Source organism: Pontibacter sp. 13R65 (assembly GCF_047525655.1).
In the GTDB taxonomy this organism is placed as follows: Bacteria; Bacteroidota; Bacteroidia; order Cytophagales; family Hymenobacteraceae; genus Pontibacter.
Genome location: NZ_JBLIQL010000004.1, coordinates 115,344 through 173,014, shown reverse-complemented (window position 1 = coordinate 173,014; position 57,671 = coordinate 115,344). Strand labels below are relative to the sequence as shown.

41 protein-coding genes and 1 pseudogene (2 of these 42 cut by a window edge) are annotated in these 57,671 nt (G+C 47.1%); 12 read left to right on the top strand and 30 right to left on the bottom strand.

Annotated elements, in window-relative coordinates; genetic code table 11:
• Nucleotides 1-1,736, bottom strand: partial view of a DNA helicase RecQ gene (gene recQ / locus ACMA1I_RS06785; protein ID WP_337067542.1) — the 5' portion only. It extends 445 nt beyond the left edge of the window; the window shows 1,736 of its 2,181 coding nt (coding positions 1-1,736); it begins with the start codon at nt 1,734-1,736; its stop codon lies off the left edge, out of view.
• A 64-nt stretch (nt 1,737-1,800) separates the two neighbouring features.
• Here recQ and ACMA1I_RS06780 point away from each other — a divergent pair, with 64 nt between their 5' ends.
• Both ACMA1I_RS06780 and ACMA1I_RS06775 read left to right on the top strand, forming a co-directional pair.
• Nucleotides 1,801-2,772: a KpsF/GutQ family sugar-phosphate isomerase gene (locus ACMA1I_RS06780; RefSeq protein ID WP_337067541.1), complete on the top strand. Its 972-nt coding sequence runs from the start codon at nt 1,801-1,803 to the stop codon at nt 2,770-2,772.
• Between the two features lie 2 nt (nt 2,773-2,774).
• On the top strand, nt 2,775-3,851 hold the full coding sequence (locus ACMA1I_RS06775; protein WP_337067540.1) for a mannose-1-phosphate guanylyltransferase: 1,077 nt from the start codon (nt 2,775-2,777) through the stop codon (nt 3,849-3,851).
• 157 nt (nt 3,852-4,008) lie between these two features.
• Here ACMA1I_RS06775 and rlmB read toward each other — a convergent pair whose 3' ends face one another.
• The 8 genes from rlmB to ACMA1I_RS06735 all read right to left on the bottom strand — a co-directional run bounded on the left by rlmB (nt 4,009) and on the right by ACMA1I_RS06735 (nt 14,173).
• On the bottom strand, nt 4,009-4,854 hold the full coding sequence (gene rlmB / locus ACMA1I_RS06770; RefSeq protein WP_337067539.1) for a 23S rRNA (guanosine(2251)-2'-O)-methyltransferase RlmB: 846 nt from the start codon (nt 4,852-4,854) through the stop codon (nt 4,009-4,011).
• Nucleotides 4,824-6,080, bottom strand: a complete 1,257-nt coding sequence (locus tag ACMA1I_RS06765) for a GWxTD domain-containing protein (RefSeq protein WP_337067538.1) — start codon at nt 6,078-6,080, stop codon at nt 4,824-4,826. Before ACMA1I_RS06765 ends, rlmB begins: the two co-directional genes overlap by 31 nt.
• Nucleotides 6,081-6,168: 88 nt before the next feature.
• Complete coding sequence (locus ACMA1I_RS06760) at nt 6,169-9,123, bottom strand: DUF2723 domain-containing protein (protein ID WP_337067537.1); 2,955 nt, start codon at nt 9,121-9,123, stop codon at nt 6,169-6,171.
• Nucleotides 9,124-9,248: 125 nt separating this feature from the next.
• Nucleotides 9,249-9,854: a T9SS type A sorting domain-containing protein gene (locus ACMA1I_RS06755; RefSeq protein WP_337067536.1), complete on the bottom strand. Its 606-nt coding sequence runs from the start codon at nt 9,852-9,854 to the stop codon at nt 9,249-9,251.
• 737 nt (nt 9,855-10,591) lie between these two features.
• Nucleotides 10,592-11,911: an AarF/ABC1/UbiB kinase family protein gene (locus ACMA1I_RS06750; protein WP_337067535.1), complete on the bottom strand. Its 1,320-nt coding sequence runs from the start codon at nt 11,909-11,911 to the stop codon at nt 10,592-10,594.
• A 6-nt stretch (nt 11,912-11,917) separates the two neighbouring features.
• On the bottom strand, nt 11,918-12,583 hold the full coding sequence (locus ACMA1I_RS06745) for a TetR family transcriptional regulator C-terminal domain-containing protein (protein ID WP_337067534.1): 666 nt from the start codon (nt 12,581-12,583) through the stop codon (nt 11,918-11,920).
• A gap of 99 nt (nt 12,584-12,682) precedes the next feature.
• On the bottom strand, nt 12,683-13,318 hold the full coding sequence (locus tag ACMA1I_RS06740) for a Pr6Pr family membrane protein (protein ID WP_337067533.1): 636 nt from the start codon (nt 13,316-13,318) through the stop codon (nt 12,683-12,685).
• Between the two features lie 102 nt (nt 13,319-13,420).
• Nucleotides 13,421-14,173 carry a biotin--[acetyl-CoA-carboxylase] ligase gene (locus ACMA1I_RS06735; RefSeq protein WP_337067532.1) on the bottom strand — a complete coding sequence of 251 codons (753 nt, stop codon included), beginning with the start codon at nt 14,171-14,173 and terminating at the stop codon, nt 13,421-13,423.
• Nucleotides 14,174-14,222: 49 nt separating this feature from the next.
• On the opposite strand from ACMA1I_RS06735, the gene rsfS reads away from it, so the two are divergent.
• The 5 genes from rsfS (at nt 14,223) to ACMA1I_RS06710 (ending at nt 19,084) form a co-directional block, all read left to right on the top strand.
• The gene (gene rsfS, locus ACMA1I_RS06730) at nt 14,223-14,597 is read left to right on the top strand and encodes a ribosome silencing factor (protein ID WP_337067531.1); all 375 of its coding nucleotides are present in this window, start codon (nt 14,223-14,225) and stop codon (nt 14,595-14,597) included.
• Nucleotides 14,598-14,667: 70 nt separating this feature from the next.
• On the top strand, nt 14,668-16,806 hold the full coding sequence (ftsH, locus tag ACMA1I_RS06725) for an ATP-dependent zinc metalloprotease FtsH (protein WP_337067530.1): 2,139 nt from the start codon (nt 14,668-14,670) through the stop codon (nt 16,804-16,806).
• Between the two features lie 14 nt (nt 16,807-16,820).
• Entirely contained in the window at nt 16,821-17,474 is a 654-nt protein-coding gene (locus tag ACMA1I_RS06720) for a LutC/YkgG family protein (RefSeq protein WP_337067529.1), read from the top strand.
• Nucleotides 17,458-18,237 carry a UDP-2,3-diacylglucosamine diphosphatase gene (locus ACMA1I_RS06715; RefSeq protein WP_337067528.1) on the top strand — a complete coding sequence of 260 codons (780 nt, stop codon included), beginning with the start codon at nt 17,458-17,460 and terminating at the stop codon, nt 18,235-18,237. Before ACMA1I_RS06720 ends, ACMA1I_RS06715 begins: the two co-directional genes overlap by 17 nt.
• 34 nt (nt 18,238-18,271) lie before the next feature.
• Nucleotides 18,272-19,084, top strand: coding sequence for a hypothetical protein (locus tag ACMA1I_RS06710; RefSeq protein ID WP_337067527.1), 813 nt, complete (start codon nt 18,272-18,274; stop codon nt 19,082-19,084).
• Nucleotides 19,085-19,372: 288 nt separating this feature from the next.
• Here ACMA1I_RS06710 and ACMA1I_RS06705 read toward each other — a convergent pair whose 3' ends face one another.
• A complete protein-coding gene (locus tag ACMA1I_RS06705; protein WP_337067526.1) occupies nt 19,373-19,702 on the bottom strand; it encodes a multidrug efflux SMR transporter in 330 nt (109 codons plus the stop codon).
• A 32-nt stretch (nt 19,703-19,734) separates the two neighbouring features.
• On the opposite strand from ACMA1I_RS06705, the gene ACMA1I_RS06700 reads away from it, so the two are divergent.
• Together ACMA1I_RS06700 and ACMA1I_RS06695 are read left to right on the top strand one after the other, a co-directional pair.
• Nucleotides 19,735-19,950 (top strand): hypothetical protein, encoded by a 216-nt coding sequence (locus ACMA1I_RS06700; RefSeq protein WP_337067525.1) that lies wholly within the window; start codon nt 19,735-19,737, stop codon nt 19,948-19,950.
• Between the two features lie 102 nt (nt 19,951-20,052).
• Nucleotides 20,053-21,213, top strand: coding sequence for a zinc-dependent alcohol dehydrogenase (locus tag ACMA1I_RS06695; protein WP_337067524.1), 1,161 nt, complete (start codon nt 20,053-20,055; stop codon nt 21,211-21,213).
• Nucleotides 21,214-21,304: 91 nt separating this feature from the next.
• Here ACMA1I_RS06695 and ACMA1I_RS06690 read toward each other — a convergent pair whose 3' ends face one another.
• Entirely contained in the window at nt 21,305-22,120 is an 816-nt protein-coding gene (locus ACMA1I_RS06690) for a dienelactone hydrolase family protein (protein ID WP_337067523.1), read from the bottom strand.
• Between the two features lie 723 nt (nt 22,121-22,843).
• Here ACMA1I_RS06690 and ACMA1I_RS06685 point away from each other — a divergent pair.
• The 3 genes from ACMA1I_RS06685 (at nt 22,844) to ACMA1I_RS06675 (ending at nt 28,159) form a co-directional block, all read left to right on the top strand.
• Nucleotides 22,844-23,983 (top strand): formylglycine-generating enzyme family protein, encoded by a 1,140-nt coding sequence (locus tag ACMA1I_RS06685; RefSeq protein WP_337067522.1) that lies wholly within the window; start codon nt 22,844-22,846, stop codon nt 23,981-23,983.
• A gap of 736 nt (nt 23,984-24,719) precedes the next feature.
• The gene (locus ACMA1I_RS06680) at nt 24,720-25,496 is read left to right on the top strand and encodes an endonuclease/exonuclease/phosphatase family protein (protein ID WP_337067521.1); all 777 of its coding nucleotides are present in this window, start codon (nt 24,720-24,722) and stop codon (nt 25,494-25,496) included.
• A 545-nt stretch (nt 25,497-26,041) separates the two neighbouring features.
• Nucleotides 26,042-28,159: a DUF2961 domain-containing protein gene (locus ACMA1I_RS06675; RefSeq protein ID WP_337067520.1), complete on the top strand. Its 2,118-nt coding sequence runs from the start codon at nt 26,042-26,044 to the stop codon at nt 28,157-28,159.
• A gap of 179 nt (nt 28,160-28,338) precedes the next feature.
• Here the strand turns inward: ACMA1I_RS06675 and ACMA1I_RS06670 are convergent, their stop codons facing one another.
• From ACMA1I_RS06670 to ACMA1I_RS06580, 19 genes and pseudogenes are all read right to left on the bottom strand, one after another.
• Nucleotides 28,339-29,208, bottom strand: a complete 870-nt coding sequence (locus ACMA1I_RS06670) for a sugar phosphate isomerase/epimerase (RefSeq protein WP_337067519.1) — start codon at nt 29,206-29,208, stop codon at nt 28,339-28,341.
• Nucleotides 29,209-29,356: 148 nt separating this feature from the next.
• The gene (locus ACMA1I_RS06665) at nt 29,357-30,214 is read right to left on the bottom strand and encodes a hydroxypyruvate isomerase family protein (protein ID WP_414703876.1); all 858 of its coding nucleotides are present in this window, start codon (nt 30,212-30,214) and stop codon (nt 29,357-29,359) included.
• Between the two features lie 183 nt (nt 30,215-30,397).
• Entirely contained in the window at nt 30,398-31,648 is a 1,251-nt protein-coding gene (locus tag ACMA1I_RS06660) for a nucleoside permease (RefSeq protein ID WP_337067518.1), read from the bottom strand.
• Between the two features lie 109 nt (nt 31,649-31,757).
• Entirely contained in the window at nt 31,758-32,492 is a 735-nt protein-coding gene (locus ACMA1I_RS06655) for a DUF1080 domain-containing protein (RefSeq protein WP_414703875.1), read from the bottom strand.
• A gap of 14 nt (nt 32,493-32,506) precedes the next feature.
• Nucleotides 32,507-32,989 (bottom strand): c-type cytochrome, encoded by a 483-nt coding sequence (locus ACMA1I_RS06650; protein WP_337067517.1) that lies wholly within the window; start codon nt 32,987-32,989, stop codon nt 32,507-32,509.
• A gap of 236 nt (nt 32,990-33,225) precedes the next feature.
• Nucleotides 33,226-33,789, bottom strand: coding sequence for a gluconate 2-dehydrogenase subunit 3 family protein (locus tag ACMA1I_RS06645; protein ID WP_337067516.1), 564 nt, complete (start codon nt 33,787-33,789; stop codon nt 33,226-33,228).
• A gap of 23 nt (nt 33,790-33,812) precedes the next feature.
• Nucleotides 33,813-35,492 carry a GMC family oxidoreductase gene (locus ACMA1I_RS06640; RefSeq protein ID WP_337067515.1) on the bottom strand — a complete coding sequence of 560 codons (1,680 nt, stop codon included), beginning with the start codon at nt 35,490-35,492 and terminating at the stop codon, nt 33,813-33,815.
• 713 nt (nt 35,493-36,205) lie between these two features.
• Complete coding sequence (bglX, locus tag ACMA1I_RS06635; RefSeq protein WP_337067514.1) at nt 36,206-38,551, bottom strand: beta-glucosidase BglX; 2,346 nt, start codon at nt 38,549-38,551, stop codon at nt 36,206-36,208.
• On the bottom strand, nt 38,548-39,246 hold the full coding sequence (locus ACMA1I_RS06630; protein ID WP_337067513.1) for a GDSL-type esterase/lipase family protein: 699 nt from the start codon (nt 39,244-39,246) through the stop codon (nt 38,548-38,550). The genes bglX (ACMA1I_RS06635) and ACMA1I_RS06630 overlap by 4 nt, the downstream gene beginning before the upstream one ends.
• 247 nt (nt 39,247-39,493) lie before the next feature.
• Nucleotides 39,494-40,471 carry a metallophosphoesterase gene (locus ACMA1I_RS06625; RefSeq protein WP_337067512.1) on the bottom strand — a complete coding sequence of 326 codons (978 nt, stop codon included), beginning with the start codon at nt 40,469-40,471 and terminating at the stop codon, nt 39,494-39,496.
• A 21-nt stretch (nt 40,472-40,492) separates the two neighbouring features.
• The gene (locus tag ACMA1I_RS06620) at nt 40,493-41,875 is read right to left on the bottom strand and encodes a glucoamylase family protein (protein WP_337067511.1); all 1,383 of its coding nucleotides are present in this window, start codon (nt 41,873-41,875) and stop codon (nt 40,493-40,495) included.
• Between the two features lie 206 nt (nt 41,876-42,081).
• Nucleotides 42,082-43,785, bottom strand: coding sequence for a glucoamylase family protein (locus tag ACMA1I_RS06615; RefSeq protein ID WP_337067510.1), 1,704 nt, complete (start codon nt 43,783-43,785; stop codon nt 42,082-42,084).
• Between the two features lie 111 nt (nt 43,786-43,896).
• A pseudogene (locus ACMA1I_RS06610) lies at nt 43,897-44,118 on the bottom strand (T9SS type A sorting domain-containing protein); the annotation flags it as partial.
• A 62-nt stretch (nt 44,119-44,180) separates the two neighbouring features.
• Nucleotides 44,181-45,107: a LamG-like jellyroll fold domain-containing protein gene (locus ACMA1I_RS06605; RefSeq protein WP_337067509.1), complete on the bottom strand. Its 927-nt coding sequence runs from the start codon at nt 45,105-45,107 to the stop codon at nt 44,181-44,183.
• A gap of 26 nt (nt 45,108-45,133) precedes the next feature.
• Nucleotides 45,134-46,678 (bottom strand): RagB/SusD family nutrient uptake outer membrane protein, encoded by a 1,545-nt coding sequence (locus ACMA1I_RS06600; protein ID WP_337067508.1) that lies wholly within the window; start codon nt 46,676-46,678, stop codon nt 45,134-45,136.
• A 20-nt stretch (nt 46,679-46,698) separates the two neighbouring features.
• Nucleotides 46,699-49,719, bottom strand: coding sequence for a TonB-dependent receptor (locus ACMA1I_RS06595; RefSeq protein ID WP_337067507.1), 3,021 nt, complete (start codon nt 49,717-49,719; stop codon nt 46,699-46,701).
• Nucleotides 49,720-50,522: 803 nt separating this feature from the next.
• The gene (locus ACMA1I_RS06590; protein ID WP_337067506.1) at nt 50,523-53,420 is read right to left on the bottom strand and encodes a triple tyrosine motif-containing protein; all 2,898 of its coding nucleotides are present in this window, start codon (nt 53,418-53,420) and stop codon (nt 50,523-50,525) included.
• Between the two features lie 466 nt (nt 53,421-53,886).
• Entirely contained in the window at nt 53,887-56,172 is a 2,286-nt protein-coding gene (gene bglX / locus ACMA1I_RS06585; RefSeq protein ID WP_337067505.1) for a beta-glucosidase BglX, read from the bottom strand.
• A gap of 106 nt (nt 56,173-56,278) precedes the next feature.
• A protein-coding gene (locus tag ACMA1I_RS06580) for a family 43 glycosylhydrolase (protein WP_337067504.1) crosses the window boundary here: on the bottom strand, nt 56,279-57,671 show its 3' portion. It continues 341 nt past the right edge of the window; 1,393 of the gene's 1,734 nt are visible here — the last part of the coding sequence; the start codon falls outside the window, past its right edge; the stop codon is at nt 56,279-56,281.

Sequence of the window (57,671 nt, the reverse complement as noted above, 5' to 3'; positions counted from 1 at the left end):
ATCTGTGCCAGTTCTTCGCGGTTGGTAGGGTACGTGGTAGCCATCTCTTTCAGCGAAGGGTCCTGGAATAGTACATAAGGTGGCAGGTCTTTCTCTTTTGCCAGCTTTTTGCGCAAGTTCTTCAGCAGATCGAACAACACTTCGTCATGACCTGCGGCTGCCTGGGTTTCTTCTTTCTCTTCGTCCTCTTTCACTTCCTGCTCGTAGTTATGGTCCTTGGTAAGCTGAATGGGATGTGGGTTTTGAATAAAGTCATGTCCTTTCTGCGTCATTTTTACTACACCGAAGTTTTCAATATCTTTCTCTAAATACTCAGACAACAGCACCTGGCGCAACACGGAGCTCCAAAACTGGGCATCCTGATCCTTACCTTTGCCAAATACCTCCAATTTATCGTGGTCGTAGCTGGTGGTATACTGGTTTCGTAAGCCGGTTATTACTGCCGTAATATGATCTATACCAAAGCGCTCCTCTGTCAGGTAAACGGCTTTAAGAGCCAACTGCACTTCTTCCTGTGCCTCAAAACGTGGTTTCGGGTGCAGGCAGTTATCGCAGAAGCCACAATCTTTTTCGTATGCCTCGCCAAAGTAGTGTAGCAACTGCTTCCGACGACAAACAGCTGAGTCGGCGTATGCGGCCATTTCCTGCAGCAAAAGCTTTGAGTTATCGCGCTCGGTTACGGGTTTATCTTTATTAAACTTTTCGAGTTTTAAAATATCATCGTAGCTATAGAACATCAGGCAATTACCTTCCATACCGTCACGACCGGCACGTCCGGTTTCCTGGTAATATCCTTCTATAGACTTTGGCGTGTCGTAATGAATCACAAACCTAACATCTGGCTTGTCTATACCCATACCAAAGGCAATGGTGGCTACAATTACGTCTGCTTCTTCGTTCAGGAAGGCATCCTGGTTCGCCATCCGTACATTAGAGTCAAGGCCGGCATGGTAAGGCAGGGCCTTCACATCGTTAACACGCAACAGCTCAGCAATTTCCTCCACCTTCTTACGGCTTAAGCAATATACGATCCCGCTTTTTCCCTTGTTTCTCTTCACGTATTGTATAAGCTGCTTCTTGGTATTGTGCTTAGGCCGCACCTCATAGTAAAGGTTAGTGCGGTTAAAGGAGGATTTAAACACTGAGGCTTCGTCCATTTGCAGGTTACGCTGTATGTCGAGCTGCACTTTAGGCGTGGCAGTGGCCGTAAGGGCAATTACCGGCAAGTCGCCAATCTGGTCGATAATGCCCCGGATGCGGCGGTATTCCGGCCTGAAATCGTGGCCCCACTCCGAAATACAATGCGCTTCGTCAATGGCTACAAAGGTAATCTGGGCACTGCGCAGAAATTCAATGGTTTCCTCTTTGGTAAGCGACTCCGGTGCCACATACAATAGCTTTACCTCCCCTGCCAGTGTTTCTTTTTTCACTCTGTTAATCTCTGATTTAGAGAGCGTAGAGTTCAGGAAATGGGCATTTACGCCAAAAGCATTAAGCTGGTCCACCTGATTTTTCATCAGGGCAATGAGGGGAGAAATAACGATGGCAGTTCCCGGAAGTGACAAAGCAGGCAGTTGATAACACAACGACTTGCCTGCACCTGTGGGCATAATTACAAATGTATTCTTACGGTTGATAATATTGTTTATTATCAGCTCCTGATTACCTCTGAATTGATTATACCCAAAAACTTCCTTTAATTTGTTTTTGAGGTTTACCTCTTGTTTAATTGACATGTACCCTGGCGAAAAATGAATATTTACAACGTATCCTTTAAGGAGACCTTAACACAAATTTAAATTGAATCTCAATAATAACATCATTTTATCTGCAAAAAAAGTCTTACATGCAGAAGCCGGTGCAATCGCTCAATTAGTGGATTTTATCGACGAATCTTTCGTAAAATGCGTTGAAGCTATTTTGCAGATAAAAGGCCGGGTAGTGGTAACAGGCATTGGTAAGAGTGCCCATATTGCCACCAAAATAGTGGCTACTCTAAATTCTACCGGTACGCCTGCCCTTTTTATGCACGCTGCCGATGCCATTCACGGCGACCTGGGCATGATTCAGTCAGAGGACTTTGTGATCTGCATCTCTAAAAGCGGCAATACCCCCGAAATAAAAGTACTGGTGCCCCTGCTAAAAAGGAAAGGCTCTCAGCTGGCCGCCCTGGTATCCGATACCGGCTCCTACCTGGCCCTGAATGCTAACTTTATACTGAAAGCCCACGTAGAGCGGGAAGCCTGCCCTTTTAACCTGGCACCCACCACCAGCACCACAGCGGCACTTGCCCTGGGCGATGCCCTGGCGGTATGCCTGCTGGAGGCCCGTGGTTTTAGCAGTGCAGATTTTGCCACACTGCATCCCGGAGGCTCACTTGGTAAAAGGCTCTATCTTAAAGTTGGCGATATTTATGTTCATAATCAAGCCCCTAAGGTACACCAGCAGGCTTCTCTCAAAGAAATAATCATTGAGATATCGTCTAAAAGGCTTGGAGCCACGGCCGTGGTAACCGCCGGTACCGATAAGCTGGTAGGCATTATAACGGATGGTGATTTGCGCCGTATGCTCAACAACTTCGACTCCATAGAAGGTATACACGCAGCTGATATTATGACTCCGGCCCCCCGAACTATTGAGCCGGAGCAGTATGCGGCAGAGGCGATGGCTATTATGCAGGAGAAGAATATAACACAATTAGTTGTAACTATCGAAGATAAATTCGTAGGTTTCGTCCACCTACACGATCTGTTAAAAGAAGGACTTGTATAATTATGGATAACAACACCTTTGTAGTCATTATGGCTGGTGGCATTGGGAGCCGGTTCTGGCCGTTCAGCAGAACAAACTACCCCAAACAATTTCATGATGTTTTAGGAACAGGCGAGAGCATGCTCCAAATGACGGCAAGGCGTTTTAAAGACATATGCCCTCCAGAAAACATTTTTATAGTCACCAACAAAGACTATGAGGCGCTTGTGAAAGAGCAGCTTCCACAGCTAACAGATAATCAGATATTGCTGGAGCCGGTAGGTCGCAACACGGCACCCTGCATTGCCTATGCTTCACACAAGATTGCACTCCTGAACCCCGAAGCAAACCTGGTGGTAACGCCCTCTGATCATGTTATTTTAAAAGAAGATGTGTTTACCAGCGTGGTGAAAGAAGGCTTACAGGCAGCCGCAAAAGACGATATACTTATTACGCTGGGCATACAGCCGAGCCGCCCCGACACAGGTTATGGTTACATTCAGTACATCGACAACGAGAGCACCGGCATTAAGAAGGTAAAAACCTTTACCGAAAAGCCTAACCTGGAACTAGCACAAATGTTCCTCGATAGCGGCGATTTTGTATGGAACGCCGGCATCTTTATCTGGAGCGCCAGAAGTATTTTGAATGCTTTCAGGCAGCACCTTTCGGAAATTACAGAGGTGTTTGACGAAGGTAATAACGTGCTAAACACTGCAGAAGAAAACAATTTTATTGCCAGAGCTTATTCTCAGTGCCGCAACATCTCGATAGATTATGGCATTATGGAGAAAGTAGACAATGTGTACGTACTGTTGGCCGACATCGGCTGGTCTGACCTGGGCACCTGGAACTCGCTGTACACCATAGGCGAGAAAGAAAAAGACGGCAATGTAATAGATGGAGACGTGTTGCTATACAATACCAAAGACTGTATCATAAAAACGCCGAAAGAGCGACTAGTGGTGGTGCAGGGTCTTGAGAATTATATTGTAGCTGAATACGACAATGTGCTTATGATCTGCCGTAAAGACGAAGAGCAAAAAGTAAAGGAATTTATGGCTGATGCCAAAGCCAAAAGAGGCCCCGAGTATATTTAAACCCTCCTCCAATCTTTCAACAAAAAAGCCTCTGCAGATAGCATTCTGCAGAGGCTTTTTTATATATACGCTCCTTATTGATTAGAAGCAATTATTCGAATGAAAATGGTCTCCCGGAGGCTATTCGATGCCTTATGGGCTTAGGGTCTGTCCCTAATTATCGAGGCTCAAAAGTATTCAGGTTGGAGTAACCAGATTCGCGAAGGCGGTGACTCATTACTTCATACAAAATTATACCTGTAGCAACCGATACGTTTAAAGACCCGATTTGCCCGATTAGCGGAATGCGGAGTTTTGCATCGGCACGTTTCAAATACTCCGGCGATATACCGTCTTCTTCGCTCCCCATTATAATGGCGGTAGGCACAGTAAAATCAACCTGGCTGTCGGGCAGCATCACGTCTGTTTTCTCGGTACAGGCCACAAGTTGTATTCCGGAGTTTTTAAGGTAATCCAGGGCTTCTTTCAGGTTGGGCTCGCGGCAGACTGGCACCAGGTGCAGCGCACCGGCAGAGGTTTTAATGGCATCGGCGTTTACCTGCGCACCACCCCGGCTCGGAATTACAATAGCATCTACACCCATACACTCAGCGTTTCGGGCAATAGAGCCAAAATTACGCACATCTGTTACGCGGTCCAGAATGAGCAGGAGCGGGTTCTTTCCTTTTTCGTACAGAGAGGTTACAATCTCTGCTAAAGGCAAATAGGTAATAGCCGAAATATAGGCAACGGCACCCTGGTGGTTCTTGCGTGTAAGTTTATTCAGTTTCTCTATTGGCACAACGGCCACTGGAACATCTGCTTTTTTGGCTAGCTCCAGTATCTCATCCGTCATCGGGTTTCTGGCGCTCTTCTGAAGAAAAATTTTCTCCATTACTTTTCCAGCAAGCATGGCTTCGATAATAGGCCTGAGCCCGAAAATCATTTCCATCTTGTCTTCCTTGGGCGCTCTGGAGCTGCCGTATCGGGGGTTTACATATTCTCTGTTATTCCTGCTCTCCATTTTGAAACTGTGCTGTACCAGTTCTCCTCGTATTCGCGGCGCCGTATCAGCTCGTAGTAATTGTTGGTAAAGTTATTCTCTTTTTTATTAAAAACGAACTTTATATAAGGTGTAGAGGCCGACTCACGATAAATCCAGGCTTCTGTGTTGCCTACACGGCTAACATTATTCGGCCTTCCATAGATAATAAATACCATACCTCTGTCGCTGGCCCAGCCTTCTTTGTGGCTGGTAAAACGGCGGTTAGCCTCTTCTACACGCGTATAAAAAGTTCTGATGAGCTGGCGGGCATTTTCTTTATCGCGTGCCACCTTCAGCCAGAAATCGTCTATGGCAGCCTTTGGGTCTTTAGCTTTCATAATCATTTCTCGTTCCTCAGAAGTAGTGAGGTAGATGAGAGGTGGCAGCATCTCTTTTGCCATGGTTATCTGAGGAAAAGCGCCCTCCTGCACCAGCAGTCCCACGGAAGCCCCTCTCCTATTGTCTAACAAATATAGACCGGGGTTCTGAAATCGGATGGTGTCGCCCACGCTAAAAGCAGCAGTATCGGAGGGTTGCAAGGCACTAATTGGTGGTGGCTGCCTGGTAGACATAGGTGGCAGGGCAGGCATAGCATTGTTGTTATAGGCATGTACCTGCAGGGTACTGTCTGGGCCAAAGTACTGCACCTGCAGCGGCTCGCCCACTTTTAGGTAAGACCGGAACAAAGGCGTGTTGGCATTGCCCTGCAACAGCATAAAATCTTTTCGAAGCAAATCGGGTTGCAGGGGCATCACATAAAAAGAGGAAGTGGATCCTTGTGTTCCTGTCTTCTGCCAAAGGCGCATCTGCAGAATATTTGGAGCAACTACATACCTGCTCGGCACTTTAAATCTTACAAGCAGGCTACCATCTGTATTGGTCGCCTGCTGCCCTGCCACCTGTATGGAGTCGCGCAAAAGTACAGCATCGCGCTCAGTAGCACCAGGCCTTACGGAGTACTCAAACCGAGACGCCACACGCTGCATATTCAGCACCTGGTGGGCATCGTTAAATTTCACGAACAGGAAGAGTGTATCGTTGGCTGTATAATGGTCGTACTCCATGGCAACGTGTGGAGCCACATTTCTGGCAGGAGCCGATGCCCGCATAGGAGCACCACCCGTCATCTGTTCCATAGGCACGCTGGTACCGCAGCCAGCCAGCACAAAACAAAACAAAAGTGAAAGAAAGGTTACAATTTTCATCAAAAACAAGTTATGAATACAACCCATAAAATCAAAGAGCCAGCTACTGCATAGTCTGGCTCTTTTACTCTTTAATTCACTACTTTGTTTAACGGCGCATGCGCTGCAGGTATTGCATAAATGATTGCTGCAGCTCCACGGCCCTTTCCTGCATGCCCATTTCCTGGGCCGCCGCTATGGTTTGTTGCATCATGAGCATGTTGGTCTGGATTTCCATTTCAAACAAAGAACCTTTCTCAAAAAAATAATCCAGATTCTCCTGCGATGATTTCACGATGCCTTCCAGAAGCTGTTTGGCACGCTCCTCCTCACCTAGCTCCGCCAGCAACGGAATAAAATTAGGCGTGTAGTAATCATAAGGAACCGTTTCGAAAGGCATTACTTTAAAGCAGTGATCTATAATTTCTTTTGCGCGAACATTGTCGCCAGCTGCCAGGTAGGCTTCTGCCAGCTTGCTGAACTTGTCGCGGGCATTGGCCGAGAACCGGTAGTAGTTGTCGTCGTAGTAAATATCCTTGCGGTCGAAGTTCCTGAAGTTGTACTTCTTCATCATGTTTTCATACATCACTTCTTTGTGTATGTTACTGATTTCTTCTTCCTGAGAGAATTTAACAGGCACAATGCGGTGCGCCAGGCCTTCGAGCTGAAAGTACTCCGACAGCCCCATAAAATCGGCACTGTTTACAGTAGTAGAGAAATAAATTGGTCTTTCCCAGTTGGCGTTAGCCAGCAGGTCCAGAATAATCAGGTGTTTCTTCTCCAGTAGCGACTGCGAAAGGCGCCACTGCATACGGTCAGTGATGTTTTCCTGCTTTTCAGCCGGCACAAAACCCAGCCGCTGCACATGGGCTTTATCTACATTAAGGAAGAAGTTCTTGGTTGGGAAGGTCAGCAGCGTTGTGCCGGAGCCATACTGCGCCTGCAGAGCCGGATGGTTCTGTTTTACAAGACCAATGAACTGCTTCAGATCCATACCTGCCGCTACTTGTGCCTTTTCGGCATACGGCAGGTAGTCGTTTGTACCTTGCTGGTAATTTTCTTTTTCGAGTATTACAGGCCATGGCTCCGATTTATAAGCCTGCCGACGCATCTGGTCTATGTACCAGTCGGTGTTCAGGTAGCTTAGCACGGCTACGCGCACGTCGGTTCGGTAACCTTCTACCTCCTGTGCATACCACAGCGGGAAGGTATCATTATCGCCGTTGGTAAACAGAATGGCGTTTGGAGCACACGAATCAAGCAGGTTTTTGGCTGAATCCACGGAGTGGTAACGGTCGGAACGGTCGTGATCGTCCCAGCCCTCAGCGGCCAGTATAATGGGAGCGGCAAGGCAAATGGCGGTAGCCACTCCTGCTCTGGCTGTATTGTTTTTCAGCACCGTTTTCAGCAGATCGGCAAGCCCAAGCACACCCAGGCCTATCCAGATAGAGAAGGCATAGAACGAGCCGGCAAAGGTGTAGTCACGCTCCCTTGGTTCGAGCGGAGGCTGGTTCAGGTACAAGGCTATGGCAATGCCGGTAAAGAAGAACAGCAGGCCAACAACAAAGGCATCCTGTTCTTTTTTGCGGATCTGGTAAATAAGCCCTAAGATACCTACAAGCAGCGGAAGCATGTAAAAGGCGTTACGGGCTTTGTTGTTGGCCACTTTGGCAGGCAGGTCACCGGTGTTTTTATTAAACCAGAGTACACCCGAGTTCTGCACATCGCCTTCACGACCTATAAAATTCCATCCGAAGTAGCGCCAGTACATGTGGCCGAGCTGGTAACGGAATAGGAAACTCAGGTTCTGCCCAAAGCTTGGCATCTGCCCCTCCTGTATGTTTACCCATTTCTTGTACTCCTCCAGGTCCTGCTTTTTATCGCTGTAGATGCGCGGAATCAAAGTCTTGTCTTTGCTATCGTATACATAAGTGAGCTTCTTGCCTGTAACAACATATTTGTTAGCACCTTTTACGTAACGTGGTGCACCCTCCTCCTGGTCTACCGGCTGTGCGTTATACTGCGGACCATAAAGCAGCGGACGATCACCGTACTGCTCACGCTTGAGGTAAGCAACAAAGCTCAAGATGTCCTGTGGGTCATTTTCGTCGATGGTGGGATTGTAACCAGACCTGATCGGGATAATCATGTAAGAAGAATATCCTATCAAAATAAACACAAAGCATAAAATAGCCGTGTTTAGTACTCTGTTGCCTTTGGCGATAGAATAGCGGATACCCCAGATAATGGCCCCTATAAGCAAGATAACAAATACTATGATACCGGAGCCAAACGGCAAACCAAGCGAATTAACAAAGAACACCTCTACGTTACCTGCCAGAGAAGGCAGACCTGGAATTATGCCCCACAGAATAGCAATTACAATGACTGCACTTACCAGAAAAGCGACTACACCTCCCCAAAAGCTAGGCTTGTATAAACGGAAGTAATAGATAAAGGCAAGTGCCGGAATGGTAAGCAGGTTCAGTAAGTGAGCGCCAATGGAAAGCCCGATGAGGTAAGCAATCAAGATAAGCCATTTATCTGATAAAGCCTCCCCTACCTTGTTTTCCCAGCGAAGCATGGCCCAGAACACAATAGCTGTAAAGAAAGACGACATGGCATATACCTCTGCCTCCACAGCCGAAAACCAGGCAGAATCGGTAAAGGTATAGGCAAGAGCTCCAACGGCTCCGCTGCCCATTATAAGCAGCAGATTACCTGTTCCTACTGCTTCGCCTTCTTTAACCAGTATTCTGCGGGCCAGTATGGTTATAGACCAGAAAAGGAAAAGTACGGTAAGAGAGCTGCACAAGGCTGAGAGTAGGTTTACCCACCAGGCCACCTGCGTTACATCGCTGGCGAAAAGCGAGAACATACGGCCGATCAGCAGGTAAAAGGGGGCACCGGGCGGGTGTGGCACCAGTAGTTTGTAGGAGCAGGCAATAAATTCACCGGCATCCCAATAGCTTGCTGTTGGTTCCAGCGTCAAAACATAAACTGCAGTCGCAATAAAAAACACGACCCAGCCAACCAGGTTGTTTATCTTCCGATAATCCGTCATAACTAGATTTGAATTCAGCCCCGAAAATAAGAAATAATGCTAAGTGCCCACGCACTTTTATGAATTAATATAAAAAAAGCCGACCTGTAGGGCCGGCTTTTTCTGTAACGAAATGTTCAGTATTTTTATTTTTGAAGGATCAGGCGCTTTGTTTCGACCATTTTGTCGTTCACGAGCAAACTGTAGAAATATACACCAGCCGGAAGACTGGACATATCAACATCCACATCCAGGGTGGAAAGCTCTTTTACGGCTACCACTTTTCCTATCGTATTAGAAATCTTAATCTTATAATGGTAATTATCGTGGCCTACCTGCGATAACGACAGGCGGGTAATGCCTCTTGACGGATTTGGATAAGCATTAATGGTTGGCATTACCTTTTGCTCAGGTCCTGACATGAAACTTGCCATAGTGACAGTCGCGTAAAAGCTTTTGTGCGACTTTGATGACTCGTAGGTATGAAAAGCCGACCCAACAGCAGAAGCATAAATTTTAGAGCAGGTATGGCTATTCTCCTTTATCACGAAAGTCGGTCGTGCATTTTGAGCAGATACGCTCAAGCCTGGTTGCTTTTCTGCAACTTGTTTCCAGTCGGCAGAAGAGCCTTTATAAGTTGGGGCAACGCCCTCTTTGTGATCTCTTAAATAACCACTTGCGTTAACGGCAAAGCCAGCCAGCTGCGACCCAAGTACAGCAACAACAAGAAATATTTTTGTAAAATTCTTCATTTTCATATTCAGAGCCTCATCTTTGAGCTTTTAGCCACGGTTCGATTCAATCAATCAAAGATAGCTAAAATAATAACAATTAAAATGCAGTTTTTTAAATATTTGCCGATAAACTAACAAACAATTGATAATTCCTTTTCTGCATCAGCAAATCATCAACAATTACCTAATAACAAGAATAATGCCTGTTATTACTCCACCGGCCATATCACAAAAAAATAATATAGCTTTTTGACTATTTTAAGGTGAGGCGTAGATCAATAAGTGCCAATCTACTGATTCTCTGCAGCTATCGCTGTTTAACCATCAACATGCCTCCTGTCATGTCCGCCGCATGCTATTGATCCAGCACTGACAGCCACTAACCTCTTTGGCAGACTCCCCACAATTCTTCTAATGAAAAGAGCCTTCCGGAGGCTTTTAAAAGATTTTAGAGACAAGGTTATAGCTGCTAAATTATTCCTGATAAACTGAACTTTCTGGTGCTTAGGTTTTGCCCCTACACTCGCAGGAGCTGCGTACGCTGCCAGGCAGTACTGCTCCATTAATCAGGAATTCAGACATCAAGCCATTTAACAATCAGCAACTACATCAAATTCTGCTAATGAAACAGGCCTTCCGGAGGCCTTGACAGGGCTCAACACCTTAGGGCAAGACATACCTTTTACTGTAGCTATAGAATGCAAGAAGCCGCTTGAATGGCATCAAACGGCTTCTCACTATCTTACCTGTTGCAACTACTTTAGCCAGTCGGGCTTGGTTGTTGTAATGTTTGCCCGCAGTTGGTTAAGCAAGCTGTACAGCCCGAAATATGTTCTGTTTATAAATAGTCCGTGCCGGGAGCCTCTCGCCTGCCTGGAGTTTTTAAACATTTTATCTTTCGATATCCTGTCTCCCATGCTGTAGATCCGATCAAAGTAGGCATCGTTTGCGAAGTTGAATGTCTCCGCATGAAAAGGCTGCCCCAATAGCGAAATCATCTCCTTAAACACGCCTTTAAAATAGGCTTGTTCCGCTGCAGTATCTTGCTCACTTATAAATTCAAGGTCGAAGAAGATCTGGTTCAACTCCTTTTCCTGCATCAGCGCATCCTGCTTAATTAAGGAGAAGTAACCCCGGTAAAAGTCTTCCGGAATAACCTTCACGCATCCGAAATCTATAACGCCCAGCTTTACACCTTCCTGAATAATAAAATTGCCCGGATGCGGATCGGCATGCACCTGCTTGAGATGGTGCACCTGGTGGTGGTAAAAATCCCAGAGAGCTTGCCCTATTTTGTTTCTTTCATCCGGAGTAGGGTTGCTTGCCAGCCATTCTTTCAGGTGCGCGCCCTCCAGCCAATCCATGGTAATAATTCTTTCGCTGCTCAGGCCCGGGTAGTAAGTCGGGAAGCTCAGGTCAGGGATATGGCTGCATGCCCTGGAGATTTCTTCCGACCTGGCTACCTCTAACTGGTAATCAGTCTCTTCCAGCAGCTTCTCCTCTACCTCGCTCATGTAGTGATCCAGTTCCTTGCTGTTCATATTGAGCAGCCGATAAGCAAAGGGTCGCACCATTTTTAAGTCTGAACTCACACTGGCAGCCACACCCGGATATTGTATTTTCACGGCAAATGTTTTACCATCCTTGGTAGCTTTATGTACCTGCCCAATAGAGGCTGCATTTACTGCAGACCTGGTAAACGTATCGAACAGCGCCTCTGGCACCACGCCGAAATACTTCTGAAACGTTCTAACCACCAGGGGGTAAGACAAAGGCGGCGCACTGTACTGAGCCATTATAAACTTATCCTGGTACGCCCTCGGCAAAACGTTCTTGTCCATCGACATCATCTGGGCCACCTTCAGGGCACTGCCTTTGAGTTCACTCAAAGAATCGTAAATATCTGCTGCATTGCTGGTATGCAACTCCTCCTTGCTCAACGATGGGTTCACCATTTTTTGGGCGTAGTGCTTTATGTAGTTGCCCCCTACTTTGGCTCCGGCGCTTATAAACTTAGAAGCTCGTTGCACTTTTGAAGTCGGAATACGCTCCTGTTCTTTCATATGATTGGCCATAGGAGCTTATCTGGATTGGTATAAGAACTTAGCAAAATCGAAGAGAGAGTCTACAGCCGTTTTCCCTATCAAATCAAAAATAAGGTTCACTGATTTTTCGATGGCAGCATCTGTTCTTTCAAACGAGGTAGAGGTATCCTTTAGCCAGAACTGCAAGATGAATAAAGTCTCAGCCCATAAGGCATCGTCGTACTTATCAGAAAGCCCGCGCCTTTCAGCAATCTGTTCACTTTCCTTGCCTTCCAGAATAATTAAATTGGCGAAATCTCTGAATCTATTCCTAAAGCTCCTTAACTCATTTGGCATGGCTCTTTTATAACCCGCCTGCCCCTGGTACAAGGCCAGCAGGTAGCTCCTGTTCTTTCTTAAAACCTCTATCCAGGTAAAATAAAACGAAAGGAGCTTCTCTTTGGCAGAATATCCTCTGTAAACCTCCTGCGCCTCCATCATGGCAATGGTTTGCTCAAAAATCTGCTCCCATACACCTCCTTTCACTCCCTGAAAAGAAGTGTAGTATTGGTAAAATTCCTCTTCTCTTATCTGAAGACTTTGAGCAAATTTATACACAGACACTGGTTCTCTTCCGGTTTCCAGTACATGCTCAATAAAGGCGCGAAGGATTTTGGCTTTTGTATTCTCGGTATTATGATCTGTTACTTCTATTTCTTCCATAACCTGTTAATTGTCTAATTCTTAAACAACGAAAGAAGTACAGAAGTTTTGATAATCAGCAGAATAAATAATAGCCATAAAAAACAGGCAAGCTTTAGCTTAAGGAGTGGCAAAAGGCTTTTCTCTTCTTTGAAGCCGCTTACCAATGGCAACAAAAATGACCGACACCGTTACAAATACCACAAGCAGCAGCACTGCATTAAGGAGGACCTGCTGCAGGCCCAGCTCCGTTACATCCATAAATGGATAAGGATAAAAGCCGGAAAAATGGCCACGGAATAATATAAAGATTAAATAAATGAGCGGGAAGAGTAACCATTTCGGAATCCCCTGCCACTGTATCTGAGACTTTTGTTCATACAGGTACCAGAAAACAACCACCAACAGCGGCGTAACAGAATGGAGCAGTTCGTCCACGACCCTTTGCATCCCTCTTGGCTCCCATGTTTGCCGCAACACCACCTGGTATACAAGCCCTACAATGGCAATGTATACCGTAATGGCCGTTAAGCTACCTGGCTTATCCAACACTGTCTTTTGCTTTTCTTGCCCCCTTACTGCCTGATAACTAAAATAAACAGCCACCAGCAAATTGGTAAGAATGGTGAAAAAACTAAAGAAGCGAACAGTAGACTCCCCTATAGGTGCTATTCTGTTTTCCATCATCAAAACATACTGCACCACTACCGCAAACCAGGCGGTGGCAGCAAAAATCATCGATAGCTTCTGCTTCATTTCATCTTGTTTATCCACTATAAATCAGACACTGTGCAAGCAGGAGTATTTACTGAAACAGAATCTAATCACTAGCGTTTTAACATCTATAAAAAATCTGCTTTATGTAATTACAAAACTAATTTCCTTGAACCCAAAGTAGCGCAGCTCGCGGTTAATTTCCACGGCAAGCCGTCCCTCTTCGGTTACACCCTGAATCTGCCCCTGCACCTGCTCTCCTGCTACCACAAAGGTGTGGGATTCCTGGTACCGGTACAGCCCCTGCAGGTAATCGAACTTCAGTTTAGCCAGGCGGTCCGCACGCAACTCCAGGTAGCGCTTCTCCAGCAGTTCCAGTAAGCGGCACGTTACCTGTTCCAACGGCACCTCCTGCTGCAGCACCGCTGCTAAAGAAGAGGCAAGCGGCGAAGAGAAATTAGTTTGATTCACATTTAAACCAATTCCGACAATGCTATGTTGTAAATTATGACTATGAATGGTGTTTTCTATTAAAATCCCCCCTATCTTACTGTCTTCAAAATAGAGGTCGTTGGGCCACTTTACCTGGGTTTTTTCGAGGCCTTGCTCCCGCACCAGGTCCAGCACCGCCAACGAAACAGCCATATTGAGGTAAAATTGCTGCCTGACAGACAGAAATGTAGGTGACAAAATAACCGAAAGCGTAATGTTTTTACCAGGGTCCGCCTCCCAACTGTTTCCTCGTTGCCCCCGGCCTTGAGTTTGCTGCGCAGTAAGTACGACACAACCCTCTGTGGCTTCATTTTTGATAAGAAGCTGATGGGCCTCTGTGTTGGTAGATGCACAAGTCGGCAGGAAATACTGCTGCTGACCTATAAACAGGGTATTGGGCACCATATAGTAAGCAAAATTTTATACTTTTGTATTTCAAATTTAAGTAGCACAAATGAAACAAACCAAGGTTGAGGTTAATTCAGACATATTGGCAGATATTGTCGTAAAAGGCATGCAGGAGAAGAAAGCAGCTGATATTGTCGTTATTAATCTTAAATCCCTCAAAAATGCTGTATCAGATTATTTTGTCATAGCATCCGCCAGTTCAGATACTCAATTAGATGCCATTGCAAGTTCTATTGAGGAAGTGGTTTTTAAAGCCACACACCAGAACCCATGGCAAACAGAAGGCCGCATGAACAAAGAATGGGTACTGCTGGATTATGTGGACGTAGTCGCTCACATTTTCTTAAAAGACAAACGGGAGTTTTATGCACTGGAAGAACTGTGGGGCGATGCCCGCATAGAACATATTCAGCCTGTTTAGTCTATTAATACAGCCAGACTAAAACTTTTTTAGCTGGCTGGTGTTTTTAAGTAACTGTAATTAAACTTTCATGGCAGAGAATAATAATAAAGGCAATAACAATAAAAAGAAAAAGCCGATCATTCCGAACACACCGCCCAGGCCAACTATGCAGTTGTGGATGCTGGCGGTGCTGATTCTACTTATTTTCGGTCTTACGTACCTCAACAAGAGCAGCGCCTCCAAGGAAACTACTCAAAGAGCTTTCGAAGAAATGCTGCTCAGCAACGATGTCAGAAAAGTAGACATCGTGAACAACAACCTGGTGGAGATCTACCTAAAGGAGGAGGCCCTCGGCAACGACAAGTATAAATCGGAGCTCGATGCCCGTGGCAACTTTAGCATGGGCCAGCAGGGACCACATTACCACTTTAATATTATTTCACCGGAAATATTTAAAGAGGACCTTGACAAGCTACAGGCAGATATACCGAAAGAACAGCAAATACCTTATAATGTCATATCCAGAACCGGCTTCATGGATTTCTTTGCCACCTGGGGATTCTTTATTCTGCTGCTATTTGGTTTCTGGTTCCTGATGCGCCGCGTTACAGCGGGTGGGGCCGGTGGTCAGATCTTTAACATTGGCAAATCCAAAGCTGCTCTTTTCGATGCAGAGAACAAGGTGAAAATCACGTTTAAGGATGTGGCTGGCCTGGAAGAAGCAAAAGAAGAAATCCAGGAAATTGTAGAATTCCTGAAAAACCCTTCTAAGTTCACTATTCTGGGTGGTAAAATACCTAAAGGTGCGCTATTGGTTGGCCCTCCGGGAACAGGTAAAACATTACTTGCCAAGGCAGTAGCCGGCGAGGCTGATGTTCCATTCTTCTCCCTGTCTGGTTCTGACTTTGTGGAAATGTTCGTAGGTGTAGGTGCCGCACGTGTACGCGATTTGTTCAAGCAGGCAAAAGCCAAAGCTCCATGTATTATCTTTATAGATGAGATCGACGCTATTGGCCGCCATCGTAGCCGTGGTGCTACACCAGGTGGCAACGACGAACGCGAAAACACCCTGAACTCCTTGTTAGTAGAGATGGATGGTTTCGCTACAGACTCAGGTGTTATTATTCTGGCCGCCACTAACCGTCCTGACACCCTCGATTCTGCCTTGCTTCGTCCGGGCCGTTTCGACCGCCAGATCAGCATAGACAAGCCAGATATTAACGGTCGTACTGAAATATTTGATGTACACTTAAAGCCAATTACGCTTTCTGCCGATGTAGATGCCAGGAACCTGGCCGCTCAGACACCTGGTTTTGCCGGTGCCGAAATAGCTAACGTATGTAACGAGGCTGCCCTTATTGCTGCCCGCCGCAACAAAAAGGCTGTAGATCAGCAGGACTTTAACGATGCCATAGACCGTGTAATCGGTGGTCTGGAGAAAAAGAACAAGATTATCTCTCCCGGTGAGAAGAAGATTGTGGCTTACCATGAGGCTGGTCACGCTGTAGCAGGCTGGTTCCTGGAGCACGCCGATCCGTTGGTGAAAGTAAGCATTGTTCCTCGTGGTGTTGCCGCCTTAGGTTACGCACAGTACCTGCCAAAAGAGCAGTTCCTGTACACAACCGAACAGCTTATCGACGAAATGTGTATGGCTCTCGGTGGCCGTGCAGCAGAGGAACTGGTATTCGGCAAGATTTCTACAGGTGCTCTAAGTGACCTGGAGCGCATTACCAAAATGGCTTACAGTATTGTAACCATGTATGGTATGAACGCTAAGATTGGTAATGTTTCGTTCTACGACTCAAAGCAGAACTCAGAGTACTCGTTTAACAAGCCTTATTCCGAAGCAACTGCCGAAACCATAGACAACGAAGTTCGTGCTATTATCGATGCAGCTTACCAGCGCACCAAAAAGCTTTTAACAGACAAAGGTCCTGAGCTGGAGATAATTGCACAGGAGTTGCTGCAGAAAGAAATTCTGTTCCAAAGCGATCTGGAAAGATTAGTAGGTAAACGCCCTTTCGAGGAGCTTACAACGTACCAGGCACACACTGCTGGCACAGACCGAAGCAAAACGAAGAGCGAAGTAGAGCAAGCGCATCCGCAGGAGCGTGGTCTTACCGAACATCCGGAGCAGCAGGAAGGCCAGGTGCCTGGCACACCCTTAACAGGAAATGGCTCCTCTGCCGACCAGAGCACTACTTCTGCCAACACCCGCATAGCATAATCTAAAAAAATTGCATGTACGAAGCAAAATCTAAAGAAATAGTATTAAGAAGAGTAAGAGAGGCGCTGGCTAAATCAGCGCCTTTTCTGCCTCCTACGCCTGATTTTAGCTCTCCCCTGCACTCTGCTCCTTCCGAAGAACTGTCGGTGGAGTTCGCCCAGTTATTTATCGCCAACAGCGGTCTTTTCCTCTACTGCGAATCAGAAGAAGACTTTTTCGACCAGCTTTATGTGTTTAAGCGTGAGCAAAATATCCAAAATTTGTTTGTATGGGAGCCCAACCTGCAGCATATTCTGTACCACGCTGGTATTGAGATAAACGAGGGAGAAGAAAACTTTGTGGCAGATCCGGAAAGCGCTGGCCTAACAACCTGCGAAGCCCTGATTGCACGCACCGGAAGCATATTGGTAAGCTCAGCTAACGCCGGAGGACGCCGATTAGGCATCTATCCTGCTACACATTTAGTGGTAGCTCGTGCAAGCCAACTTGTACCAGACATAAAAGACGGGCTACAGGTCCTGAAAGAGCGTCATAAAGAAAACTTTCCTTCTATGGTGTCGTTGGTGAGTGGACCAAGCCGCACCGCCGATATAGAAAAAACATTGGTGCTGGGAGCACATGGCCCTAAGCTACTCGTCCTTTTCCTGATTGATGACCTTGCACAGTAAAATACTGGAACCCGGTAAAAAAATATATTTCGCTTCTGATTTTCATTTGGGAGCACCCTCTGCCGAAAAAAGCAGCGCACGTGAGAAAAAGATTGTGCGATGGCTGGATCAGGTAAAGCAGGATGCACAATGCATTTACCTGGTAGGCGACATCTTTGACTTCTGGTTCGAATACCGACATGCTATTCCCAAAGGCTTTATAAGGCTACAGGGCAAACTAGCTGAACTTACAGATGCAGGCATTCCAATTTACCTCTTCACCGGCAACCACGATATGTGGATGTTCGATTATTTCCCGCAGGAGCTAAACATTCCGATTATCCGGGAACCCATTTCTACAAAACTCGGTGGTAAAACATTTTACATCGGCCACGGCGATGGCTTAGGCCCCGGCGACCACACCTATAAACTGCTCAAGCGCGTTTTTAACAACAAAGCCTGCCAATGGCTGTTTGCACGTGTGCACCCGAACCTGGGCATCGGAGTTGCCAATATGTGGTCGCAGCGAAGCCGCATCAATAATACAAAAAAAGATGAGGCCTTTTTAGGTGACGATGAATGGCTTGTGCACTACTGCAAAGAGGTTGAGGCAAAGCAGCATCACGATTTTTATGTATTTGGGCACCGCCACCTCCCCCTCGACTTACCTATAGGCGAAAACAGCCGTTACATAAATCTTGGAGAATGGGTCAATTTTTGCTCTTACGCGGTATATGATGGAGAAACGCTTTTGCTTAGACACTTCGAAGCTTCTGAGGCATAAACAACTTTGGGCACTGTTATGGTGCCTGAATTACATGTTACTAACGCTGCCTGGCCGGGCGCAAACGCTGCCGGAGGTTGAACAAGTGCTGAAGCCGCAATTGCAGTTAAGCCATCGTTTGGCTATTGGCTCCCCAACTGTTGTCTCCATCGACCGAAACAACAGCATCTACATCCTCGACAAAAACAGGAACCTGACCAAGCTCGATTCACTAGGTAATAAGCAAATTGTCTTTTCACCTCCTTTTAATGGCAGACCCACCAGTGTAGAAGCCTGGAACCCCATGAAGGTGCTCCTGTTTTATGAAGACCGGCAGGTAATTATGCTACTAGACCGCTTCATGCGGCCTATTTCCCAAACCTCATTAGTCGATTTTGGCTACACCGGCATCGTTAAGGCAGTTACTCTCTCTTCCGACGATAGCTTTTGGATTTATAATGAGTCTGACTTTACGCTGAGTAAACTGGATCAAAGGTTCCGGAAAGCAAATATCGAAACTTCTTTAGGGCTTATCCTGGACAGAGAACGCTTAGATGTGCGCCTCCTGCGCGAGTACCAGAACATGCTTTATATGTTGGATGCGAATGGGGGGATTTTCATCTTTGATAACCTGGGCAACTATAAATCGAAACTGCCCTTCACCGGACTCTCCTCTTTCGGCTTCAAAGAAAACGAGCTCTATTACCTAAAGGATGGCCATCTCCACTTTTACGACCTTTACAAACAGCAATCGCGCAGCATTCCTCTTCCGGCTGGCAAAAAATTCCGTTCTGCACTGGCAGGCAATCGCCAGATTTACCTATTCACAGATAAAGAAGTAGAAATCTACACTTTGCTGCCATCTTAAATATTACTAATCAAATTGTGCAGCAGGAAATTAGTGTATGCTTTCTTTCGCAATTTGTTCTTTTGGCTTTTTTAGCGAAGAGCAAAAGTATTGGCTAGAAGTGGTGTGATTTAAGTAGGATATGTAGGTAGTTGGTTATGCTATAAGTAACAGTCAACTTAAATTATTCTAATGAATTTGGTCTTCCGGAGGCGAAAAGGGCCTTGTACATTCCAGGCTCATCATCCATTAACAGGCTTCCCCGAGTTTTCAATATCTAATATTAAATTTAGACTCAAACTCCCGAAGCTACTGCTGCTCCGAAAAAATTTTAAGTCCTACGACACCGGCCACAATCATGAGCAGGCACAGAATGCGCATTAAGTCTTTTGGCTCATTCAGGAAAAACATACCGAGTACGGCAGTTCCGGCAGCACCAATACCCGTCCAGATGGCATAGGCAGTACCCAAAGGTAGCGTTTTCATCGCCTGGGCAAGCAGTATAAAGCTTAAAATCATAACCAGTACAGTTACCACACTTACCAAAGGTTTAGTAAACCCTTCGCTGTACTTTAAACCAAAGGCCCAACCTATCTCACAGATACCAGCCAAAATAAGATAAAACCACGCTACGTTCATCGGTTTTTGTATTAGTTGAAGTGCAGCAGCTTATGCAAGAAGCTGCTCTATATGTTGCCAAATCTACGAATTTTGGCCGGGCTTTTTTACAGGAATCTTTATCTGCTCCTATTCCTGTTGAGCTTCCATCAAATTTTTTAAATAAAAATGGCCTTCCTGAGGATTTTGCAGCTATAAAAGGCCAAGGCTTTACCTTTCCATACAGCAAATCATTCAAAACCAGGTCCTATATAGTTAAAATTAACTAGTCCTATAATCAAATCTCTCAACTCCCGAATTTCCAAATCAACAACTACATTATTCTGCTTCCCGTTTACACATAATATCATTATTCAAACAAAATACAAACTATGAAAGCAGTTGTTTTTCACAAACCCAAAGACATACGGGTAGAAACAGTAGAAGACCCGCGCATTGAGGAATCGCGTGATGCGATCTTACGGGTAACATCCACCGCCATCTGTGGCTCCGACCTTCATATTTATAACGGAATGATTCCGCAGCCTACCAGCATGGTAATTGGCCACGAGTTCATGGGAATTGTAGAAGAAGTCGGACCTGGCGTAAAAAACCTGAAAAGAGGCGACAAAGTAGTGGTGCCGTTCCCCATATCGTGTGGTACCTGCCATTTCTGCAATATGCAGTTGCCAACACATTGCGAAAACTCCAACCATAACACCTATGGCCCCGAAGGAGAAATTCTGCAAGCCAAAGGAGCCGGTGCCGCCCTGTTTGGCTACACCGATTTGTATGGCGGCTATAGTGGCGGACAGGCTGAACTCGTGCGCGTACCTTTTGCCGACTACGGCCCACGTCTGGTACCCGAAGGCTTTACTGATGAACAAGTGCTTTTTCTGACAGATATTTTCCCTACTGGTTGGGCAGCCATAGACTGGGCTGAGCTAAAAGGTGGCGAGACAGTGGTAGTATGGGGTTGTGGCCCTGTGGGTGTGATGGCCATGAAATCGGCCTGGCTGCAAGGAGCAGGCCGCGTAATCGGAGTAGACATACAGCCCTACCGCCTGAACATTGCCCGCAACAGTGCCAACGCCGAAGTAATAAATGCAGCGGAGGTAGATGCGGTAGAAGTAATCCGACAGATGACAGGTGGCTACGGAGCTGATGTTTGCGTAGATGCCGTGGGCATGGAGGCCGATCGAAGTGTGCTTGATAAAGCGTTGAATGTGATCCAGATGGAAAAAGGCTCGATGGATGCATTGGAAAGCTGCCTAAGCGCAGTTCGACGAGGTGGTACGGTAACTGTAGTAGGTGTATACGGTTCGCCTTACAAGTTCCCCCTCTACAAGTGGTTCGACAAAGGCATTAAAATGATGGGCGGCCAAGCCTGGGTGCACCGCTACATCGATAACCTGATATCGCTGGTGCAGGATGGGAAAGTGGTGCTCGACGATATTATTACCCACAACGTGCCGCTAAGCGAAGCCTCCCGCATGTACGACATCTTTAACAAAAAGCAAGACAATTGCATGAAGGTAGTGCTGAAGCCATAAAGCTAGCTGTATGGTTAAAACCACCTAAAAAAGCGCCTGCTGCACAGCTGGCGCTTTTTTAGGTGGTGAGGGATGGCTATATGCAGAGAAATCAGAAAATACCCAAGAAACTTTTTTTCTTGTGCGAGAACAACCACGGCAGCAGATCCGGCTCTTTAAAGGCGTAGTCCCAGCTGTTGTGGTTTACACCAGGGTAAATCGTAAGCTTTACGTCGCCACCGGCAGCACGAATGGCATTTACCATTATCTGCGATTTTTCTACCGGCACTACGCCATCTACCTCGCCATGAAAAACCCAGAGCGGTAATTTTTTAGCATATTTCTTTGCTCCGGCTGGGTGCCCGCCACCACAAATAGGGAAAGCAGCGGCAAACATTTTGGGTTTGCGGCGCAGCAGCTCAAACGTTCCCATGCCACCCATAGACAAACCACCCAGGTACATCTGTTTCTTATCAATTTTACCAGATTCCTTTAATTCGCTTACCAGCCCCAGAAGCGCCTGCATGGCTTTAGTGGGTTCCTCCTTCTCTTCTCTAAAGTTAAAAGTGCGCTTGCCGGTTTCGTCGGTTATAATGTTTACGTTAGACCAATAAGACTCTTTGGGGCACTGCGGAAACACGACAATGGCCGGAAACTGCCGCCGGTATTCCGAGTCGAGAAACATTTTACCACCATGCACCAACTGCGACTCGTTATTATTGCCTCGCTCACCGGCTCCATGCAGCACCAGTATTAGCGGGTATTTTTTACCCGGATTGTAGTTTTCTGGATATAGAATGCGGTAAGGCAGCGTGTCTGTGGCTGTCTGGTATTGTTTCCGTTCGAATTGGTTAAGATCCTGCGCCTGCACAGTTGTTAGGGTAAATAAAAAAATAAAACCGAATAGCGTACTGAGTTTAAAAACCATTGCTGTTTGAGTTAAGCTATAGTAATATGCAAACTTACAATTATTTGAGTGAAGATAGCCTTCATAAAGATTGTAGATAATTGAATTTAGATGTCCGACTTTAAAACCAAACCAGCAGGCAGGTTGAAGGATGCTTTAGTTGTTAAGCTAAATTTGTAATTTATTCAATCAAATTATCACCAGAGACCGAGCTAACAATTTTGCCGAACAGGCGATTCTGTAAATATATTAAACTAAACGTCTCTTAGCGATCATCAAAACCAAAAATGAACGTTTGTGTGCAAATGTAGTAGTATCTAACTAGCCTGATGTGGTGTTGTAGAGGAGCTTTTGTTGTAATCCGGCTGTAATATCCAGAATATTGAAAAGTGAAGAAAATAAGTAAAGCGAAAGAACGTGACAGGAGTACCTCTTAAGGAGGCATTGCCGCAGACTCCTACTGTTTTTCGGCCGCGAATCAACCTTGTATCAGTATATTTACAAACACGGACTCGTAGAAACCACCGGGCTGTACCTCATAATAAACGATCTGGAAGAAAGGAGTAGCCTGATCGGCAGTATGAGTACACTGCCCGGGAGCTGAAGGCAGATATATGAAATTGGCCTTAAACTACCGTTGGCCTCCAGATTCCACTGATGAACGCATTGCACAAGCGCCGTTTAAGACAATTACTAAGTAACGCCTGTGTTAAAAAGGCGATGTGTCCACAGCTATAACAACTTATGCTTCGATTTAAAGTTACTCATGTCAGATATGCTCTCATGTTACTGCTCTTTTCGGGCTGTAGCTCCGGCGAGAGCAACGTAGCAGAAACAAGCCAGCCTGTTGCTGTACAAGACACCACTAACCATGCCGCCTGCAGCAGCAATTTACCTGTGCGCTTTGCTACTTCCTCAGACACCACAGTGCAACAAGGTAAAACGATATCGCATGAAGGGATGGTGTGGGTAGAGGGCGGTACTTTTGGCATGGGCGCCACCGACTCGGAGGGCCGCCCGGATGAGTACCCGCAGCACCAGGTAAAAGTAAACGGCTTCTGGATAGATGCCACTGAGGTAACCAATGCCCAATTCGCTGAATTCATAGCGGCTACAGGTTATATAACTACCGCCGAGCGTGCCCCAGACTGGGAAGAGCTAAAGCAACAGCTCCCTCCTGGTACTCCTAAACCACACGACAGCGTGCTGGTGGCGGCTTCGCTGGTGTTTACGCCTCCGATGCATCAGGTAGCACTTCATAACGCCGGTCAGTGGTGGAGCTGGCAAAAAGGTGCTAACTGGCGGCAACCACAAGGCCCCGGCAGCAGCATAAAAGGCAAAGAGAATTACCCGGTGGTGCAAGTCTCGTGGTACGATGCCATGGCTTATGCGCAATGGGCTGGCAAACGCCTGCCAACCGAAGCAGAATGGGAGTTTGCAGCACGTGGCGCCATAGCAGATCAGCTGTACCCCTGGGGCAACGAAGACATCGAAAAAGGAAAACCTAAGGCTAACACCTGGCAGGGAACGTTTCCGGTAAAAAACACTATATGGGACCGTTACGAAGGCCTGGCACCCGTTAAAAGCTTTGCGCCCAACAAACTCGGTCTTTACGACATGGCTGGCAACGTGTGGGAATGGTGCTCCGACTGGTACGATGCCACTTATTATAAAACAGTAGCAACAGGCGTATCAGAAAACCCTAAAGGCCCCGCCCGCAGCTACGATCCGCAGGAACCAGACGCACCCAAGCGGGTAGTGCGCGGTGGCTCTTTTATGTGCCACAGCAGCTACTGCAAAGGCTACCGCGTTACATCACGCATGAAATCATCGGCAGACACCAGCCTCGAAAATACAGGTTTCCGGTGTGTGGTCTCTAACTAAAGCCTTGGCAAGTTAAGGTCTAAATTCCTTCAGAAGGCCAATTTTATTAGAATAATTTCTGGTTGGTAATTACTGATTGTTAAACAGTTATATAGTTTAATTGTTAAAAGGTTGTTTTGGTTAAACTTCAGATATCAGACAGATGACTAAAGGAATGAGTTCTTTAACCCTTGATCAATTTGTCTTAAAAAAGCCTTCGGAAGGCTAAAATCATTAGGACAATTTCACTAAAGGCTAATTAATAATGTATTGCGGCAGCTAGCAACGAAGCGAACACCCGTGCCAGGTACACCTATTGAGGCTCCAGTGTCTGAGCGTTCAGCGAGTTTTGGAGCATCTTGATCTTTTTGGTTCTTTTTGTATCAAGACAAAAAGAACCAAAAAGCAGGCAATGAAACAAATAGCCTCAACTAACACCTTAGCAGAAGCTATGCGAACTTAAACTACAAAGTTGGTAGCCATCAACCTCGCAAGACCATGTTACTAATTCATTATGAATTAGGCAGAAAATTGGTTTAAAAATACAGAGATGCTAATATGCCTAAAGCACAACCTTTTACTCATTGCTACAACCGAAAAGCTAAATTCCATTCTAAAGTCAGGCAACAGCAAACAAGTCTAACCACTTAAAAAACACCTTCAAATTTTAAAAACTCCCGTAATGCTACTCAGAAACCTCCTGTTCGCAATTGTTTTACTCTTTTGCGCATCACCCAAGCAGCTTCAGGCTCAAACCATGAAAATAGGCACCTACAACATCCGCTACGACGAAGTGCGCGACACTGCTAATGCCTGGAACAAGCGACTGCCCTTTCTTACCGGACTCATACGTTTCAACGACTTCGATATTTTTGGAACACAGGAAGGATTGCACCACCAGCTTCAGGATATGAAGGGCCAGCTTCCTGGCTATACTTACATAGGTGCCGGTCGAGACGATGGCAAGCAAGGAGGCGAACACTCCGCAATTTTTTATAAAACTGATAAATACAAGCTGCTGAAAAGCGGCGATTTTTGGTTATCGGAAACGCCTACAAAACCTGGTAAAGGATGGGATGCCGATTTACCGCGTGTGTGCTCCTGGGGCCAGTTCCGCGATAATGCCACTGGCTTCACCTTTTACCTGTTCAATGTGCATTTCGACCATCGCGGGATCAAAGCTAGGGAGGAGAGCGCGAAACTTATGCTGAGCAAAATAAAAGAAATTGCCGGAAAAGCTCCTGCTATTTGTACTGGCGATTTCAACTTCGATCAGAACAGTCCGCTCTATACTATTCTGGCCACATCCGATCTGCTCAAAGATGCCTACCAACAGGCACAACTAAAATATGCGCCAAGCGGCACCTTCAACGGCTTCAATGCCAATAACCTGACAAATAACCGCATTGATCATATTTTTCTTACCTCTGGCTTTACTGCAACACGCTACGGCATCCTGACGGATACCTACGGCAAAGGCCGGTTCCCATCAGACCATTTTCCGGTGATGGTGGAGGTTGCTTTAAAAAAATAAAAGGCAGGTGCAGCAGGACTAGAACTATACTGATTTGCCTCCCTGACCTCATACCTGGTGCGAGCTCGCAGCCCGCACCAGGTATCTTTCGAGGATAAAGGAAGCACAACCTGGTTAGTTCATTCCAAATATTTCAGTGGGATAAAACAACGAGCTACAAGTTCGTACCAGCGAACAATATGCCGAAAGTATGTTCTGAACTTTTACCTACAGGATCAGCTTTTTAAAAGAAGACCAGGGGCCTAATTACAATAAATACTATCCTCAAAAATAACGTTCCTTAGTTAGCACAGTGGGCGATTACAAGTTAAATAATTTCATCCAGAATGAGTTCATTTAGTCAGGAAACCAACTGTTTAGTGACTGCGACACAACTTTCAAACTTAGAGCTTGATTTATTCAATTTCAACAAAAAGATAAAAGTTCTGTGTCTTGTTTCTCCAAGTTCTGCAAGTTCAAATTCCGGAAAGGGAAACTGCACTTTATATATACAACCTTTTAGCCTGACAGAGGAGGCGACTTTACAACTTTAACTATTTAAGAAAATGGGAAGAGCAGTTAACATTTTATGGCTAGCGTTATTATTGATGGGTTGCGTCGATAGCTCCAGGCAAGCTTCGGAGCAAATTAACAACGAGCAGGCTGGCAGCTTAAAACAGAATAAAGAGATATTATACACAGAGCTGGTAAACCGGCTTACTGATCTTAAAGCCTTGTCTGAATTGCCTGAAGAAGGGGAAGGCAGTGCCATGTGGGCGAGTTACGACCGCAAAAGCAAGGTAGACGCTGCTACCGGTGCCTTTATTGAATGGGGTGCCAATAACGATGGCCTCAGCCCTCAGTTCATCAGGATGGAAGGTGAAAATATGGTGCTGGCCGAAATGGAAGGTCCGGGCGCTATTGTGCGTATCTGGTCGGCAAGTCCTGGTAAGGGGAAAATAAAAATCTACATCGACGGGAATGAAACACCCGTGGTAGACCTGCCTTTCATAGATTTGTTTAATACGGCCTCTATACCTGCCTTTAACTACCCAGAATTAGTCTACGAAACGGCAGCCCGTGGTTTCAATAATTACGTGCCCATATCTTACCAGCGTTCATGTAAGGTAGTGGCAGAGCCTGATTGGGGACAATATTATCAGTTCAATTACATTACGTTTCCTGAAGGCACCACTGTAGGTTCTTTTGAAGCCAATCCTTCGCCTGAAAATGCGGCAGCCCTGGCCACGGTGAACAATTTCTTTAAAAGCAGTTTCGGAGAGCTTTCGTACGCAGTGGCTGGCACAGAAGAACAGAAACTTACTGGAGAAATAGCGCCTAGCAGTTCTAAAACCATTACCCTTGAAGGCAGCAAGGCTATTTATGCACTTAAGGCACAGGTAAAAGGAGCAGACGATAAAAGAACAGCCGAAGCCCTGCGAAAGCTGATTTTGAGCATCCGCTGGGATGACGAGAAAGCACCAGCCGTGTGGTCGCCCCTGGGAGATTTTTTTGGTACTGCCCCGGGATACAATCTTTACAAAACCCTGCCCATGGGTATGACGGAAGATGCCATGTACAGCTACTGGTACATGCCTTTCGGAAAGTCGGCTACTGTTACCCTGGAAAATAACTTTGATCAGCCCCTCCAGGTGAACCTAACTCTCAGTCTGGAAGATTTGCAGGGAAGTGCAGACCAGTATGGCCGGTTCCATGCCAAATGGCATCGCAATATTTTGCCTCCTGAAGACCCCGCCCGCTGGCCTGACTGGACCATGGTTGAAACCGAAGGCAGAGGCCGCTTCCTGGGCATGTCGCTGCTGGTCTGGAATCCGAAAGGTGGCTCCTGCAAGCAGTATGGCGGCGAAGGCCACCATTGGTGGGGAGAAGGTGACGAGAAGTTTTTTGTGGATGGCGAAACGTTCCCTTCTACCTTCGGAACAGGAACAGAAGATTATTTTGGCTATGCCTGGTGCATACCAGAGTACTTTGCAAAGGCATTCCATAGCCAGAATTACACAGAAGAGAACATGGGCTACCAATCCATGAACCGCTGGCAGGTAATAGACAATGTTCCTTTTCAGAAATCATTTGATGGCTACCTGGAAAAATACTTCCCTGACAACTGGCCTACGCAATATGCAACGGTTGCTTACTGGTACCTGAATGAAGGAGGCCTTGACCCTATCGGCCCCACTCCTGTTGATGAGTTGTATGGATGGGAAACACCTTTTGAAGTCTATCGGGAACCTGGCGTTGCAGAAGGTGAAAGCATGCAGATTGCCAGTAATACAGGCGGATGGGCAACTAACGACGCCTTTGCCGATGAAAATTTGTATGACCAGGTCAGCGGGCATAAGATACTCCTCTGGCACGGAGAACCCAATGCGGAAAATGAGCTTAACACCACCTTTAAGGTTGCTAAAGCAGGAAGATATAGGGTAAAAGCCAATCTGGTAAAAGTACCGGATGGAGGAAAATTCAGGCTAGCACTCAACAACCAGCCGGTTAAGAAAGAGCTTAACTTTAAAAGCGATGTTACACCAGGTAAAGCAGAAGTTGTAGATCTAGGGGTTTTCGATATAAATGCAGGAGAGCAGGTACTAAAAGTGAAATGGATTGAAACAAAAGGTCCTGAACGTAGATTCCTGCTTGACTATTTAAAGCTCGAGCCCGTCAAGTAGCCAGAGGTTCCAAACAATTTGTAAAAACAACCCCAAAATAAGAGAGTTGTTTCTATCTTCATAAGTGGCTGCTTCAAGAAAAACTTGATAGTGTCCGGCAAAAAAAGGCCTGTCGTCTCCGTTTCAGGTATAGAAATGGAAGACGACAGGCCTTTTTTAATTGGTAAATTCTAAACCAGCTAGAGCAGGTTTTTCTTTACATAGGCGTAGCTCTGGTTAATGCTCTTAAACGGATCGATGGAGAAATTTTCCTGCTCCACAAAGATGTGCTGCACTCCTGATTGGCTGGCCTGATCGAAAATTTTTCTGAAGTTAACGCTGCCGCTGCCTACTTCGGTGTTGAGCTTCGGATTGGCTTTGTCCATGTCTTTTACATGCCACATCACAAAACGGCCAGGGTTTGCATTGAACATAGTTACCGGATCTAGCTTTGCCCGCACCACCCAGTACAGGTCCAGTTCAAACTTCACCAGTTCTTTGTCTGTTTCATTTAGCAAGATGTCGTAGCCGGTAGTGTTGTCGAATTTTTGAAACTCAAAATCGTGGTTGTGGTAAGCCAGCCCTAAACCAGCTGCTTTACAGGCCTCAGCTGCAGTGTTTAATCGTTCTGCTATACGCTGATAGTCAGAAGCACTTTGGCGTAATTTATCGCCTAAGTAAGGCACCACCACATACTTCATGTCGATTGCCTTGGCAGCCTCTATGTAGGTCTTTAGATCCTCGTCTTTACCCGCCCCAATATAGTCGTCGAAGCCGAAGTGGCCGCTTGGGGCGGTAAGTTTGTTGGCGCTTAGCAGCTGTTTGAAAGCTTTTGGTTCGAGGCCCCAAAACTTATTCTGAAGCGAATAGCCGTAGGTTTCTACTTCGTTGTACCCGGCTTTAGCCACCTTCCCGATCACACCTTTAACATCTTTACTTATCTGCTCGCGCAGTGTGTAGAGCTGAATGCCTACTTTCTGGGTTGGTTTTGCCAGCAAAGCCGAAGGAGCTACTAAAGCCCCTGCAGTAAGCAGCGCAGCATGCTGCAAAAAAGTTCGTCGGGTTGTCATGTATGGTTTTTGCTTTAGTTCAATTTTATCTAATCGGAATTGAAACAGATTAATATCTTATGAGCTGATAGTATGAAACAAGTTTATATCTTCATCCAATAGCATGCTCATTTCATGGCGCGAGCGTCCTCGCTCGTGCCATAGTAAGTTACACATCACAAATCTGCACCGCTTTCTTGAGCGAGGCCAGCTTATCGGGTTGCACCGGTATAAACTCTTGCGCCACGTAGCCTTTAAAGCCGGTTTCGTGTATGGCTTTCATAATAGCCGGGTAATAAAGCTCCTGTGACTCGTCTATTTCGTGGCGGCCCGGCACACCAGCTGTATGGTAATGGGCAATATATTGGTGATTGTCGCGGATGGTCCGGATTACGTCGCCTTCGTCTATCTGCATGTGGTAGATGTCGTAGAGCAGTTTAAAGTTTTCGGAGCCCAGCCGCTTTGCCAGCTCCACTCCCCAGGCTGTTTTATCGCACTGGTAATCTTTGTGGTCTACCCTGCTGTTGAGCAGCTCCATTACCAGCACTACCTTATGCTTTTCAGCCAGCGGAAGCACCTTCTTTAGGCCAGCTACACAGTTTTTTAGGCCGGTTTCATCGTCCATGCCGCGGCGGTTGCCACTAAAGCAGATCAGGTTTTTATAGCCAGCCTTTCCTACCTGCGGAATCATATCGGAATAGTTTTTAATAAGGGTGGCGTGGTTCTTTGGCTCATTCCAGCCATCGACCAGGTTTATTTCGGCTCCGTTGCACATCGTAGATTCCAATCCATACTTCTTCAGCACCGGCCAGTCTTTGGGCCCTACCAAGTCTATGCCTTTTATGCCCATGGCTTTTGCCGCCATACACAGTTCCTCTACCGACATATCGTTAAAGCACCACTGGCACACCGCATGGTTTATGTTGCCTTTTACACGATAAGGCTTTTCTGCAGCTTGCGCCACAGCTGTAAGCGGCGACAGCCCAGCCGCCGTAATAGCAGCCGCCCCGGCTAACATTCCTTTCATGGACAATCTGCGTTTAGGATCAAAAGACATATTATAAGTTTAAACTTTTGGGGTTTCGGTTTTAGTAAAGATGCCACCAATCAGATGTTAGCTATCGGATTATTAAAATGAAAAAAGCCTTCCGAAGCATTTTTTGTTGTTTAGTGCCATAGTGCTCTACAGGCCTTGGTACAGGCAGCGACCTTAGCTCCTCACTTTGTAGGCTTCTGGTGCATGCGGTGTTTCTGTTTCCTGTGTGTCGGCTGGTCTGTCTTTAAAGAGCAGCAAGAAGAACAGTAACACAACTCCCGCAATTCCGGCCGGAATCAGCCAGATGTTTTGCCAGGCATGGCCGCCTTCTGGTAAGGCATAGTTATCTACTATCATGCCAGAAAGTAAAGACCCCATGAGCATACCTACGCCGTAGGTGGCCAAGGTAATCATACCCTGTGCAGCACTTTTAAAGCGTTCGCCTGCCAGTTTATCGGTGTAAATCTGGCCAGTAACAAAGAAGAAGTCGTAGCAGATGCCATGCAGCACAATACCGCCGATCAGCATCCAGTAGTTAGCGTCGGCGTTGCCGTAGGCGAACAGAACGTAGCGCAGTACCCAGGCAAACATACCAATGGCCAGCATTTTTTTAACGCCTAGCCTGATGAAGAAGAACGGCATAAGCAGCATAAACAGCAACTCCGACATCTGCCCCATCGACTGCTTACCAGCTGCCGACTCCATGCCCAGTTCATTCAGGAATGGGTTGGTAAAGTTGTAGTAAAATGCCAGCGGAATACAAATTGCCACAGAAGCCAGGAAAAACGTGAGGTAAGACCGGTTCTTCAACAGTCCGATTGCCTCCAGCCCCATTATGTCGCCAAGCGAAGTAGAACCGCCTGCTTTTACAGGAGGTGTGTTGGGCAAAGTAAAGCTGAAAACTCCAAGTATAGCCGAGGCAATAGCTGCCATCCGGAAAGTCATGGCCAGGTTGCCGTTTTGCTCCCAGTTTAGCCAGCCAATGGTTAAGCCAGCCACAATCCAACCCAGTGTACCCAGCACCCTAATAGGCGGAAATTCTTTGGAAGGGTCCTGCATTTGCCTGAAAGACACAGAATTTACCAGCGCCAGGGTAGGCATGTACAGAATCATGTAAACTAATATAGTAGGATAAAAGCTATCGAAATCCTGTGCTGTGGAAGCATACCAGAGCAAGGCGGCTCCGGCCAGATGTAAAATGGCAAGAATACGTTGCGCCGGAAAAAACCGGTCGGCAATCAGCCCGATAATAAAGGGGGCTACAATAGCCCCGATAGACTGTGTCAGAAAAGCAACCCCTACTTGTGTGGCAGAAGTTTCGAGATTCGATAAAAGGTAAGTTCCCAAGGTAACAAACCAGGCGCCCCAGATAAAAAACTCCAGGAACATCATCGTCGATAATTTAAAGCGTATGGCAGCAGTCATGTTAGGCGTTTCTTTTCAAACCATCGGGTAGCAGCACCAGAGGCTTTTGCGTTTCTTAAAATAAATAAATGTTAATGCTCCAATCAAAGCAGCCGTAGCAACTTCTGGCCTACAGCCTTCTAATCTGGATGTTTCGGAACCAGACGCTGTCGCCGTGGTCTTGTAAGGCTATTTTACCTGATTTAAAAGTGCCCCAATTAGGCATATCGGCAAATTTGCTACCTGCCACTAATTGTTTCCAGGAGTCGTCCCAGAGGGTGGTACTCAGCACTTTTTCACCGTTCTGCTGAAACTCCAGCTGGCCCTTGTTGCTAATAATTTCTACCTGGTTCCACTCTCCGGCAGGTCTTACATTCTCGGGGCTACTAGCTATTAGGTCATATAAATTGCCGGCACGGTGCTTATCTATTTTCGCATCCGGGTGGCCTTCGTTGTCGAGTACCTGCATTTCGAGGCCGGTGCTCCAGGTATACTGGTAAGTAGCCGGATCGTCCTGCACATAAAAAATAATGCCGCTGTTTCCGTTCTTAGCTATTTTCCACTCCAGTTTCAGATGGAAGTTATCAAACTCCTCCTCCGTAACAAGGTCGCCTCCATCTGAGGTTTGCCAGTCTTGTTTGTTGGCAGCATCTAAATAGAGGGTGCCATCTTCTACCTTCCAGGCCTCTCCTACAGTTTCCTTGCCGTAGGTGTGCCAGCCGTTGGTTGTCTTGCCGTCAAACAGCAACTTCCATTCTCCGGCTTCGGCAGTGTCGTTTGTGTGGTCCATCTCGTCTTCCGGTTGTGCCTGCTGGCAACTAACAACTACAGCCAGCAGCATCATTTTCAGGGTAGTTTTTATCATCTAAGGTCGGGCTTCTATCTAAGCGATAATATGTAACGGGCCATTTCTTTGGCATCATCATCTTTTAAATCAGGATGTGGCGACATAGGTATTTCGCCCCAAACGCCTTTGCCACCTGTTTTTATTTTGCCCGCCAGGTAATCTACATTCTTATCGTTAAACTCATACTTTTTTGCCACCGCATCATAAGCAGGGCCTACCAGTTTCTCTTTCTCTTTGTGGCAAGCCAGGCAATCTGACTGAGCAATAAGTTTGGCTCCATTCTCGAAGTTTTCAGCAGGTGCTGGCGCTGCTCCTCCGGCACTTCGGTCTATTCCAATGTTCATCCGGTTAGTATCTACCTCCGATTGCCTTGCCGCAGCATTCACGGCTGCTCCTGCTGCAGAATCCTGCTGGCCATTACGGCTATAGTACTGGTCATATTCTGAGTTATTATTATTGCCACCGCAGGCCAGCAAAAAGGCAAGGGAGCTTAAAAGGAGTAAGTTCTTTTTCATGTTTTTTAGATAATAGATGCTGGATGGTAGATTTTAGACCAGGTACAGTAGCAACCTTTGCTGCACAGAAATGAGCCTGCAGACATCAACCATTTAATATCGAAATTATTTAAATGATGTTGGCTTTCCACAGGCTCCTGTTGCTCGCAGGAGCTACGCACGCTGCGAGATCTATGTCAAAAATCTTTGTTCTGCATCTCTAATTTTGAAGTTCTAATTTTGAATGAGGCGAAGCCTTAGGTCGCCCAGGCTCTGTCGCCTTTTTTGTAAGGAATGCAGGCATCATAACGACCGGGAATTGCTTCGTAACGCAGGGCTTTGGTAGCTCCTATTTCCGAGGTGAAATACCCGAACAGCGTCAGTTCCTTCATCATTCGGAAATAATGATTCGGCGCCTCCGGCGCTTTTTCGCGCATGTACTTTTTCTGTTCCTCATCCAGAGCTGTTAACAGTTTAGTCCGGTCTTGTGCACTTAGCTCCATAAACTTGCTGCCAAACTCTTTTTTGCTAGCCTTATCAAGCTCAGAAATACCGTTCATAAACACTTTCTGGTCTTCTTCGGGGTAGCAGTCCTGCACCATAACGGCCATCAGGTGGCCTACGCCCGCTTCTTTGGCACCGGGGGTGCTGGTAGCAGGCAGAATAGTGTCGGCTACCTCGTCTAGGAAAGCCACCTGGTCCTCGTTAAACAGCTCGTTTACTTTGGCAGAGCTGGAAGTGCAGGACATCAGTAACTCACCGCCTATCATAGCACCGCCCATCAGCAGGCCAACCGCTTTTAATGCTTCTCTTCTATCCATTTATATTATTTCTAAAGAGATGTCTAAAGATTTAATTTCTTCATTTCGCTCACGGCATGGTCTACGGCTCTGGCAGTTAGCGCCATATACGTAAGCGAAGGGTTTTGGCAACCTGCCGACGTCATGCAGGCACCATCTGTAACGTACACATTGGGGGCATCCCATACCTGGTTGTACTGGTTCAGTACAGAGGTTTTGGGGTCGCGGCCCATGCGGGCTGTTCCCATTTCGTGTATACCCATGCCCATGGCATAACCGCTGTCGTTGGTTTTAACATCTTTAACGCCAGCTATTTCAAGCATCTCCTTGGCATCTTCCATCATGTCTTTGCGCATTCGCTTCTCGTTATCTCTAATGTCGCAGTCGATGGCAAGCACTGGCAGGCCCCATTTATCTTTCTTGTTCTGGTCGAGGCTTATTTTGTTGTCGTGGTAAGGCAGAATTTCTCCAAAGCCTGTAACGCCCATGGTCCACTGGCCTGGTTCACAGAGCGCATCCTTTAAATCACCACCAATACCCAATTCGGCAATTTCGCGGCTCCAGCCTTCGCGGCCGGCACTGCCCTGGTAGCCAAACCCCCTGATGTAGTCGCGTTTGTCGTCGCCGATGTTCCGGAACCTCGGAATATACACTCCGTTCGGACGGCGGCCATATACGTACTTGTCTTCATAGCCTTCTACTCTGCCCGAGGCTCCAGCCCTGAAATGGTGATCCATGAGGTTATGGCCTAGCTCACCACTGCTGCTGCCCAGCCCGCCTTCCCACACATCGGTAGCGGAGTTCATCAGCACCCAGGTAGAGTTAAGGGTAGAGGCATTCAGGAATATTACTTTGGCAAAGTACTCGTATGTCTGGTTTGTTTCAGCATCGAGCACCTCCACACCAGTCGCTTTCTTGGTGTCTTTATCGTAAAGTATTTTGGTTACGATAGAGAAAGGACGTAAGGTTAAATTACCTGTAGCCATGGCAGCCGGTAGTGTAGCCGATTGTGTGCTGAAGTATCCGCCGAACTGGCAACCCAGCCAGCACTTATTGCGGTACTGGCAGTTGGTGCGGTTGTGGTGCGGTTGCGTAATGTTGGCAACACGCCCTATAATCATGTGCCGGTTTCCTTTGTAGTGTTCTTTTATGCGGGCTGCTATATCTTTCTCTACACAGTTCAGCTCCATGGCTGGCATAAACTCGCCATCTGGAAGGTGCGGAATATTTTCTACAGACCCGCTGATGCCAGCAAATTTCTCTACGTAACTATACCAGGGCGCAATGTCCTTGTACCGGATAGGCCAGTCTACTGCAATGCCGTCTTTGGCATTGGCTTCAAAGTCAATGTCGGCTAACCTGTAGCTCTGTCGCCCCCACATGAGCGAACGGCCGCCTACGTGGTAGCCGCGGTACCAGTCGAAACGCTTGGTTTCGGTATAAGGGCTTTCTTTCTCATTTACCCAATAATCGAGGTTCAGTTCATTCAGCGCGTAGTCTCGCTTCAGAACGGGGTAATCCTGTACCATTTGCTCGGTACGACGACCTCGATGCTCAAACTCCCAGGGGTGCTTGTTAGCATTTACATAATCTTTAACGTGCTCGATGTTTCGGCCACGTTCCAGCATAATAGTTTTCAGGCCTTTTTCGGTGAGCTCCTTAGCTGCCCAACCGCCTGATATACCAGAACCGATGACTATCGCATCATATCTATTTTCGGCCATAAGGGTGGTGTTATATTTTTGCAGGTTAATAATAGTGATTTTCAAGCCATCAAACAAACATTTGTAAGTTATGACTAAAATTTGTTAAAAATGTATGGGTTTAGCTATTTCATTGTGAATTAAAAGCTGCTTACACTAAAGCTAGGTCAAACCGAGGACAAAGTAAATCAGGACCACGAGGTATGGCTGCCGCTGGTTTAGCCCCAGCCATACCTCGTGGTCTTTCATAACAGCAAACTTTCAGCTTGCGGAAGCACAACGATTAATAACGAAAAGCTACTTCATTTTAGTCCTCAATTAACTCCATTTCTGAGTCTGATTTCTAATTTAACTGAGTGACTTATTCAAGTTGGAAACTCACCTCATGTTATACCACAAGCTATGGCTGCCCCTTAGCTCGCGACAATTTGAGCAGTGCATAAAGATCAAGTTCTTCTAATGAAATTGGCCTTCCGGAGGCATTGTCTAGATTTTAGATGCAAGATTATAGATGCTATATTTTTTCTCCGGAGTGGCTTTGCTTCATCTACTTTGCAGCAAAGACGCTCGCAGGAGCTGCGCGCACTGCGAGCGTCTTTGCTGCTCCTCTTGAAATCAACAATTTAATCATTTTACGATCAGTAACTAACAATCAACAACCAAATTATTCTAATCAAAATGGCCTTCCGAAGGAAAATGTCTGTTTTGGGCTTTAGGGTAAATTCCTCCAACACTTACTCCTGTACCCTGAAAGCGACTTCCTGCACATCGCGGGAGTTAGTACCGACGAAAACTTTGAAATCGCCGGGTTCCAGCACATGCTCCAAGGCGTAGTTATAGAACTTCAGATCATCAGGGGTTATAGTGAACGTAACCATTCTGGCCTCGCCTTTTTTGAGCGATATTTTCTGAAAGCCTTTTAATTCTTTTACTGGCCTGGAAATAGAGCCAACCAGGTCCTGGATGTAGAGTTGCACAACTTCTTCGCCATCGTAGTTGCCCGTGTTACGCACTTCTACCCGCACCTCCAGCGACTCGCTTGGAGAAATGGTGGTTTTACTGATTTGGGGGGTACCGTAATCGAAAGTGGTGTAGCTCAGGCCAAACCCAAACGGATAGAGCGGCTCATTTGTAACATCGAGGTACCGCGATTTATATTTATCAAGCAGTTCGCCACCAAATGGGCGGCCTGTGTTTTTATGGTTGTAGAAAAGTGGCTCCTGCCCTACTACCTGCGGAAAAGTAGTAGTTAGCTTGCCAGAAGGATTGTAGAGCCCAAACAGCACATCGGCAATGGCATTGCCACCCTGTGTACCGGCAAACCAAGTCTCGAGTATGGCATCGGCGTTTTGTTCTTCCCACTGCAGTGCCAGCGGGCGGCCATTCATCAGCACAACAACCAGCGGCTTGCCTGTTTTCTTCAGGGCCTTCAGCAGCTCCAGTTGCTGGCCGGGCAGTGTAATGTCGGCACGGCTGGCTGCCTCACCGGTCATACCCTGCGACTCGCCTACTACAGCTACAACTATATCCGAATTACGCGCCACTCGCACCGCCTCCTGTATCATGGCATCGGAGCTGCGGCTGTCAATGTCCAGTTCACCGCCATGTGCATTCAGGCGTTTCAGCATCTGCTCATCGTCGGCTATGTTCGCGCCTTTGGCATAATTAATTTTCACTTTGTTGCCCACCACATTCCGGATGCCCTGCTCCAGCGACACGGCCTGTTTCCAGTCGCCAGCTGCGCTCCAGTTGCCAATCATCTCGCGCTGCCTGTTTACCAGCGGCCCGATGAGGGCAATAGAACCGCTCTGCTTCAGGGGCAGCATGTTTTTGTTGTTCTTGAGGAGTACCATGCTCTTGCGGGCAATGTCGCGGGAGGCTTCTATAAACTCCGGCTTCATGATGGTAGCAGCCGGGCGAGCCTCGTCGGTGTAGCGGTAAGGGTCTTCGAACAGCCCGAGCTTGTATTTCCCTTCCAAGATACGGCGGCAGGCAAGGTCTACTTCTGCCTCTGTTACTTTTCCGTCTTTAACAGACTGGCCCAGGTGTTTCAGGAATACCTCTCCTACCATGTCCATGTCGGTGCCGGCTTTCAGGGCCAGTTCACCTACTTCGGCTTCTGTGCCCATGCCATGCGCCACCATTTCGTTTATGGCAGTATAGTCGGTTACCACAAATCCATCGAAGCCCCAGGTATCGCGCAGCAGCTCCGTCATGAGCCAGCGGTTGCCGGTTGCCGGAATACCGTTAATGTCGTTAAAGGAGGTCATAACGCTGCCTACTCCGGCCTCTATAGCAGCTTTGTAGGGCGGCATGTACTCGTTGTACATGCGTTGCAGACTCATATCGGTGGTGCCGTAGTCGCGGCCGGCCTCTGCTGCACCGTACAGCGCAAAGTGCTTGAGGCAGGCCATTACGGTATTGTTACGGGTAAGGTCATCGCCCTGGTAACCTCGTATCATGGCTTTTGCTACCTCCGATCCGAGGTAAGGATCTTCGCCTGCTCCTTCTGAAATACGCCCCCAACGGGCATCGCGGGCAATATCCACCATCGGCGAAAACACCCAGTTCAGCCCATCGGCAGAGGCTTCTTCGGCTGCGATGCGGGCGCTTTGTTCTATCAGGTTCATGTCCCAGCTGGTGGAGAGAGCAAGCGGAATCGGGAAAATGGTGCGGTGCCCGTGTATCACATCGTAGCCAAATAACAGCGGAATTTTTAGGCGAGTATTGTTTACTGCAAGCTCCTGTAGCTTGCGGGCAGCAACTGGTGTAAAGGTATTAAACACGCCGCCAACATTGCCTTGCCGGATGTTCTCATCTACGTTTTTACTTACTACCGGACCTGTTACATCAAAGCCGACGGCAGCAAGGTTGAGCTGCCCTATTTTTTCTTCCAACGTCATCTTCGCCAGCAGATCAGAAACGAAACGATCCATTTCCGGATCTTTTGCTGGCCTTGCAGCCTCTGTATTTGTGGCAGGCGTGGGAGTATTGGCTGTAGTGGTTCGCTGTTGTTGCGTTACGTTCTGCGAACAGCCAAGGCACACAAAAAACAGGAAGGCAGTGCTTATTCTCTTCATCGGCTTATCGGTTGTTTTTTTAATAGATGTGGTTTCAGGGCTTTTACCCAAATGGCATAGCCCTTCTCATTCATGTGGAGGTTGTCCTGTATAAAAATATCGGTGCGGGGCTTGCCGTTTTTCTGAAGCATGGGCTTGTACACATCTACAAACTTTGTATTTGGCTGTGCCGCCAGATATTTCATGATTAATTCATTTGCTTCGCGCATGATGGGCATGTAGCGTTCGCGGTCGGGGCTTGGTTTTATCGTGATGTACACGATGGGCACCTCCGGCAGCTCTTCCCTGATCGCCTGAAAAACGTTTTCGAACCGCAGCAGCACTTCCTCGGCTCTCACTGTATCAGAAGCAATATCGTTTTCGCCGGAGTAGATGACGATTTGCCGTGGCTGGTACGGGAACACAATATCGGGGAGGTAGCGCTTGAGGTCGAGCAGATTAGAACCGCCAAATCCCCGGTTTATGACTGTGTACTCTGGCAGCATCTGCTGCATGTTGGTCCACATCCTGAAAGAGGAGCTGCCCACAAACAGAATGGCGTCTTTGGGGGGCATCTGCACACTGTCTTGCCGCTTAAATTCCTGAATTTCGTTCCAGAAAGGAGGCAACGGTAGTTCCTGCGCCTGTGCCCTGTAAAAGCATGTAAAACAGAGCGCCAACAGTACCAAAGAATTAAATAAATGCTTCTTTTTCATGGCTTCTTTTTATCTGATTTAGTATGCGTGATCTTTATTAATACAATAGATTTCAGAGGTTAGATGCTAGCTATTAGATTTTTTCTAAAACTGATTCATGATCTTTTTCCTGCTTTGCAAAGATCTCGCAGGAGCTGCGTACCCTGCGAGACCCATTCTGTTCATCTCCAAATCTTCAAATCAACTATTTAACAATCAACCATTAATAACCACAAACAGGCCTTCCGGAGCCTTTTGGCGGCTGACCTTACTTCTTCTTACCTGGTTTCAGCAGGGCATGTTCTATTTTAAAGTTATGCGCCTCATCCTGCCTGTACTCCTTCAGGTAAGGCGAATATGTTTGTACTGAAATGGAGTTATTTTTAAAGTCCAGCTTCAGTATCCGCAGCCAGCCGTTGCCACCCTTAACGGAGCCTTGCACGCCTTCCTGGTAATTGGCCAGCATCTGGTACACTGGCAGACCAGCATCGTTTATACTTACTAGTGTGCCAACGCCGGTGTTAAGCACGTGCCCAGAAAAAACAAAGCGGATATTCGGGTGTTTCTTTACTAGCTTTTTCCAAAGCTGCTCACCGTCGTTCACAGCATCCGGACCAGTGTCTTTGCCAATCCCATAGCCCTGTGCCCGCCAGTAATCTTTATCGGTTTGCCTGGTACTGTCGGAGTACATGTAAGCGTGGGTGTTAACAATAACGGTTCGGTCCTGATGCTTGGTTACCACCTCATTTGCCCAGGCTATTACCTTTTCCCGGGGGCCAAACTCCAGCGTAAGCACCAGCCACTTGTGCTTGCCGGTTTCCAGCAGATAATACGCGTTGTCGAGTTTATTTGCTTCGTAAACACCACCAAAAGCAGGTAGTGTCGCCATAATTTGGTAAGGAAAGTATTTGTTGAACAGCTCTGTATTCCGGACATCAGCAAACTTGCCGGGTGCGCTGCCCATATCGTGGTTGCCGACTGCCAGCACATACGGCACTTTGCCCTTGAGTCGCTTAAAGGCCGATTGCACCCGCTGCCATTCCAGATCGTTGTTGTTCTGTGTCAGGTCGCCTTGTTGCAGCACCAGGTTTATGTTTGCGGCTTCTTCTGCTACCCAGTTTACCTGCGCCTCTAAAATCTCAGGAAATTTTTCGGCATAGGTCTGCGTGTCGGGCAACAGCACAAAGGTAGCTTGCTGTAGCCGGGGGCTGCAGGCACTGACCAGCAACAGAGCCGAAAAGAGCATGCATCTGAGCTGAGATATCATCTACTTTAGTTTAGGACTCTCAAAGCCTAGTTTCTTCAGCCCTTGCTGCACTTCCGGCGCACTCATGAACAGGTCCCAGAGCAGGCCGCTGCGCCCGTTCTCGATCATGACCACAATAGGGCCCTGGTCTATGCCCAGGTAGCGCTGCGGGTACCAGTCTTCGGTTTCGCTGTAGGCATCGTAAAAACCGTATTCGCCCCATACCTTGTCGCCTAGGTTTTCGTACAGGTGCCGGATAACCTGCATCGACTCTTTTGGTGTGTAAGGAAAGGAAGATAAGGCTGCTGTTGGCGAGATAACTCCCAGATCGTTTTTCGGGCTGTGGCCGGCGTAGCCTTTGGGCGAGTAGCTGGAGGTAAAGCCCCAGGCATGTTCGCCGTAACCTTTGTAGTTTTTAGGGTTTTCGAGGGCATACGAGCGATGTACCAGTGTGTGGTTGCGGTTATGCTGCCAATAGTCGGCATATCGGTCTTTGAGGCCGCGCGGGTCGAGGCCCAGGTACGAGTAATGCGACCAGAACAAGGGTCCTACACTACCTTCTGCACCATTATGCTTCAGTTCAATTTTATGCCCGTAAGGCTGCACATCAGCTTTTATCCCTCCGCTTCGGGCCCAGCCTTCGTGGTATACTTCGGCAGGAATGGAGTGGGTAGGCGAAGATGCGGCCAGTATATACATGATGAGGCACTCGTCGTAGCCACGCACCTGAAAGTTCATTTCCCAGGCATAGTTTGGCGACCAGTGCCAGTAGAGTGCATTGGTGCCATTGCGGTACCAGTTCCACTCCACGCCTTCCCAAAGCTTGTTTATACTTGCCGCCAGTGCTTTCTCCTGCTCGTTTCCATCGGCAAAATACTGCCTTACCGTTAGCAGCCCCTGCACCAGGAAGGCCGATTCTACCAAGTCGCCACCATCGTCTTTTTTACCGAAAGGCTTTACTTTACCGGTTTCGCCCTGCATCCAGTGCGGCCAGGCACCATGAAACCGATCGGCTTTGCCGAGGTAGTCCACTGCCTTCTGCAGGCGTTCCAGCCCTTGCTGCCTCGTAATAAAACCGCGCTCAATGCCTACCAGAATGGCCATTACACCAAAGCCCGAGGCACCGGTTGTAATCACGTTTTGGTCGTTTTGCGGGTACTCGCCGTCCATGTGAATCCGCTCCCGCGCCAACCCGGAAGTTGGCTCTGCGCCATCCCAGAAATACTGAAACGTATTGCGTTGCACCAGCGTGAGCAGTTCGTCGTCGCTTAATTTCTCAGCTCCTGCTGTGGTGGTAGCTGCTTCGGTGGTTTCTGTAGTGGTGGAGGTTTGATTGCAGCTAAGCAGGCTGCCGCACAATAGGAGTGAGAGTAGATGTAGTATGTAGTTTCTTCCTTTTTTCATTTTCAAGATATTGGTCTTTTATAAATGTATGTTCTATTTTTATCTGCTTCAACCAGAATCCCGCAGGAGCTGCGAGGCCCTTGCTGCTAGTTTTAATCAGCCATTTAATAATTTTTCTTCCCAGCAACCAATTCCTCTAATGAAAATGGCCTTCCAGAGGCGTTTCGGTCAGTTACTGATCAAGGGTATGGCTGGCTTACCTCTTCTTAATTCAGGTACGGACTTGTGAAGCCCAGTTTCTTCAGGCCTGTCTGTACTTCCGGTGCGCTCATAAATAAGTCCCAGAGTAAGCCGGAGCGGTAATTTTCGATCATGACGATAATCGGGCCCTGATCTATGGCCAGGTGCGAGCTGGCAAACCACTGGTCGTGCAGCGAGAAAGCGTCTACAAAGCCATAGTCTTTCCAAATTTTATCGCCGAGTTTGTAGTAGAAAAAGTGCAGCGCCTGCATCGATTCGGTGGGCGTGTATGGGAAAGAACTAAGTGCGGCAGTTGGGGCAATATGGCCTCTGTCGTTCGTAGGAGAGCTGGCGGTATAGCCGTTTTGGATGTCACTTGCCGTTAAGCCCCAGCAGTTTTCAGAATAGCCATAAAAGTTTTTTGGGTTGTCTACGCAGTACCTGTAATTGATAAGGGTATGTGCACGGGTCTGGGTTTCGTAGTTAGCATAAGCATCGGTTAAACCTTTGGGGTTGATGCCCAGGAACGAGTAATGCTCAAAGAACAGCGGCCCGCCAAGCTCCGGCCCCAGCGGCAGCTGCACGCCATAGTAGCTGTTGCCGTTCCGCATGCCGCCATTCCTGGCCCAGCCGTTGTCGTACACAGTTTTCGGGATGGTATGTGTGGGCGAAGCAGCCGCCAGTACATAGGTCACCAGGGCTTCGTCCCAGCCGTGGATAGGCAGGTTTTGTGCCCAGCCCATGTTCGGGCTCCAGTGCCAGTACAACACATCGCCACCGTCTTTGCGGAACCAGTCCCACTCCACTCCATTGTAAATGGCGGTTATATCGTTTCTGAGCGCAGCTTCTGCGGCATTGGCAGTGTTGAAATATTGCCGTGCCGTGAGCAGGCCTTGCATCAGGAAAGCAGTCTCTACCAGGTCGGCACCATTATCGTTGGCACTGAATGGTAAAGTGGCGCCGGTGTTGCCGTCGAGCCAGTGTGGGTAAGCGCCATGGTGTCGCTCCGCTTTGTTTTTCAGGAAATTCACCATTTTCTCTACCCGGGCAAGTCCCTCGGCACGGGTTATGAAGCCACGGTGCACACCTGTTATCAGGGCCATAATGCCAAAACCAGAGCCTCCAATGGTTACGGTGTTGCCAGATGTATTTCGCTCACGCGCCAGGCCACTTCCCGGATGACCAAAATCGTAGAAGTAGTTAAACGTCTGGCGCTGCACCAGTGTCAGGAGCTCCTCGTCGGGTATGCGCGCAAACTTATCAGTGTCGTCGAAACCAGTTTTCAGACTGATGACCAACGGATTAATTAGCCGACCGCCCGTAGCCGATTGCAGGCTGCTGGTTACAGCCAGCTCATAGCTGGAGAAGGAAGCCAGGTTGTTTTCGGGTATGGCAATAACGGTTCTGTTATTATCTTGTAAAGAGGTGATAAGCGGAACTGCTGTACCAGTGTTAGTCGTAAGTTTAAGCCCATCTGTTAGGGAGTTTGGGTTGATGGGCGCTGTAAAGTTGAATTTTATGACAGGCTTTGGGTTTAAGCCGGAATAGTTCCGGGTGCCATTGTATACCTCGTTCACTGTAAAAGACAACGATGTATTTACCGGTGTTTGTTCATCTTCTTTTTTGCAGCCGGAAACCAGAAACACTATTAGTAAAAGTATTGAGGGCACCGCTCTATAAAAGAAACTTACTGGTACACGCTGCGCAATGTAATACAGGGAACTCTTCATGCAACTTGGTATATGGAGTTACTATTTTACTTTTTTACCTGCACCGCTTCAGAAAAAGAAAGCGGTGCAGGTAAATTATTCTAATGAAAAAGCCCTTCCGGAACGTTTTACTTAACATGTAAGATCAGGCACAACGCTCGACACGGTTTCGCCTTTTGTAGTCTGCACTTTAATCAGGTACATGCCTTGGCCGAGCGAAGAGGCATCTATAGTCTGAGCTGCCGATGTGTGCCTGAACTCTTTCTCCAGCACTTTTTTACCTGTAGCTGTAAACAGGCTGATTTTTTGTATGATGGTTCCGTCCGGCATTGCAACATTGATTTTGCCAGAACTCGGGTTTGGGTACCCTTGCGAAGGATTTTAGCTCTAAAACAGCTAAGGGTAATGATATGACTTTACTGGTTCACTAAGCCCAGGTTATACAAGCTTCGGATATGGGCATCTGGCAAGGGAACATCAAATACCCTGATCTCGTCTATTCTGCCCGTCATAGGTGCAAAATTGGTATCCTCGTTTACTTCTTTGCCCGGTATGCCGTTGTAGTTGGAGCCGATAATTATCTCGCTTGGCTCAAAGGCATTGAACAGGTTGTTACCCACGCCTCTGCTGGAGAAAGCCCCTGCCTTTATGCCATTCGACCAGATGTTGAAAGTGCCAGAGGTGCCATCGTAAGTCACTACAATGTGTACCCACCTGTCGGCCCCGATGCGGGGAGTTATATAAGGCACATAGTTGGCATCGCCAGGGTTATCTCGCTGGGTATTGATGTTGTCTTGCATGCCACCGCCAATGGTGTTGAATGTTGGCTGGATTTTAAGATTCTCTACATCGGAAGCCGGAAAAGCATTGGTGTTTAAAGCAATGTTGATGTTGCCGTTAAACATTCCCGGCCGTGCCAGTTGGAAGGTCATGGTTCGCTTAGATCCGTTGTTTTCAATCTGTACCCAATGGCTGATGGTGAAGCTCTTGAGGTTATCAGTCTTAAAGTTCTCGAACTGCTGGGCAAAATACACCCAACCGGCATTCAGGTCCAGGGCCTTGCCCCTTACGCCTCCCTCTACAAAACGGTCGTTGGCCGAAGCTGTGGGGGCCGTGCCACTTACCAGCTCATTTTTAGTATCGTCGAAAGACCAATAAGCAATTAGGTTGTTGGGGTAAATTTCGTCGGAGCTGGAGTAGCCGTCTACTTTGCCTGCATAATCGGCGGGATTCACATCGTCGAGCTTGTTGGGGTTGCCATCGTATTCGCACGCCGAGAGCAAGATGGCGGCGAAAGCCACGCCTGCCATCCTGAAGTTCGTATATATCTCTGAAAATTTCATTTGCTTTTGCCTTTAAGATTAGTGAATTAGTACCCTGGGTTTTGAGTAAGCACTCCTCTGCTGATGTCGATCTGGTTCTGCGGAATTGGCAGCAGCACATCGCGATTTTCATTGAAGTTGGTTTTACCTACAGCATGCAGCGCTTCGCGGGCAATGCCCCAACGCACCAGGTCAAAAAAGCGATCGTGCTCCATGCCTAGCTCCACTCGTCTCTCGTGGCGAATGGCTTCGCGCAATTCAGCCTGATCGGTAGTGGTAACCGGAGGCAAAATGGCCGCGTTACCATTGCGGGCTCGTGCTCTCACCATTTCCAGTTTATCAAGCGCTTCCTGTGTCTGGCCCAGTTCGTTGGCTGCTTCGGCGTACATCAGCACCACATCGGCATAGCGCAGAATGCGCACATTCATCCACCAGCCGCCCTGGCTGCCGGTGGCAGTTCTGCGGGCAGGGTTCGTATACACTTTGTGGTTATAGCGCGGGTTAGGTAGTCCAAGAGGAGTTTTCTCTCCATAAATGGTCAATCCTTCGTTAGCCTCAGTGGTAGTGCTGGTAAACAAAATAGTACGTGCACGACGTGGGTCACCTGGTTCGTAAGCAGCAGCGAGGGCTTCACTTGGTGTATTCCAGCCCCAGCCTAAGTTCCATACACCGGCACCTCTTATACCCTGTATAGGAGCGTACTGCACGCCATTTACCTCCGGAAAGGTTCTGCTGGCAGTAGCTTGTACCTCAAATACCGACTCTCGGCTGTTCTCCCCTTCTTCCCTGAAAATACGGTCGTAAGGAGTAGAGAGGTCGTACTGGCCCGACATGATGACCATGTTGGCAGCACCAAGGGCCTGCGACCATTTACGCTGTGTTAAATATACCTTCGCAAGTAAACCATTGGCAGCCCCTGAAGTAGCACGCCCTATAAACAAGGGGTCCCAGCTGACAGGGAGGTTAGCGGCAGCAAACTGCAAATCGTTTTCAATTTGGGCATAGATTTCGGCAGGATTGCTCTGCGGCACATTCGATTGTGCGGCAGGGTCATCGAATACTTCTGTAATAAGCGGCACTCTGCCATATGTGCGCACCAACATAAAGTAGGCATAGGCTCTCATAAACCTGGCCTCCGCCTCCGACTGCACCTTTACTTCAGGTGTAGCTGTTATTGCCTCGTTATTTAGTATCTGGTCTATGGCAATGTTTGTTCTGCTAACAAGGTTAAAGTAACCTTTCCACATATCATCGGCAAAACCGTTATTTACTGTTACCGGAAAGTTATCCATATCTATAGCGTTAGAGCCACCATCGGAAGGAGTGCTCCCTTTGTCGGCATCGTCGCTACGTATACTTGTTATAGCTATAAAAGACTGGCTGTGCACGTTAAATGACCTTAGCTCAGAGTAAACAGCAAACAGGAATTGATCATAAGGCCCTGCTCCTTCTGGGTACGGGTATGTTTCTTCAGTATACTCTCCCTGCGGATCACGATCCAGAAAGTCCTTACAGGCCGGAAGCACAGAAGTTACTGCGACAAGAGCAAGGGTAAGCCCGTAATTCCTTATTTTTTTATGTAAAAATCTCATCTTATTGTTGTTCATGTGACTTAGAAAGTTGCGTTTACACCAAATGAATACACAGCTGGCAATGGATATATACCGTTATCTGCACCACTTGAAATCGGGTTTTCAAGAGGGGCCTCCGGTGTATAACCCGACGTGCGGCTGAAGGTGGCAATGTTCTGGCCACTAACTGAGAGCCTCAGTTGTTTGATACCGATGGCTGATGCCCCAGTTGGCCGAAAGGTATACCCTACCTGCACGTTTCGGAAACGGAAATAGTCGCCGGGCTCCAGAAAATAGCTGCTCATGAGGTAATTGTTGCCACGGGTGTTGTCCAGGATAGGCTCGATGTTCGTTGTACCAGCGCCCGTCCAGGCGTTAAGTCGGTTAGTTTCAAAGTTAAGTGGGGCAAAAGTAGCCGTTCGGCGTTGGGTATAAATCTTGTTACCAGCAACACCTTGCACATCCACCATAAAGTCGAAGGCTTTGTAACCGGCAGAGAAGGAGCCGCCAAAGTTCCAGGTCGGGAACGGAGAGCCTAGGTTGACACGGTCGGCAGGCGTAATTTCACCATCACCATTTACATCTTCGTAGGCAATATCACCAGGCTGTGAGGTTGGGAAGCTCGCCATATTGTCTAAGTCAGCAGTTGTTTGGTAGATACCTGTTTGTCGGTAGCCAAAAAAGTGACCAATGGATTCACCTGTTATCGTGCGATTAACACCGCCATTTCCAAATATGGTAAAGTCGATGCCGGGACCGATTGACTCTACATTATTTTTATTGTAGCTAACGTTTGGAGCAAAGCTATAAAAGAAGTCAGAGCCAATGTTATCGCTCCAGGCTAAAGATAGCTCAACCCCTTTATTGCTGATTTCACCAAGATTGGTTCTGAAACTTATATCACCAGCTGTACCTAGTAGCGTTAAAGCTGTGATAATATCTTTCGTAGTTCTATCGTAGAACACAATTTCGGAGGTAAGCCTGTTGTTGAAGGAACGCATTTCTAGGCCCAGGTCAATACCTCTTACTACTTCCCACCTTAAATTAGGATCAGGAACATACGCCGGAGCTACAGAAGTGTTTACATTATCACCGAAAACAGCTCTGTTTGCTATGGTAACACCAGGTCTGAAAATGTTATTTCTAATATCTAAGGCACTTCCCACTGTTCCCCAGGAAGCACGTAGCTTTAAAAAGTCAATCCCTTTTATATTCTCAAAAAATGCCTCATCACTCATTACCCAGCCTAAGCCAACGCTGCCAAAAGTTCCAGCTCTGTTGTTTGGAGCAATATTAGAACTAGCATCTCGTCTGATGGTAAGGTTGAGCAAATATCGGTCGTTATAGGCATAATTGATTCTACCGAAATAAGACATCAGCGCGCTTTCACTACCACGGCCAGCATTAGTAAGCACCGGAGTAGACTGATCTACAATGTCCAGGTACCAGAAACTTGGATTTCTTGGAATGTTGAGCAAAGTATCTTGTCTGTTCCCCTCAATTCTGCTATCGGCAGTAAACAAGGTTGTAAAACCAGTGAGAGCCGTTATAAAGTGCTTCTCATTTATAGTTTTAGAGTAAGTTAAGGTGTGGTCCTGCTGGAATCTGCGGTTTTCTGCCTGCTCCTGCCCTACACTAGTTCTTGCCAGCGGATTAAAGAAAGTGTCGTTTGGCTCACCATTCTCTCCTACAATTATTTCTGTAAAAGGTAGCGGAGTGTATCTTCTAATACTGTTGTAGCCCAAATTGGCATAACCGGCAGATCGGAATGTGAAATCGTTCAGGAAATTAATTTCTGCGAAAACACTACCTACTATCCTATAGCCTTTGTCTACTATATTGCCGGTGTTCCTGTTGAGTGTGGCGATCGGGTTGCCAACCTGTGCCCGCTGGAAAGATGGCATGGCGTAATAAGTGGTGGCATCTGTCTGAACCGGTACAATAGGCGCTGCCCACAGCGCATTGTTCAAGTTAGCTGCTGCTGGCTGTTGGTTGTAGTGGAAACCGTTTAAATCGGCTCCTACTTTAATTTTATCGGTTACCCTGATCTCCTGGTTCAGGCGCAGAATAAACCGTTCGTGCTTGTCGTACTTCAGTACGCCCTCCTGGTTATTGTAGCCCAGGCTCACCATGGTAGTGGTTTTCTCACCACTGTTGGAGATGCTAAGGTTGTTAGTGGTAATAAGCGCATCCTGAAAAATAAGGTCCTGCCAGTTGGTATTACCGGTGTAGTTAGTGTAATCGAAGGGGGCGGCACCGAGGTTAAATAGCTGCTGGTCGTAGAGCTGTCGGAAACCTGCGGCATCGGTTACATCAATTTTCTTCTGCACTCGCTGCACACCCACTGTGCTCTGGAAGTTTACCCGTGTTTCGCCTCTGGCGGCACGCTTGGTGGTTACCACAATTACCCCATTACCTCCCTGCAAACCAAAAATAGCGATAGAAGAAGGGTCGCGTAGTACCTCCATACTCTCTATATCGGCTGGGTTCAGGTAATCGATGTTCGTCTGGAAAATACCATCTACCACATAAAGCGGGTTGGTGTTGTTGGTGCTGTTTACACCGCGTATGCGTATGGTCGGGCTGGCACCGGCACGGCCGCTGTTTACTACCGTTAAGCCCGCTACTTTACCCTGCAAAGAAGACAACGGGTTCAGGTTGGGCTGCTTGGCTATTTCTTCACCACTTACTGAAGTGATAGAACCGGTGAGGTCTCTTTTACGTTGCGTACCGTAGCCAATTACCACCACCTGCTCCAGCTCGCTGGCACTAATCTCAAGGGCTATATTAATTACAGATCGATTATTTACAGCAACTTCCTGATCTAAGTACCCAATGTACCTTACTACAAGCGTTGCGTTGGAAGGAACATTCTCAATGGTATAATTACCATCAATATCTGTCTGTCCACCAGAAGTGGTGCCTTTTACCTGAACACCGGCTCCAATAAGCGGCTGCCCGTTGGAGGCGTCCGTAACAGTACCGCGAATGCTTATATTCTCCTGCGCATAAAGCGCTTGAAACGTAAACATGCACAATACCAGAAGTAAATAGTTTTTCATAAGAATGGTCTGGTTTGTTTAAGATAGTTGAACAATGATCCGCTAAAAATTAATTGTGTCAAAAAATTCGCCCTCAACAATACTACATCATGAGAGCGGTACAAAAATGGAAATAGGTAAAACATAGGTTCCTAACAAGCATTTGTACGAGTACGAACTTTAAATAGGGTTTAATACGAAGATTATAGGTTTAATATTTTTTCGGCTCCTACAGCGTGAGCAGGCATATGAGAGGTAATGATGTAGTATAAAAGCAGCAAAAAGCCGTATATCTGGCCAAAATTGCCCCATCCCGTGTTACCCAAACATACCCATGTGTAGCTGACTATTAAACTCAGGCCTTCTATGATGTAGTAAGGTGAAAGAATATATAGGTAGATTTTGTACTTATTAGCAGACTTTTTCAGGTCGTGAGAGAACTTGTATACTTATAGGTGAGAAGAGTCGCTTTTAGAAGTGCTTTTAGGTACCTCCAGGTACAGCACATTAGCAGGCATGCGTCGTGTAGAATTCTTTACCGGTAAGTTAAAGTATCCGGCTTTGCTTCTTTATTTGCTCACCCGTACTGCTTGGCTGGAATTGATTAACCTGGAATGTGCACTGAATGAGTATAGTCACCGAGCCTAAAGGTATTTTCACTAAAACAGTTGTGGAAGGGCATTTTCATTAGAAGAATTTGAGCCTGCTTTATCTGGTGATCAGGTTGTAGCCATCATTACACAGTTGGCAGCAATTGGAACAACTCCCTCTCTATTAGCTAAGCAATAGCTAATAGCTTCAGACTGCCGCCACCAAGTAAGGTCTTAGATTTCCATTAGGAACTCAACCAGGTTTTTCTCGTGCTCCATATTTAACCTTTTCCGCAACCTGTAGCGCCTTATTTCTACTCCGCGCACGGTAATGTTCAACAAAGACGCAATTTCCTTGCTCGACATATTCATACGGAGGTAGGCACAGAACTTCAGGTCGTTAGGGGTAAGCTCAGGATATCTCGACTTTAACTTTTTGAAGTAGTTTTCGTGGGTTTCGTTAAAACTGCTTTCGAACAGATCCCAATCGCGCTCGTTACCCATGCCATCGTCTATGATCTTTTGGATCTTTTTCAGCTGATCGTCGGGTACTTTTTTGCCAGCCGCATCTTTCAATTGGTTTATTTCGTCGCGCAGGCTTTGTAACATTTCGTTTTTGGAAACAATATTCAGCGCAGAATTGGCTAGTTCGCGACTCTTGGCTGCCAGTTCTGTCTTAAGCTGCTCATTTTTTAGTTTCACAATTTTCTGCTCATTCGCCAGGGCTTCCTGCTGCAGAAACTCCTGCTTTTCCTGCTCCAGCTTTTCGAGTATGCGCTGTTGGTCACGCTTTAGCTTTTGCTGGTACAGCTGGCGCAGTAAGAACAGGAGCACCAGGGTAAACACCAAATAAAATGTAATAGCCCATGCGCTTGCATACCAAGGTGGCAATACTGTAAACCTGAACACCGTTACCGGCGATATGGCTTCCTCTCCAATTTTGGCTCTTACCAAAAATTTGTAATTCCCTTTGTCGAGGTTGGTAAAGTCTTTTTGAGCATCTGCGCTCCACTCCGACCAGCCATCCGAATAGCCTTCCAGCTGATATTGGTAGCGGGCTTTTCCCTGGCTATAGTAAGGCAAGGCATACGTTATGCGGATATTGTTTCTGTTGTAGGGGATTTCTAATTCGTTTCCGGGCTTGCCGGTATCTGCAATAGTGGTTAGCCTGCTGGTTGTATTCTCCACTTTCCGGATAACTACAGCCGGCAAGGCAGTTCTATTAGGCTGCTGCACTGCTGCGTTATACACCACAAACCCATCGTCGATGCTAATGAGGTACATGCTGTTGCTAATTCGGCTGATGTTTTCGTAAAACTGCACCATATGGCCACTTAGCATATGAAACTGGCTTGAATTCACTTTTACCTTGCCCGGCTCCGTAAAATCTGCCAAAGCTACCTTGCCATGATCTATAAGCCAATACTTTTTGGTATTGGCCCTGATAACACTTCCTGAGGTCGCAAAGGAGCCAAGCTTGTTGTTTAGCTGGTTGTATTTCAATAATTTATCGCTGATCTCATCGTATACATAAAACCCTGAATCAGATGAAAACACGATTCTGTTCTCCAGTTTAAATACATTTATATTGTAGTTACCCGGCAAGCCATCTTTTTGATCGTATTTCCTGCTTGCCTTTACTATTTTAAAATCGTTGGATAAGGTTAACTTATAAAGCCCTCTGTAATTGTGGCTCACCCATATATACCCTGTGTTATCTTCTTCCACATATCGCGAGGGTTCGCTAAAATCGGCCACTTTATGTGAGAAATTCCAGTTGCCATTTTCATCGCGTTTGTAAACCACTAGTCCGGTATAAGTACCCTGCAGCAGCAGATCAGGGTTGGAGCTCAGGCGCTGCATCACCCAACCACCGTTCACATCCGAAATTTTCTGAATGCTGTTGCCTACCACTCTAAACGAGCCAGCATTGTGCCCGCAAATCAACTGTCCTCCTACCAGGCTCAAATCCCACACCTGCCCCTGCGAGTTCTCGATCAGCTTAAAGTCGAAGGGATCTAGCGAGCGGTTTTTGCTGGCAGACCAGTCGCTGTAAAACAAGCCTTGGTTTGTTCCTATGTAAATTTTATTGTCGTGGATGATGCTGGAATAAACCGTTCCGAACTTGCCTGACTTGTCAAAATAATAAAATAGCGGGGAGTTTACTTCAATACGGTCTATGCCATTGTCGAGGCCGGTCCACAGGTTTTGCATCCTATCCGTGTACAGGTTAAGTACTGTGTTATTCTGCAGTCCTTTTAGCTTATTTACGTGTTGTACAATTTTACCCTCTTCATCTAAAATAATAACTCCATTCAGAATAGTACCAAAAGCAAAATACTTTCCTTGCACCATGGCTCCGTTGTTTAACTGGGAGGTTTTAAGCAGGTAGTCTGCCTCCGTAACCCAAGGAGTAAACTCCTGTCCGTCGTAAATAAACAAGCCGTCTTTGGCCGTACCAATCAGAAATTGGTCTTCTTTATAAGGTAGTATAGTGAGCACCCCGGTTTCACCTAATGCTTCGCTGTTAGGTAGCGGGCTTAGTAAGTCGCCTTTTACTTCGAAGAGTCCTGCGCCAATGCCTTCTACAAAAAACCTGTTGCGGGCTTTTAATAAAAACAGAAAAGCCTGCTCGCCTTTTATAAGCTTTACTTTGCCGTGCTGGTAGAGGTAAATAGCAGAAAATGACTGAAAATATACTTTGTCGCCATCAACATAAATTTTCCAGACCTCGTTTCTGAGCTCGTTTGTATCAGGGAGCAGGTGGGTGAGAGACTGGTAGGTAAAGCGGCCGTTTTTATCGTTTGCCCAGTAGCCGAACTCTGCATACCCGCCTACAAATACTTTACCGGTAGTATCTGCGGCAACAGACCGCACAATAATGCGATTAGGCATGCGGTAAAGCTGCCAGTGCTCCCCATCAAACACCATCAGTCCTTCTGAATTACCAAAATACATAACGCCATCAGCCCCTTGGCATAGCGACCAGTTCTGATTACCAGCGTTGTAGAGCTGCTTGGTGTAATTCTGAACAAAAGGAAACCCCAAATCTACAGAAGCTTTTGTTTCTCCCATAGCTCCAAAACCAACTAGCATTACAACTGTTAAGGCAAGTAAAATCTTTTTGAACATGCTGGTAATCTGCGGTTGTGTAAGGCTACTGAAGTAGAGACAAGTGCCTGAGCCTTTAATTAGATTATGGGTTGCGCGATTTGCGGGTAAGTTACCCACTGTTTATTATTATCTGCTGGCGATGCTGCTATACTACCTGATTTGAGTTTATACATTTATCTGACAAATGGATGAAACACTTAAATTCCCTCCAGCCTTATCTGACCTTTTACCTTTAAACTTGTTATCCACAGCACCTTCCCAGCCACCGTTTTAGGTCGCAAAGATATAAAATTCCTTTATGACAAGTGTTAAAGCACTGTAATTTACAGTGCTTTAACACTTGTCATAAAAGGTTTACCTCTACTTGTATAGTACAAGCCTCCTCTCAAAACAAGCCAGACTAAAAAAAAGAAATTATTCAAATGATTTTGCCCTTCCGGAGGCTCTTGGCTGCGAGACAAGGCCTATACGTGGATTTTCAAAATCAGTTGGTAAGCGTAAAGGCTGTTTCTTTTACATCGCGGCTGTTGGTACCGATAAAGAGTTTAAAATCGCCGGGCTCTGCTACAAATTTTAGGTCGCTGTTGTAAAACTTCAGATCGTCTATGCTGATCTGAAACGTAACCTCCCGAGACTCGCCTGCCTTCAGGTTAATTTTCTGGAAGCCTTTCAGCTCTTTTACTGGGCGCGTAACGCTCCCTACCAGGTCGCGGATGTACAGCTGCACTACTTCCTGCCCTTCTCTGGAGCCGGAGTTCGTTACGGTAACGCTAGCTGTAATGGTTTCGCCAGGTTTAAAAGAGGCTTTACTCAATTTGACATCGCTGTAGTTAAAAGTGGTGTAGCTGAGGCCAAAACCAAACGGATACAATGGGTCATTCGGAACATCGAGGTAGTTGGATCGGAACTTCTGGAAACCTTTTCCTTCTTCAATGGGTCGGCCAGTGTTTTTATGGTTGTAAAACAATGGAACCTGCCCCAGGTGCCGCGGAAAAGTAGCGGTCAGTTTTCCGGATGGGTTAACGTCTCCAAACAGCACATCGGCAATGGCATCTCCAGCTTCTGATCCACCAAACCAAACATTCAGAATGGCAGGCACATTTTCTTCTTCCCAGGTTAGAGCCAATGGTCGGCCTGTAAACAGCACCAGCACTACCGGCTTACCGGTTTTTAGCAGCGCCTGCAGCAGGTCTTTCTGTATCTGCGGAATCTCGATGTCGGTGCGGCTGGAGCTTTCGCCACTCATCTCCGCCGACTCGCCCAGTGCAGCCACAATTACATCAGACTGATTGGCTACTGCCAGGGCTTCTTTTAAAATAGCTTCTGTGGAGCGCCTGTCGCGGCCCAGCGATTTACCGAACATGGTGGAATTTGCTTCCAATACACTGTCGGCTGTTAGGTTAGAACCTTTGGCATAGAGAATTTTAGCGTTGTTACCTACTGCTTTCTCCAAGCCAGCTCTTACTGAAACCGATTTTTCGAAGTCTGCGGCCACACTCCAGGTACCGGTCATGTTTACGGTGGCATCGGCCAGTGGCCCTATAAGGGCAACAGTACCTGACTTTTTAATGGGCAGTACGTTGTTATTTTTTAGCAAAACAAACGATTGGGCGGCTGTTGCCCGAGCTGCTTTTCGGTGTGCATCGGTTAGGATTTCTGTTTTGCTACGCTGCACATCGCAATAACGGTAGGGGTCTTCGAAGAGTCCAAGTTTGTATTTGGCTTCCAGGATTCTGCGGCAGGCCATGTCGATCTGCTTCTGCGTCACTTTTTTTTCTTCCAACGATTGTTTGAGGGTTGTCAGAAAGCCTTCGCCTACCATGTCCATGTCTACGCCGGCTTGCAGCGCCAGGGCCGAAACTGTTTTAAGGTCGCCTAAGCCATGGTCTACCATTTCGTTTATAGCGGTGTAGTCGGTTACCACCATGCCATTAAAGCCCCATTGCTTGCGCAGTACATCGGTCATGAGCCATTTGTTGGCGCTGGCCGGAATACCGTCTACTTCATTAAAAGAGGTCATAACGCTGCCTGCTCCGGCATCTATAGCAGCTTTATAAGGCTCAAAGTACTCGTTGTACATCCGAATACGGCTCATATCGGTAGTGTTGTAATCGCGGCCTGCTTCTGCAGCACCGTATAGCGCAAAGTGCTTTACGCAAGCCAGAATGGTGTTATTTTTGGTGAGGTCATCGCCCTGGTAGCCTTTTACCATAGCCTTGGCAATCTGCGCTCCTATGTAAGGGTCTTCGCCGTTTCCTTCTGACATACGGCCCCAGCGCGGATCGCGCGACACGTCTACCATGGGCGAGAAAGTCCAGTTAATCCCGTCGGCACTGGCCTCTATGGCTGCAATGCGTGCGCTTTGCTCTATCAGCGCCATATCCCAGCTACAAGATAGCCCCAACGGAATAGGAAATACTGTTTGGTACCCATGTATTACATCCATACCGAACAGCAACGGAATTTTAAGCCGGCTCTCTTCCACGGCTACCCGCTGCACATCGCGTATTTTCTCTACCGATTTAATGTTGAACAAGCCACCTACTTTTCCTTCTTTGATCTTGCCTGCAATGTCGGCGTTGGAAGCCTGGCCTGTAGTGATATCGCCTGCACCAGGCAGATTCAGCTGTCCCAGTTTCTCTTCCAGGGTCATCTTCTTCATCAGGGCAGAGATAAACTTGTTCATTTTGGCGTCTTCTGTTTTCTGTGCCATGGCACCTGTTGCCGCCGCCATCAGGCACAGCAGCAGCACTACTCGTAGGACTTTCATCTGGTAATTTTAAGATATTAGATTGTAGATGTTAGATTTTAGGATGTTCAGGAGTTAAAAAAGGAAAAGCATCCGGAGGTTATTTCATAAACCAACCTCTGCTGCCTTAGCGTTTTATCAGACTGGCTCTGCCAGAAATTCCGCTTTCGTTAAAAGCTTCCACGGTAAAGTAGTACGTCTGGTCAACAGACAGGCTTTTGAGATTCAGCTTATTGTCGCCGTACACCATCCAGGAATTGTAGAGCTTGTCGGGTGCTATTCCCCAGAGTACGTTATAGCCCTGTGCATTTGCCTGTTGACTCCACCGGATCATGGCATCGCGGCGGTCGGAACCACGCTCTACGGTAAAGCTCTTGACTTTTGCAGGGGCCTTGCCCTGTCCTACTCCAAACACTCGCAAACCCGAAATGGCCAAGTGAGGCGTAGGCACGTGTATATTTATATAGCGGATGTAACGCACTGTTTGCGGAGTGCCTAACTCCACATAATCGTTGGGCACATCTTTGTAGCTGTTTTTTCTGTCGACTAGGGTTTGCCAGTTGTTGCCGTCCAAAGAGCCTTCTACTACATAACGGTGGTAAAGGTCTGGCAGACGGCCATACATGTTAGACTGATGGTCGTGGTAGTTTACCTGCAGGGCGTGCACCTTTCCTGGCTTTTGCAGGTCTATCTGTACCCACTGCTGATCGCTGTTGTTATCGGCCAGCCAGAAAGTTTTCACGCTTTCGTCTACCAAATTTTCGGGCTTATGCTCCCCCTGCGCTGAAGAGGCTTTTACAGGTTTGTTGTATGACAACAGCATCCAACCTGTAAACTCGCCTTTGCGGCCTGCAATAGTCGGAGCAAAATGTGGATAATCGCCAAAGTAGGTATCGCCGTGCATCAATCCGTCTTTATCGAAAAAGGCTGGAAACATACAGATGCGCCTTTCCCAGTTTACGTTTACCGAAACGGCATTAGAAGCAAAATGCCAATACCTGCCGTAAGGCCCCACCACTGTACTGCCATGCCCGGCTCCGTTCATAAAACCGCCTGGCTTATAAAAAGCCGGGTTGTTAGGTGCGTAGGTATAAGGACCAAGCGGCAAATCGGCAGTATACACACCATCGCCGTACACGTTGAACTCAGTACCCGGAGCAGCATATTGTAAGTAGTACTTATTATTGTGTTTGGTCATCCAGGGGCCTTCCATGTAGCCAGCCAGTACGGTATCGGAGTGGTTTTCTCCAAAGCGTTCCCAACCATGTTTTTCGCCATCGAGTTTGAAAAGCTCATGGGTTTCTTCGGAAGGCCGGAACCGTTTGTTTTTATCAAGCTCCTTTACCCTGATGGGATAGGTGTTGGAGGAGCCCCAAAACATGTACGCTTTGTCATCATCGTCTATAAACAAGCCGGGATCCTGCAGGTTGTTGATAATGCCTGGCACGGCTTTCCAGTCGCCTTTCTTTGGATTGTCGGTGTAGAGAATACTCATAGAACCTGAGGGATCACCGGCCACA

Bases quoted from the DNA above. Each gene is read 5' to 3' on its own strand.
- ACMA1I_RS06645 (WP_337067516.1), bottom strand. From the start codon at position 33,789: ATGGATAGAAGAGAAGCATTAAAAGCGGTTGGCCTGCTGATGGGCGGT.
- ACMA1I_RS06675 (WP_337067520.1), top strand. From the start codon at position 26,042: ATGGGAAGAGCAGTTAACATTTTATGGCTAGCGTTATTATTGATGGGT.
- bglX (WP_337067505.1), bottom strand. From the start codon at position 56,172: ATGAAAGTCCTACGAGTAGTGCTGCTGCTGTGCCTGATGGCGGCGGCA.
- ACMA1I_RS06595 (WP_337067507.1), bottom strand. From the start codon at position 49,719: ATGAAAAACTATTTACTTCTGGTATTGTGCATGTTTACGTTTCAAGCG.
- ACMA1I_RS06720 (WP_337067529.1), top strand. From the start codon at position 16,821: ATGTACGAAGCAAAATCTAAAGAAATAGTATTAAGAAGAGTAAGAGAG.
- ACMA1I_RS06745 (WP_337067534.1), bottom strand. From the start codon at position 12,583: ATGGAAGAAATAGAAGTAACAGATCATAATACCGAGAATACAAAAGCC.
- ftsH (WP_337067530.1), top strand. From the start codon at position 14,668: ATGGCAGAGAATAATAATAAAGGCAATAACAATAAAAAGAAAAAGCCG.
- bglX (WP_337067514.1), bottom strand. From the start codon at position 38,551: ATGAAGAGAATAAGCACTGCCTTCCTGTTTTTTGTGTGCCTTGGCTGT.
- ACMA1I_RS06650 (WP_337067517.1), bottom strand. From the start codon at position 32,989: ATGAAAAAGAACTTACTCCTTTTAAGCTCCCTTGCCTTTTTGCTGGCC.
- ACMA1I_RS06625 (WP_337067512.1), bottom strand. From the start codon at position 40,471: ATGCTCTTTTCGGCTCTGTTGCTGGTCAGTGCCTGCAGCCCCCGGCTA.
- ACMA1I_RS06680 (WP_337067521.1), top strand. From the start codon at position 24,720: ATGAAAATAGGCACCTACAACATCCGCTACGACGAAGTGCGCGACACT.
- ACMA1I_RS06590 (WP_337067506.1), bottom strand. From the start codon at position 53,420: ATGTTCAAAAAGATTTTACTTGCCTTAACAGTTGTAATGCTAGTTGGT.
- ACMA1I_RS06600 (WP_337067508.1), bottom strand. From the start codon at position 46,678: ATGAGATTTTTACATAAAAAAATAAGGAATTACGGGCTTACCCTTGCT.
- ACMA1I_RS06660 (WP_337067518.1), bottom strand. From the start codon at position 31,648: ATGACTGCTGCCATACGCTTTAAATTATCGACGATGATGTTCCTGGAG.
- ACMA1I_RS06685 (WP_337067522.1), top strand. From the start codon at position 22,844: ATGCTTCGATTTAAAGTTACTCATGTCAGATATGCTCTCATGTTACTG.
- ACMA1I_RS06620 (WP_337067511.1), bottom strand. From the start codon at position 41,875: ATGAAAAAAGGAAGAAACTACATACTACATCTACTCTCACTCCTATTG.
- ACMA1I_RS06640 (WP_337067515.1), bottom strand. From the start codon at position 35,492: ATGGCCGAAAATAGATATGATGCGATAGTCATCGGTTCTGGTATATCA.
- ACMA1I_RS06735 (WP_337067532.1), bottom strand. From the start codon at position 14,173: ATGGTGCCCAATACCCTGTTTATAGGTCAGCAGCAGTATTTCCTGCCG.
- ACMA1I_RS06710 (WP_337067527.1), top strand. From the start codon at position 18,272: ATGTTACTAACGCTGCCTGGCCGGGCGCAAACGCTGCCGGAGGTTGAA.
- ACMA1I_RS06765 (WP_337067538.1), bottom strand. From the start codon at position 6,080: ATGAAAATTGTAACCTTTCTTTCACTTTTGTTTTGTTTTGTGCTGGCT.
- ACMA1I_RS06605 (WP_337067509.1), bottom strand. From the start codon at position 45,107: ATGAAATTTTCAGAGATATATACGAACTTCAGGATGGCAGGCGTGGCT.
- ACMA1I_RS06700 (WP_337067525.1), top strand. From the start codon at position 19,735: ATGCAAGAAGCTGCTCTATATGTTGCCAAATCTACGAATTTTGGCCGG.
- rsfS (WP_337067531.1), top strand. From the start codon at position 14,223: ATGAAACAAACCAAGGTTGAGGTTAATTCAGACATATTGGCAGATATT.
- ACMA1I_RS06750 (WP_337067535.1), bottom strand. From the start codon at position 11,911: ATGGCCAATCATATGAAAGAACAGGAGCGTATTCCGACTTCAAAAGTG.
- ACMA1I_RS06775 (WP_337067540.1), top strand. From the start codon at position 2,775: ATGGATAACAACACCTTTGTAGTCATTATGGCTGGTGGCATTGGGAGC.
- ACMA1I_RS06740 (WP_337067533.1), bottom strand. From the start codon at position 13,318: ATGAAGCAGAAGCTATCGATGATTTTTGCTGCCACCGCCTGGTTTGCG.
- ACMA1I_RS06760 (WP_337067537.1), bottom strand. From the start codon at position 9,123: ATGACGGATTATCGGAAGATAAACAACCTGGTTGGCTGGGTCGTGTTT.
- ACMA1I_RS06695 (WP_337067524.1), top strand. From the start codon at position 20,053: ATGAAAGCAGTTGTTTTTCACAAACCCAAAGACATACGGGTAGAAACA.
- ACMA1I_RS06670 (WP_337067519.1), bottom strand. From the start codon at position 29,208: ATGACAACCCGACGAACTTTTTTGCAGCATGCTGCGCTGCTTACTGCA.
- ACMA1I_RS06630 (WP_337067513.1), bottom strand. From the start codon at position 39,246: ATGAAAAAGAAGCATTTATTTAATTCTTTGGTACTGTTGGCGCTCTGT.
- ACMA1I_RS06665 (WP_414703876.1), bottom strand. From the start codon at position 30,214: ATGAAAGGAATGTTAGCCGGGGCGGCTGCTATTACGGCGGCTGGGCTG.
- ACMA1I_RS06715 (WP_337067528.1), top strand. From the start codon at position 17,458: ATGACCTTGCACAGTAAAATACTGGAACCCGGTAAAAAAATATATTTC.
- ACMA1I_RS06655 (WP_414703875.1), bottom strand. From the start codon at position 32,492: ATGATAAAAACTACCCTGAAAATGATGCTGCTGGCTGTAGTTGTTAGT.
- ACMA1I_RS06690 (WP_337067523.1), bottom strand. From the start codon at position 22,120: ATGGTTTTTAAACTCAGTACGCTATTCGGTTTTATTTTTTTATTTACC.
- rlmB (WP_337067539.1), bottom strand. From the start codon at position 4,854: ATGGAGAGCAGGAATAACAGAGAATATGTAAACCCCCGATACGGCAGC.
- ACMA1I_RS06705 (WP_337067526.1), bottom strand. From the start codon at position 19,702: ATGAACGTAGCGTGGTTTTATCTTATTTTGGCTGGTATCTGTGAGATA.
- ACMA1I_RS06615 (WP_337067510.1), bottom strand. From the start codon at position 43,785: ATGAAGAGTTCCCTGTATTACATTGCGCAGCGTGTACCAGTAAGTTTC.
- ACMA1I_RS06755 (WP_337067536.1), bottom strand. From the start codon at position 9,854: ATGAAGAATTTTACAAAAATATTTCTTGTTGTTGCTGTACTTGGGTCG.